A 56,270-nucleotide genomic window follows, 5' to 3' on the forward strand; every position below is an offset into this window, starting at 1 on the left:
GGCCGCCCGCCAGCGCGCCCGCCATGATGCCGACCTGGAACGCCGTGACGTACAGCCCCGACGCCCCGTCGGGATCGTCGGCCCCGCTGCGCATCGCCGCGGACTGCATCATCGGCGAGACGGCGGTGGCCATCGCCCCCCAGAGCACGATCGCGGCCGTCCCGATCAGCGCCGCTGCCGCGGCCGGCCGCCCGCCCAGCGCCAGCGCGGTCAGCACGACGAACGCGGCCGTCAGACCGGCCATGCACCCGATGATCGCGCCTTTGGGCCGGCGGTCGAGCGGCCGCGCCACCAGGCCGACGGCCAGCACCCCCGCGGCGCCGTAGGCGGCCAACACCCACGCCAGGTTCGGTCCGCGCACGCCGACGACCTCGCGGATGATCTCCACGATGTAGGTGTAGGAGACGAAGTGGCCGGTCACGCCGACCATGGTGATGACGCTGACGATGATCAGCCGGCGGTTGCGGTGGTGGCGCGACCGCGGGCCGACGCATTTGAGCTGGTCCTCGGTGAGCACCAGCTCCGGCAACATCACCCGGGCGGCCACCGTGACGACGGCGGCCGCGACGGTCACGCACACCACCGCCAGGCGCCAGCCCCACATCAGGCTCATGGCCGCCGTCAGCGGGCTCCCGACGACCAGCGCCAGGCTGGTCCCGACGTAGATCGACATCGTCGCGCGGCCGGCGTGACTGGGCGGCACCAGCCGGGTCGCGATCGGCGCGATGACCGACCACAGCAGCCCGTGCGTGACGGCGCAGAGCACCCGGCCCGCGGCCAGCACCGCGAACGTGGGCGCCAGCGCGGAGATCACCTGGGACAGGGTCAGGCAGCTCAGGCTCAGGACCAGCACCTGGCGGCGCGGCAGGTGCGCGGTCCAGCGCACCAGCGGGATCGTCGTCAGGGCGGCCACCAGCGCGTACCACGACAACAGGGTGCCCACCAGGACCAGGCTGACGTGCAGGTTGCGCGCGATGGCCGGCAGCGCGCCCACCGGCAGGATCTCGGCGGTGACGTAGATGAAGGCCGCCGCGGCCAGGACAGCGAGCTGGGCCGCGACGCGTGGGGTCCACGTTCGGGCGGCAGCGTTGGTTTCGGCGGTCATGGCGTCTGTATCGGCCGGACTACCCATTTCCTGGGTTGTCGCGCCTAATGCGATCACACTGCCTTACCGTACGGACCGCAACTACAGCCGGCCCCTTGTCAGGGCCGCAATCGGGGTCTCAACTCGGTCACCAATCAGGAACGAACCAGGCGCGCGATCGCGGCGGAGGCCTCGGCGAGCTTCTGGTCGGCGTCGTCACCGCCCTCGGCCACGGCGCGGGTCACGCAGTGGTTGAGGTGCTCGTCGAGCAAATTCAGCGCGACCGAACGCAGCGCGCTGTTGACGGCGCTGATCTGGGTGAGGACGTCGATACAGTACTTGTCTTCCTCGATCATCCGCGCGATGCCGCGCACCTGGCCCTCGATGCGCCGCAGCCGCTTGGCGTAGTTGTCCTTCTGCTGCGAATATCCGTGCGCGTTCGTCATCCGTCCTTACCCCTGCCCATCCGCGCCCGCCGCGGATGGGCGGGCCGGCGTCACCAATCCACTTTATACCCCGCCCGGGTATGACCCGCGCATTTGCCATGCGGCCAGGTCCCGCATACTTGCACGATGGCTACAACACGCGACACGACTGGATCCGCCGACATCAAACCGCGCAGTCGTGACGTAACCGACGGCCTGGAGAAGGCCGCCGCCCGCGGCATGCTGCGGGCGGTCGGCATGGGCGACGAGGACTTCGCCAAGCCGCAGATCGGGGTCGCGTCGTCCTGGAACGAGATCACGCCCTGCAACCTCTCGCTGGACCGGCTCGCCACAGCGGTCAAGGAGGGGGTCTTCGCGGCGGGCGGCTACCCGCTCGAGTTCGGCACGATCTCGGTCTCCGACGGCATCTCGATGGGCCACGAGGGGATGCATTTCTCGCTGCCGTCCCGCGAACTGATCGCGGACAGCGTCGAGACGGTGATGCAGGCCGAGCGCCTCGACGGCTCGGTGCTGCTGGCCGGCTGCGACAAGTCGCTGCCCGGGATGTTGATGGCCGCCGCGCGGCTCGACCTGGCGGCCGTCTTCCTCTATGCCGGTTCGATCCTGCCGGGGGTGGCCAAGCTGTCCGACGGCAGCGAGCGCGAGGTCACCATCATCGACGCGTTCGAGGCGGTGGGCGCGTGCGCGCGGGGCTTGATGCCCCGGGAGGACGTCGACGCCATCGAGCGGGCGATCTGTCCCGGCGAGGGCGCGTGCGGCGGCATGTACACCGCCAACACCATGGCCTGTTCCGCCGAGGCGCTGGGCATGTCGCTGCCGGGCAGCGCGGCGCCGCCGGCGACCGACCGCCGCCGCGACGGGTTCGCCCGGCGCAGCGGTCAGGCCGTCGTCGAGTTGCTGCGCCGCGGCATCACCGCCCGCGACATCCTCACCAAGGAGGCCTTCGAGAACGCGATCGCGGTGGTGATGGCGTTCGGCGGGTCGACCAACGCCGTGCTGCACCTGCTGGCGATCGCACACGAGGCCGGCGTCGCGCTGTCGCTCGACGATTTCAGCCGGGTCGGGTCGAAGGTTCCGCACCTGGCCGACGTCAAGCCGTTCGGCCGCCACGTCATGTCCCACGTCGACCACATCGGCGGCGTGCCGGTGGTGATGAAGGCGCTGCTGGACGCGGGCCTGCTGCGCGGCGACTGCCTCACGGTGACGGGCCAGACGGTGGCGGAGAACCTCGCCGCCATCGCACCGCCCGACCCGGACGGCAAGGTGCTGCGGGCGCTGAACAACCCCATTCACCCCACCGGTGGGATCACGATCCTGCGCGGCTCGCTGGCGCCCGAGGGCGCGGTGGTCAAGACGGCCGGTTTCGATTCCGACGTGTTCGAGGGCACCGCAAGGGTTTTCGACGGCGAGCGCGCCGCCCTGGACGCCCTCGAGGACGGCACGATCACCAAGGGTGACGCGGTGGTGATCCGTTACGAGGGCCCCAAGGGTGGGCCGGGGATGCGCGAAATGCTGGCCATCACCGGCGCGATCAAGGGCGCGGGCCTGGGCAAGGACGTGCTGCTGCTCACCGACGGCCGCTTCTCCGGCGGCACGACCGGCCTGTGCGTGGGTCACATCGCGCCCGAGGCGGTCGACGCCGGACCGATCGCCTTCCTGCGCGACGGTGATACGATCCGGCTCGACGTCGCGAATCGCGTCCTCGACGTGCTGGTCGATCCGGCCGAATTCGATTCCCGGCGAGAGGGTTTCACCCCTCCCCCGCCGCGCTATCAGACCGGCGTACTGGCCAAGTACGTCAAGCTGGTCAGCTCGGCGGCGATCGGGGCGGTCTGCGGTTAGGCTTGATCGCCGCCCGGCTCAACGGATTTGAACCTTATGCGTGGGTGGCCGCCGCGCGTGTGCGCCTGCCGAAATAGGTGGCGTTGAGGCCCAGCACCGTCAGCAGCGCGCCCGCGACGAGGTTGGACCACATCGTGCCGGCGGTCAGGTGGACGCCGGGCAGGATCCACAGCGAGACGATGGCCCACACGCCGAGCACCGGCATCGTCCAGGTCAGGCCGTGGGCGCGGTCGAGCGCGGTCGCGAACCCGTACGCCAGGAACGCGGCCCCGATCCCGACGATCAGGTCGGAGGTGGCGAGCGAACCCGTCGCACTGAATCCCACCATCCACGGTGACGCGGCCACATAGAGGCCGGTCAGCAGCGCCAGCCCGAAGGTGACGTGCGCACTCATCGACTCGGCGGCGCGGTCGTAGCTCGCGCGCAGGGCCAACAAATCCGGGTGGTGATCGATTGATGAATGGACTGTACTCATTTTGTGACCTTTCTGTTATGCAGCAAGCCCGTTGTGGGACAACCACTATGAGCCGACTGCACCCATCCATCTGCGGTCAAGATTACGCCCGCACGGGGCACGCCAGCAACGAAATCGTCGGCGGCCGGCACCGACCGGCGAACCCCGTTGACCGGCCGCGCAGCGTCGTAAGACGTGGACACCGCGGGCCGGCTGCGCCTCGACGTTCCGGTGGCGCAGGCCGGCATCGGCGGCGAGCTGGCGGCCGCGGTAAACCTGTTGCTGCCCTTCGTGCGTCGCGCCCACGTCGCGGTGCGTGGAGGCCGGGTCGACCGGGCCGCGCTATACGCCGGGCGAACCCGCGCCGCGAATCAGCGAGCTCGCCTCCGCCGCGCGCGGTCGGCGACCACAGCCCCGTCGGACGTTAACGCACCAGCGCCAGCGCGAAGCCATCCCAGCGCTTGGCCCCGACCGTCTGGATGACGGCCGTCTCCAGGCGCGGGTGCTCGCCCATCAGCTGCAACGTGCGGCGCACCGCCTGCGCCTGGGCATCGTCGCGCGGATCGAGCACCTGCCCTTCACGAATCACGTTGTCCGCCACGATGAGCGCTCCGGGTCGGGCCAGCCGGACCGCCCAGTCCAGGTAGGCGACGTAGTTCTCTTTGTCGGCGTCGATGAACACCATGTCGAAGGGGGCGCCGCCCAGCGTCGGCAACGTGTCCAGTGCGGCGCCGACGATCACCTCCACCCGGTCGGCCAGGCCCGCCCGTTCCAGGTTGGCCCGCGCGACCTCGGCGTGCTTGGGCTCGTATTCCAGCGTCACCACCCGGCCCTGCGGGCCGGCGCCGCGGGCCAGCCAGATGGTGCTGAAGCCGCCGAGCGTGCCGATCTCGAGGACCCGGTGCGCCTGGATGGCGCCGGCGAGCAGGCTCAAAAACTTGCCCTGCTGGGCCGACACGGCGATCTGCGGCAATCCGGCCGCGTCGCTCGCCCGCACCGCCGCGCTCAGGGCCGGATCGTCGCCGATCACCGTGGTGTCCAGGAAATTGTCGACGTCGTGCGGCGTTGGTGTCCGGGTCATGACACCAACGCTAGCCGCGCGCACCCGCGCCGGCGGCGGCGGTCCAATCGGTATCGGACGGGTCACGGTTGTTTACCGTATACCCATGGGGGGTATATAGTGGGCGACGTGGTCGACCACACAGGTAAGCGTCCACAAGAGAGAGATGGGTGAGGGAAATGGCAAATTACGAAGCAGGCACGGAGCTGACCTGTGGCCACGAGGGCTGCGGCTGCCGCGTTCGCATCGAGGTGCCCTGCCACTGCTCGGGTGCGGGTGAGCCGTACCGCTGCACCTGCGGCGACGAGCTGACCCCGGTCAAGTAGTCCGCGCGCTGAGGCCCGCGTCGGGTGTGCGCATCCAGGGCGGCGACACGCCGGGGAACTCCGCCCCGCGCGCCCGCTCGAAGCCGCGGAAGCACACTCGACGCGGGCGGCGCGGGCCGGATCAGCGCCCGAACGTGCGGCCGGCGAGCTCTGCCGCCGCCGTCAGCCGTGGCGTGACCGCCGACGTGCTGACCGCCAGCAGATAGCCGCCCGCGGCCATCCGCCAGGCCCCCACGCCCGCGTCGTAGCGCGCCAGCAGGCGTGGATCCGCTTCGATGGTCACGCGGCGGGTGGCGCCGGGCTCCAGCTCGACCCGTTCGAATCCGAGCAGCCGCAGGCATCGGCCCTCGGGGGCTCCCGCCAGATAGAGCTGGGGAACGTCGGCGCCGGCGCGGTCACCGACGTTGACGACGTCGAAACTGGCTCTCACCGTGTCCCCGCCGCTGACCGTCAGGTCGCGGTAGTCAAACCCGGTGTAGGACAAGCCATGACCGAAGGCGAACATCGGGTCCTGCCCGGTGGCGGCGAACCAGCGGTAGCCGACGTCCGATCCCTCGACGTAGTCGATCGACGTCGGCTCGCCCCACGGGGCGCCGAAGCCGGGCAACTCGGGCCGCGGCGTCTGGCGCAAGTCGACCGGGAAGCTGATCGGCAGCCGCCCCGACGGATTGAACTGGCCGGCAAGGAGTTCCGCGATAGCGCGACCGCCCGCCTGGCCCGGGTACCAGGCCTGCACGATGGCCCGCACCGAATCCCGCCAGGGCATGGCCACCGGATTGCCGGTTTCGAGCACCACCACGGTATTGGCGTTGGCGGCGGACACCGCGGCGATCAGCGCGTCCTGTCCCCAGGGCAGCGACAGGTCGGCGAGGTCGAACCCCTCCCCTTCGGCGCGGATCGCGAACACGATCGCGACGTCTGCGCGTCGCGCCGCCAGGACCGCCTCCGCGGGGCTGATGCCGGGGTCGAATTCGATGTGGGCGTGCGGGAATTGCTTCCGCACCTCGTCCAGCGGGCTTGACGGCAACAGGTGCAGCTTGCGTAGCCCCGCCTCCAGCCCCGAGCCGCCGATCGGTATCACGGCCGCGTAACCGCCCGGCGGGACGACCGCACTCGAGCCATAGCCGGCCGGCACCCCGACGTGCGCGTGCCCGCCGATGACCGCGATCCGGGCACTCGACTCCGGCGCCAGCGGAAGCAGGCCGCGGTTCTGCAACAACACGATCCCCTGCCGGGCGATCCGCAACGCAATCTCGTTGTGCGCGGCCATGTCCGGCGCGGGCGCCGCGTCGGACCGGTCGATGCCGACCGCGAACATCGACCGCAGGATCCGCCGGACCATGTCCGAGAGGCGCTCGCCGCTGAGGCTGCCGGCTGCACGCGCGGCCCGCAGGTGCTCACCGAACGGCTCCGAGCGCCACAGCAGCGCGTCGAGTTGAGCCCCGCACTCCTGGTCCAGCCCGCCCAGCGCGCACTCCCAGGACGGCGTGGCCCCCCAGTCGGACATGACCCACCCCCGGTATCCCCACGCGCCCTTGAGCACCCGATTGATCAGGACGTCGTTGGCGGCCGCGTAGGTGCCGTTGACCTTGTTGTAGGCGGTCATCACCGCACCCGGCCGGGAACGCTCGATGGCCATCTCGAAGGCCAGCAGGTCGGATTCGCGGTGCGCGCCGGGGTCGATGACCGCGTCCAGGAAATGCCGATTGGTCTCGTTGCAGTTGAGCGAGAAGTGCTTGACCGTCGAGATCACGCGTTGCCGCTGGATGCCGTCGACGGACTCCGCGGCGAGGGTCGCGGTCAAAAGCGGGTCCTCGGAGAGGTATTCGAAGTTGCGGCCGTTGCGCGGGTCGCGCACGAGGTTCATCGCACCGGCGAGCTGCACGTTGAACCCGCGGCTGCGGGCCTCGCGGCCGATCACCTCACCGGCGGCGCGGGCGAGGGACGGGTCGAAGGTGGCGGCCAGCGCGAGCCCGGCGGGCAACGCCGTGGCCGTGTCCCCCGGGCGGTAGCCGGGGTTGGTCACGCCCAGGCCGGCGTCGCTCATCAGCAGCGCCGGGATGCCCAGCCGCGGAATGCCCGGCACATAGCCGGCGCTCATCGGGACGTCCGGCGGGATGCGCTCGTCGCGCACCGACCACATCTCACCGGCACCCATCACCCCGACCAGCAGCGAGAAGCGCTCGTCGTCGGTCAGCCGGGCTTCGACCTCGCGCGCCCGGGCGCCGGCGTCCTCTTCGAACGAGCTCACCGCACACCCTCTTTGGCGTACACGACGCGCAGCACATGCCCGAGCTCGGGTCCCATCACCAGCTCCGCCAACTCGCCAAACGTCGCGACGAACTCCGGTCCGTGGGGCGGCTCGGCCCGGCACAGGTGGTGCGCGATTTCGTGCAGCACCACCAGCTCGCGCAGCGCCCAGTCGGCGGTGTCGCGATCGGGCACCGCGATAACGCCCGCGCCGCCGCGGAATTCGTAGTGGGCCGCGGTGGCGGCCCGTCGCGGCCGCACGCGCAGCGGCGCGACGGCGGGCCAACGCCGGCGCACCGCCGGCAACGCGAGCACCTCGTCAACATAGCGCTGCACGGACGGAACCGAGCCGAATCTGCCCTCCGGCGGCAGCGTGAGCTGCGCGCCGAAGAAGTCGACGGCGCGCGACCCGTGCTCGGCGGCGCGGTCGAACAGCGTGCGGACGAACTCCTCGGCCGCGTAGACCTTGGCCCGCTGGGCGTCCCTGGTCGCGGATCGCCCCGGACTCACCGGCCCAGCGGGGTGCGCGCGCCGGGCAGTTCGGGGCTGCTTCCCAGCCGCGCCCGACGGCCGGCCCGGTCGCCCGCGCGCCGCGCCGCCGACGAGTAGCCGGCGGTCGCGCGGCTGACCTGATACGTGCCGCGCGCCCTGGACGCGCTCCGGTAATAGTCGTGCAGCTCGACGTCCTTGTCGCGCAGGGCGATAGCGGTTCCCGGCGGGCGCCGCCGATCCTTGGTGGCCTCGCGCCGCGCCTCGTCCCGGGCCTCGGCCAGGCGTTGGCCCACCCGCGCCCCGAAGGCCAGCTGAAAGTTCAACCGCGCGGTGATGGTCGGCGTCGGCCGGTGCGCACCCGACGCGAGGTAGGCGTCCGACGCCCGCACCATCTGAACGACCAGGCTGGCGTACAGGGCGTGGGTGGCGTCGATGTCCTCGGCGAACCCGTAGGCGTACACGAACGTCGAATTCGACGCCACGTCGCAGCGCACGTCGTTGGCCAGGGCGATCACCACGAACAGCTGCACATAGGTCCGCAGCCCCTTGGTGCCCGCGGCTCCGATGGTGATGGTCCGCTGCGTCGGGGCCTGGGCCGGCGAGCGGCTGGCCGCGTGGGAACGCGCCACCGCCAAGTCGATGGAGGCCGCCGTCGCCAACCGCTGCGCGGCACTCATGAAGGCGTCGGCCTCGTGCGCGTTGTCGGTGCCCTCGGCCTGACGCAACAGCGCGGCGATGCGCGCGAGCATTTTGTCGTCAGTCATACGCGCCAAATTACGGGAGCGATCCGACACCTTCGCCTCAGAGCCGTGTGGTGATCCACGAGACGACGTCGCCCAGCACCTGCTCGCGCTCCGGCTCGTTGAAGACCTCGTGGTAGAGGCCCGGATAGACCTTCAACTCGACGTCGGTGGAGCCCACGCACTCGACCAGCCGCCTGCTGCCGGCCACGGGAATCAGGCGGTCCTCCGAGCCGTGCACGACCAGCAGCGGCGCGGTCAGCGCCGGGGCGCGCTGCGGCATGGTCTCGCCGACCTGGATCAGGGCGCGGCCGATGCCTGCGGGTACTTTGCCGTGATACACCAGCGGATCGCTCTTGTAGGCCGCCACCACCGCGGGGTCCCGCGAGATGGCGTCCACGTCGAGCTCCTGCACCGGCAGGCCGGGCACGAGGGCGCCCAGCACGCGGGCGGCCATCACCATCAGCGGCGACACCTGGTCCTGGGCCGCCACCGCGGGCCCGGACAGCACCATCAGGTCGTAATTGTCGGGGCGTTCGACGCCGTAGGCGAACACGATGCCGCCGCCCATGCTGTGCCCGAGCACGACGCATTTGAGCCCGGGATGCTCGCGGGTGGCGATCCGGACCAGGCTGTCGAAGTCCGCGGTGTACTCGGAGATGTCCCGCACCAGCACCCGCTTGCCGCCCGAGCGGCCGTGGCCGCGGTGATCCAGCGCGTAGGTGACCAGGCCCGCCGCGCCGAATCGCTGCGCGACGTGGTCGTAGCGGCGGGCGTACTCGCCCAGGCCGTGCGACAGGACCACCACCGCCCGGGGGGCGGTGTCCGGTGTCCAGACGTCGTAAACGATGCGCACGCCGCCGAATCCGTCGAAGTTTCGTTCGTCGCGGTTCACTGCACGGTCCTAGTCATTACGGGCAGCGTAATGGCTGACGGTGCAGGTCGCCCGGCCAGACACTGTCGTAGGCTGTCCCATCGTGGGGCTGCTCGCGCAAAACGCCGCAACCGCCGACCTCGGCCCGGCGGTCGGCGCCGGCAAGGATTTCTCGGTGCACGCCGAGCCGTACCGCCGCGAACTGCTGGCGCACTGTTACCGGATGACCGGGTCCCTGCACGACGCGGAAGATCTGGTTCAGGAAACACTGCTGCGGGCGTGGCGGGCCTACGACCGCTTCGAAGGCAAGTCGTCGATGCGGACGTGGCTGCATCGGATCGCCACCAACACCTGCCTGAGCGCGCTGGAGGGCCGGCAACGCCGCCCGCTGCCCACCGGGCTGGGCGCACCCAGCTCCGACCCGGCCGACGAGCTGGTCGAGCGCCGCGAGGTGCCCTGGCTGGAGCCGCTCCCGGACCTGGCGAACGACCCCGCCGACCCGTCGGTCATCGTCGGGTCGCGCGAGTCGGTGCGATTGGCGTTCGTCGCTGCGCTGCAACACCTCTCGCCGCGGCAGCGGGCGGTGCTGCTGCTGCGCGACGTGTTGCAGTGGAAGTCCGCGGAGGTGGCCGCCGCGATCGGCACCACCACGACCGCCGTCAACAGCCTGCTGCAGCGGGCCCGTTCCCAACTCGACGCGGCCGGGCCCAGCACCGGCGACCGGTTGGCCGCGCCGGAGTCCCCGGAGGCACAGGACCTGTTGGCCCGCTACATCGCCGCCTTCGAGACCTACGACGTCGACCGCCTGGTAGAGCTGTTCACCGCCGAGGCGATCTGGGAGATGCCGCCGTACGCGGGCTGGTATCGGGGGGCGCGGGACATCGTCAGCCTGATCCATCAGCGATGCCCCGCCGAGCATCCCGGGGACATGCGCCTCTTGCCGCTGGTCGCCAACGGTCAGCCCGGCGCGGCCATGTACATGCGCGCCGGCGCCCGGCATGTGCCCTTCCAATTGCACGTGCTCGACGTGCGCGACGACGGCGTTTCCCACGTCGTGGCCTTCCTCGACGACGCGCTGTTCGCGAAATTCGGACTGCCCGGTTCGCTGTGACCGACTCGCCCGACGTCGCACCCGTGCCCGGGCGGCCCCGGCTGCTGCTGGGCGCTTTCGACATCGCCGGTCTCGGATACCGCGTCGACGAATTCTTCGTATCCGGTACTGCCTCGCGCTACGCGCCGCTGGGCGCATTGGGACCGGACGGGCGCTGGGACGTAAAGCCCAGCGGCACAGCGGGTTACCGCACCCGGATCGTCGCATTGACGCCGGCCGACCGGGCGCGGTTCAACGGCACCGTGCTGGTGGAGTGGCTCAACGTGAGCGGTGGCATCGACGCGCCGGCCGTGTGGATGATGGCGCATCGGGAAATACTGCGCGCGGGTTACGCCTACGTCGCGGTGTCGGCCCAGCAGGTCGGGGTGGACGGCGGCCCGAGCATCCTGGGTGTCGACATGTCGTTGAAAAGCCAGGACCCGGCGCGCTACGCGCCGCTGAGCCACCCCGGCGACGCCTTCGCCTACGACATCTTCTCCCAGGCCGGCGGCCTCATCAGAAACGCCGGCGTTTTGGGCGACCTGCGCACCCGCCACGTCGTCGCGCTCGGCGAGTCGCAATCGGCCATGTTCCTCACCACCTACGTCAACGCCGTCGACCCACTGGCCGAGGCGTACGACGGCTTCTTCGTCCATTCCCGATTCGGCCCGGCCGCGCCGCTCGACGGGAGCTCCATCTTCGACGAATCCGGCGCCCCGCACGCCGTCGCCTTCCGCCCCGACCTGCGGGTGCCGCTGCTGACGCTCATCACCGAGACCGACCTGTTCGGCGGCGCGCGGGAAGGCTATTACTACGCGAGGCAACCGGACAACCCGCTCCTGCGGGTCTGGGAGCTGCCGGGCGCCGCGCACGCCGACAACTACACCATCCACGTGGCGCCGATCGACAGCGGTTCGGCGCCGCTGGCTGACATCGTCGCCGCCTACGCGCCGACCAACCTGCTGATGGGCCAACAGCTTTCGCATCACATCAACTTCGCCCCCCAGCACCACTACGTCGTGCAGGGCGCAATCGCCGCGCTGAACGCGTGGGTGCGCACCGGCGAGCCGGCCCCCAGCGCCGCGCCGATTCGGGTGCTCGATACCGAAGGCCCCCAACCCATTACCGATCCCAACGGCCTGGCGCGGGGCGGCGTCAGAACCCCGTGGGTGGATGTGCCGGTGGCGCGGACCTCGGGGCTCGGCGACCAAGAGAGCATCATGTCCTCGCTCTTCGGCTTCGGCGAGCTCTTCGATGACGACACCTTGCGGCGGCTCTACCCGGGCGGGATGGGCCAGTACCTGGAGCGCTTCACCGCCGCGCTCGATGCGTCGATTCGGGGCGGGTTCATCCTGGCGGCGGACCGCGCCGAGATCCTCGAGCTGGCCGCCGCGACCTATCCCGGCGACCGGACCTAGAACAGCCGGCTGTCCGGTGCCGGTCCCGGCACCGGGCGGACCAGGCCGGCCCCGGTGATCAGCGGCAGGTCCAGCGCCGAGAGCAGCCCGGGCGGGGCCGCGCAGACCGCCGGAATGGCGTTGACCATCCGCGAGGCGCCCGCGATGCGCGCACCCAGGTCGTGGTCGTGGTCCTCGGCCATCTCGAACTCGCATCGCATGCTCGGCGATCCCTCGATCTCCACCCGGTAGAGGCCCCGCCCGGACGCCGGCCCGTACCCGAGGTCTTTCGGCGGGATCGAGATGTGCGGCTGCGGCCAGTCCGGCGCGGCGTCGTCACGCATCCGGGTCACGTGGTCGAGGACGAATGTCGGCTTGCCGCCGACGTATCCGGTCAGTGTGGAGCGCATCGCGGCGATCGTCCCGGCGGCGATGTGGCCGGTGGGCGTGTCGAAGGACTCGGTGGCGGCGACGCGGTCGTTGGTCTCCTCGATGTTGTCGATCTCGACGCCCAAACCGGCGGCGAGCTGGTGCAGGACGGGGCCCCAGCCGAAGGTGAACATTCCCGGCTGGGCCGCGAACGCCCGGTATTCCGGCGGCTGGCCGAACCCGAGGATCTCGTATACGGCGGCCCGGTCCGGGTAGGTGGCGTAGTTGAACATCTCCGTCACCCGCACCGAATCGATGACCCGCGAAACCCCGGTAAGCACCAGCGGCAGAACGTCGTTGGCGAAGCCGGAGTCGATCCCCGTGGTGAAGAACGAGGCACCGCAGTCGAGCGCGGCCCGCCGCAGCGGGTCGGTGAACGCTGCGTCGACCCCGTCGGGGAACACCAGCGGGACCACAGAGCACGACACCACGTTTTTCCCGGCCCGCAGGATGGAGACCATGTCCTGCACCGCCTCCAGCGGCCGCAGGTTGGCGCCGGCGGCGTACACCACCGCGTCGGCGTCGCCGGCGAGCAACGCCGACGGATCACGGGTGGCCACCACCCCGACCGGTGCGATGCCGCACAGCTCGCCGGCGTCGCGCCCCGCCTTGGCGTCGCTGTGCACCACGAGATCGATCAGCTGCAACTCCGGGTGGTCGATCACACCGCGCAGGGCGATCACGCCCATGGAACCCGGCCCCCACACCCCGACCTTGATCACGACGAATAGTCTCCTAATATTAGGACTTATAAACTGACAATTTGGACGGATCGTAGGGAGGTGGGCATCAGTACGTCAACCGGCAAATCACCGCCAACCGGACGCGTGATGGATGTGCTTGCGGCGCTTGCGGATACCCCGGCGGGGCTGACATCCGCGGAGCTGGCGAAGCGCTGCGCGATCAGCACCTCAACCTGCGCCCTGGTGCTGGCCGAACTGGAAGGCCGCGCCTGGGTGGCGCGCCGCGCCGATCGCCGCTACGTGCTGGGAAGTGGCCTTTTCGGGCTGGTGCATGGCCTGCGGGCGCAGTTCCCGCTGCTGGACCGGGGCCGCGACGCGCTGCGCTTCCTGCACAAGACGCTCGGCGCCGGCTGCTCCATGTCGAGGATCGGCGCCCGCCACCTGACCACCGTGGACGCGGTCGGCCACGGCGCCGACGGCGGGCAGGCCGTCGGTCAGCACTTTCCCATCGACCCGCCGTTCGGCCTGGTGGCGATGGCCTGGCGCGACGACGACGTGGTGCGTGCCTGGCTGCACCGGGTGACGCCCCGGTTGACCCGGGCGGAGATCGCCGAACACCAGCGGGTCCTGGCCGACATCCGCGCCCGCGGGTACGGCGCGTGGCGGTTCGACGACACCCATCAGTCGCTGCACACCCGGTTGGCGGACGTGTTGGCGTCGCTGGAGCCGACGGCACGGGTCACCCGCCAGCTCACCACCCTGATGACGATGGTGACGCTGCAGTCGGTCACCGACGACCTCGAAACCCACTTGGCGGCAGCGGAATTCGTGGTGCTGCCGATCTTCGGGCCGGACGGCCAGCCGGAGTACCAGATCGAGATCCATCTGGGCCGCCCCGCGCGGCTGACCCTGCCCGAACTCGACGCGGCGCTCCGGCACGCCCAGGGACTGCTCGCCGCGACGGTGGCTTGACCGCACCGGTCGATTAGGCCGATTAGGCTAAGCGCATGGCGGCCCAGGCGGAACTTCGGCGGGCGGCCGCGCGGGCCGTCACCACGACACCCTGGCTGACGTCTCGGCACTCGTTCTCGTTCGGCGATCACTATGATCCGGGCAATACCCACCATGGGCTTTTGCTGGTGAACAACGACGACATCGTCGCGCCCGCAGCGGGATTCGACACGCACCCGCACCGCGACATGGAGATCGTGACCTGGGTCCTGCGGGGCCGACTCGCACATCAGGACTCGATCGGGAATCGCGGCGTGATCTATCCGGGTCTGGCCCAGCGCATGTCGGCCGGCAGCGGAATCCTGCATTCGGAGAAGAACGACTCGACAACGGAGCCAGTGCATTTCGTGCAGATGTGGATAGCGCCCGACGAGGCGGGCATCGCCCCTGGCTATCAACAGCAGGAGATCGGCGCGGAGGTGTTGGACGGCGCACTTGCGACGATCGCCTCCGGCATTCCGGGCCGCGACGCCGCCGTCGCGCTGCACAACCGCGGCGCCGCGCTGCACGCCGCGCGGTTGCGGTCCGGCGACGTCATCAGCCTTCCGCAGGCTCCCTACCTGCACCTCTTCGTCGCGCGCGGCGCGGTCGGCTGTGAGGGCGTCGGCGACCTGGCGGAAGGTGACGCCGTGCGGTTCGCCGACGCCGGCGGCCGGCGGGTGACGGCGCACGCGCCGTCGGAACTGCTCGTCTGGGAAATGCACGCGAAGCTGGGCGGGGCGAGCCCATAGAGTGGGCGTGACAGACAGGAGCCGGCATGTCCCAATCGCGGCCGCAGCACGCGGCGCCGAACCCGAACCGGAACATCAGGGCGGTCCGGACCGTCCGTTTTTGGGCGGCCCCGCTGGTCATCACGCTCGCCCTGATGTCGGCGTTGTGCGCGCTGTACCTCGGCGGCATCTTGAACCCGATGACCAACCTGCGCCACTTCCCCATCGCCGTGGTGAACGAGGATGCCGGTCCGGGCGGCGCGGAGCTGGCCGGCCGGCTGGTCAACGGCCTGGACAAGAACAAGTTCGACGTCCGGGTGCTGACCCGCGCGGCGGCCAGGCATCAACTGGACACCGGCCACGTCTACGGCTCGGTGCTGATACCGCCGAGCTTCTCGTCGAAACTGCGCGACCTGGGCACCAGCGCGGTGCAGCCCGGTCCCGCGGAACGGCCGGTGATCAAGATTTCGACGAACCCGCGCGCCGGCACGCTGGGCGCCAGCATCGCCGCCCAGACGCTGAACATGGCGATGGGCGTGGCCAATGGCGAAGTGGGCGAACGGCTCCTCGCGCAGGTCAAGGCGCAGACCGGCGGCGCGCCGCTGGCCGGCGCCACCGAAGAGGGCCTGTCCAGTCCGATCGAGATCGAGTCGACCGTCTACAACCCGCTGCCCGATGGCACCGGCAACGGGCTGTCGGCCTTCTATTACGCGCTCTTGCTGCTACTCGCGGGGTTCACCGGAAGCATCGTGGTCAGCACCCTGGTGGACGCGTTACTCGGTTACGTGCCGGCCGAATTCGGCCCGGTGTACCGCTTCGCCGAGCAGGTCAAGATCTCGCGCTTCCAGACGCTGCTGCTCAAGTGGGCCATCATGGTGCTGCTGGGACTGCTCACCTCAGCGGCCTACGTGGCGATCGCGCACGGGCTGGGCATGCCCATCGACCTCGGCTGGCAACTCTGGGCGTACGGGGTGTTCGCGATCGCCGCGGTGGGCATCACCTCCAGTTCGCTGCTCTCCGTCCTGGGCACCGGCGGCCTGCTGGTCAGCCTGCTGATCTTCGTGATCCTCGGACTGCCGTCGGCCGGCGCCACCGTGCCGCTGGAGGCGACGCCGCCCTTCTTCCGCTGGCTGGCCGAATTCGAGCCCATGCACCAGGTTTTCCTCGGCGCCCGCTCGTTGCTGTACTTCAAGGGCCACGCGGACACCGGGATATCGCAGGCGCTGATCATGACGACGGTCGGCCTCGTCATCGGGCTGCTGCTGGGCGGCATCGTCACGCACCTGTACGACCGCAAGGGATTCCACCGGATCCCGGGCGCCGTCGAGATGGCGATCGCCATGGAACATCAGGCCCAGCACACGGCGCGCCAGGGCAGGCACGAGCGCACCGGCGCCACCGCCGATCCCGAGAGCTCAACCGAAAGCCCAAGCGAGGAAACGTAATTCGAAAGCCGCCCGAGCGTCATCCGCCCGTGACCTAACTTGACGGTGTGACGGATGTGACTGATGATGTTTTTGTTGCATCTAGATCCGGGCCGAAAGGGCGATCGTGCTGACCCGACGCGCCAGCTTGCGCCGACTGGTGGCCGGCTGCACCGCCATGATCGCGTGCGTCGCCCTCGCGTCGGCCACCGGGCAGCCGGTCGCACATGCCGCCGACGGCCGCGACCTGCTGGCCAACGCCATCAACACCACCAAGGGCTCGTACCTGGTCTATAACTTCGGCCCCGGCCACCCCGCGCCGATGCTCAACGCCGGCGGCAGCTGGTACGAGATGAACAACGGCGGCCACCTGATGATCATCAAGAACGCGGCGGGGCGGCTCGCGCCGCACCTGCTGGTCGACACCCACCAGGGCGATCAGGCACGCTGCGAGCACAATCCGGGCGCCCGCACCGGCGAGGGCCTCTGGCAGGCGTCGGAACTCTACGCGCCGCTGCAGGCGTGGCAGCGGATGGGTCAACCGACGATCGCGATCAACGCCAACTTCTTCGACGTACGCGGGCAGAAGGGCGGCTCGTGGCGCCAGACCGGCTGCAGCTCACCGCTGGGCGCGTTCGTGGACAACACCCACGGGCAGGGCCGCGCGAACCAGGTCGTCACCGGCACCGTCGCCTACCCCGGCAAGCAGGGCCTGTCGGGCGGCGGGGAAAGCTGGAGCGCCCTGACGACGATGATCCTGCCGTCCGGCGGCGCCCCGTACGTGGTGTGGCCCAGGACCAAGAGCGACTACGACTCCGCGACTCCCGTCGTCGCCGACCTGCTGAACAAGAACGAGCGGTTCGTCGCGGTGTCCGGGATCGGGCTGCTGGCACCCGGCAACACCGGGCAGCTGCGCGACGGTGGACCCAGTGCGGCGCGAACGGCTTTGGCGTATTCGAGGCAGAAGGACGAGATGTACGTCTTCGAGGGCGGCAGCTACACCCCGGACAACATGCAAGACCTGTTCCGCGGCCTGGGCAGCGACAACGCCATCCTGCTCGACGGCGGCGGATCGTCGGCCATCGTGTTGCGCCGCGACACCGGCGGCATGTGGGCCGGCGCCGGTTCGCCGCGGGGATCGTGCGACACCCGGCAGGTGCTCTGCGATTCCCACGAACGGGCGCTGCCCAGCTGGCTGGCCTTCAACTAGCTCGGCCCGAAGCGGAAGATCAACAGGCTGGCCGCTACCACCGCGGCGGCGACGGCGAACACCGGCGCGACGACGAATCGCGACATCGTCGCGCCCAGGAAAGCGCCGGCGCACATCGTCGACACCACGCCCAGACGCAACGCCTGACGGCCACCCGCGCCGCCGGCGAGGCGGCTGTCCAGGCCGAGGCTGACGATCGTCGACGTCAGCACCGTGGTGGAGAGTTCCTGGATGCCGAACTGGCGTGCACTCGAGTGCTGCAGACCGAAGGTGACCGCGAGCACCCCGATGATGATCAGCTTGGTGTTGTTGTGGTACTGCAGGATTCCCGCACCTGCCGTGATCGCCAACACCACCAGCAGGGCGATCTCGGCGCCCAAGACGGTGGTGATCCACGGCCGGGTCCGGTCGGCGAAATGCCGCGACATCCGGCCGCTCAGGATCGTGGTGCAGACGAAGGTGGGCAGGGCCACCACGACCGCGGTCAGGTCGACGCTCGTCCTGGGCGCCAGCCAAAACCCCAGGAAGATCACGTTTCCCGTCATGTTGGCGACGAACACGTGGCCGAGCACCAGGATGCTGATCGAGTCGGCCAGGCCGGTGGCGAAGGTCAACAACAGCAATGCCGCCACGGTCGATCGCTGCGACACCGGCGAGGTAACGACCATGGGGCGTAGCAGACCGCGTCAGACGTGCGGCGTCAAGTCCAGCGACGTGATGGTCGTCATCCTGGTCACCAGCCAGCGGTTTCCCGCGCGCTTCAGAAACAGCCGGTAGGACAGGTATTTCAGCGAGGGCACGTTCTTGGTCAGCGGGCTGGTGGACGTGGTGTTGGTGTACACGATGACGACGGCGTTGTTGTCGTCGATCGATTCGACCGCCGCGCCGGTCACGTCGGTGCGGTTGGTGATCTTGGCCTGCTTGTTGGGAGCCACGATGGCGTCGACGAACTTGCGGTATTGCGCCTCGAAATCCCCACTGAGGTAGGTGGATGCACGGTCGGCGAGGGTGTCCATGTTCTCCGGCGTGTAGGTCCACAGTGTGGTGATCGCGTTGGCCGCGGTCCGTGCGACCTTGAGTTTCGTTGCCGCCGCGGCACGATCGGACAGGTAGGGCTGCACGGTCGCGCCGGCGAACGCCGCGGAACCGACGAAGAGCGCGGCGGCCACGGCGACGGTGATCGCCATCCGCTTACCCGCCAGCCATTTGCGCCGCTTGCGGCCCGCCGGCTTGTCACCGGTCGCCTCGTCCGCCTCGTCCGCCTCGTCCGCCTCGTCGGGGGATTCCTCCGTCGCAGAAGCGCTTTCGTCGGCGGCACCGGCCTCGGCGCGCTCCTCGGTGGCCGCCTCGTCCGGTGGTGCGCCTTCGTCGGCGGTCAGATCACCTGCTGCAGGCTGCTGATCTTCCACTGCTTTCCTTCCTGCGTGGCGGTCGCCGTCCACCGATTGGCGTTTTCCCAGACTTGTTTACCGTCCGGCGATTTCGAGCTGACCGCGGTGGCCACGATGACGGTGGCGCTGCCATCGTCGTTCCATCGCTCCACCCCGGCGTCCAGGACGGTGCCGGTGGCCGGCTCGGCGCGGGCCACCTGCAGCAGGATCTCGTTCGCCTTCTCGCGGTACTCCTTGGCGAAGTCGCCCGTCGCCTGGGCCAGCACCCGCATCACGTAGTCGTTGGCGTGGAACGGATCGATGGAGGTGAACTGCGCCATGAAGCCGGTCACGTAGCTGAGGACCTCGCGATTCTTCGACTCGGCGCGCTCACGCGACTCATGGTCGCTCAGCATCAGGCCGCATGCCGTGATCGCGGCCGTCATGAAGATCGCCCCGATGGCGCTCGCCAGCGGCAGGCCCCACGGCCGCCCCGGCGGCACCGGGTGCGGGACCAGCAGTGGTTCCTCGCCCGGCGCGATCTTGCGGCGCGGGCTCATTTGCCGTTCCCGGGCGGTTTGGGCTTGGTCAGCACCGCCAGATCGTCGACGAGCCAGTTGTCGCCGTCCTTGGCGAACGTCACCCGGACGGTGGCGGAGATGTAGCGCTCGTCGGGCGCCGCGCCGCGCCGCCCCTGCATGAACATCAGCATGGTCGCCCGGTCGGGCGCCGCCGACTCGATCGCGTGGTCGGTCACCCAGTACTCGTTGATGACCGGGTTGCCCTTCGCCACCACGTCCTGCTGGGCGGCCAGCTGGGTCCGGTATTTGGGGGTCGCCAGCGACAAGGCGCGGGCGAAGTCGTCGTGCAACGACTTGGGGTCGTAGGTCAGCATCTGCGCGACGATCTTCGGCCCCTGGATGTCCAGCTGCGCCCGCGTTCGGTCGGTGGCCCTATTCGGGCCGAACACCACCGCATAGCTCAGCGCCGCACCGGCCACGCACAAGGCCGTCGCCGCGACCACCACGACCGTGGCCCACCGGCGCGCGCCGAACTCCGGCTCGGCCGGTTCGCGCCGGCGCACCTCGGTGCGCAGCAGCAGATCGGCGAAGGTGCGGCGGCCCGAGTCCCACAGCGGCCACAGCCATCCCACCACCGAGACCGTGTCGAGGAGGTGGGCCAGGTCCCGCAGCAGCAGTCCCCACGGCCCGATGGGGTCACCGGTGCGCCGCATCACCGCGACGCCGAAGAGGGCCCGCCCCACGCTCCATCCGGTGACCGTCGGCAACAGCAGGCGGTTGACCAGCATCAGCAGGACGGTTGCCCCGATGACCGCGACGCACAGCCACCACCACACGCCGCTGGGCGGAACGGTGAAACCCGCCAACGCCATCGTGGTCACCACCGCGGCGCCCGGCAGCACGTCGACGGTGAGCGCGGCGGCCCGAAGATGCCAGGGCGCCAAGGCATCCCGCGGGGATTCCGAGGCGGCCGTAGCCGGTGGCTGCTCGACCACCACCGTCACTTCGTCACCTGGTCGAGCTTGGCAATCTTGTATTGCCCTTCGGCCATAGCCATTTTCACCCGCAGACGGTAGCCGGTTTCGTTCTGCGTCTGATCGTTGGCGACCTTGACGCGAACCGCGACGAGCACGTCGATCGAGCCGTCGGGGTTGTTGCGCTCGACCGCCGCCCGCATGTCGGACACCTGGACGTGCACGTTGGCCGCCTGGTACGCCTGAACGAGCATGCTGGTGTAGAGCAGGGCTTGCGAGCGGAAAGCGTCTGTGCCGCAGTCGATGATCTTCTGCTCACTCGCGGCCATCGCATTGGTGTCGGGCGCCTGCGTCGCCGATACGCAGTCGACGGCCGCCTTGAGCGCCGCCGCGTTGTTGCGGGCTATCGCCTGGCTCTCGTGGTGGTAGCGCAACGCGAGGTATCCGCCGGCGCCGATGGCCGCGGCGCAGAGCACGAGCGCCGCCGCGATGCCGGCCAGCCAGCCGCGGCCCAACCGGGACGCGCGGCGCTGCTCGGCCGCACCCGGTCCGGCCCCGGATTCCGGCGCTTCCTCCGCGGCCGCCTCGGGGCCGGGCTCCTCAGTCGCGCCCGCGGGCTCCTCGGTCGCGCCCGCGGGCTCCTCGGCCGACGGCTCCTCGGCCGGCACCGCCGGATCGGTGGACCCGGTTTCGTCCTCGGGCTCCGCCGACTCCTCGTCCGTCACGTCGGGAGTTGTCGGGTCGGCGGCGAACGCCGGGTCCTGGTTCTTCGGACGCCGTCTGCGCAGACGACGAAACTTCGGCATCGGTGGGGGGTTCAGCCGGCTGGCGCCAGCATCTCCTTCCATCCGTCGTCTCCTGTCCTGGCCGAGTTCTCGACGGAGTATTTAACACCGTCTGGCCCTACCAGTTCACCGCTTTGGGGGCTGTAGGTCGCCACTGGAGGCCCGCTGGGCGTGTAGACACACGGGTTGGGCTGCTGGCCGTTGCACTGCACCGTACCCGACCCCGGCCGCGACAACGGGTCGCTGGTCGGCGGGGGCGTCCCCGCCACCCGGTCCGAGGGGGCCGGGTTGAGGCCGTTGTCGATCGACGGCGCCGGGATCACCTGACCCGGTTTCACCGGCTGGTCACAGCGCGCCGAGGGGGCGGGGCAGGTCAGGATCTGGTTGGGGTCGCCGTACCAGGGGTTGGTCCCCGCCGGCACGTACGGCTTGGGGTCGCGGCATTCCGTCGGGGTGGCCGCCCGCTTGCCCGGGACGTCCGTGCAGGGGATGTTGCGCGATCCGCGCACGCTGTTGGCCGGGGTGTCCATCGGGATCTTGCAGTACGTGCCCGACGGCAGCGGCTGCATGCTGGTGTCGGCCGGCGACCGCCATTCCGACGCCGGGATGAAGCCGGTCAGGCACGGCGGCGGCTGGTTGATCGACAACGCCAGGTCCAGGGCCGCCATGTTCGGGAACGGCGCGGCGACCGTCTGGGCGATCGACGCGCCTTGGGGCAGGAACACCAGGACCTGCTCGACACCGGTGTGGTAGCGCTTGAGCAGGTTGAACACCACCTCGAGATTCGCCAGCGTCTGCGGCAGCGAGTCCCGCACGTCGCTGAACACCTCGTTGACCTGGTCGGCCGTCGGCGCCGCCTGGCGCAGCACGCTTTTGACGTGCTGGTCCTCCCGCGCGGACTGCGCGCCCAGCCTGTTCAGGTTGCGCGCCCAGCGCTCGATGGCGTCACCCGACTTCACCTGGCTGTTCAGCACCCCACCCGAGTTCTGGATGATGTCGTTGACGTCGGTGATGTTCGTCTTGAAGTCGCCGACGATCGCCTGGGTGGAATCCACCAGCCGCTGCAGGGCGGGGCCCAGCCCGCCCACGGATTGCGCCGTCTCGTCGAGCAATTGGGCGATCTTGTCCTTGGGCAACACGGCGAGCCCGCGGTTCGCCGTGTCCAACGCCGGCCCGATCTCGGCGGGCACCGTGCCCTTGGTGATCGTCTGGCCGTCCGACAGGAACTTGCCGGGGTTCCCGGTCGACTCCAGGTCCAGGTACTGCTCACCGACGGCCGACACCGAGTGCACGTTGGCCGTGGCGTCGGTCGGGATCTTGTAGCGGCTGTCGATGCTCATCGTCGCTTCGGCGCCCCGCTCCGTCGGCTCGACGTCGGTGACCTTGCCGATCGTGATGCCGCGATACGTCACGTTCGCCGTCGGGTAGAGGCCACCCGACGCGGGCAGCTCGGCCTTGAGCGTGTACCGGCCGATGCCCACCAGGCTCGGGATCTGCAAGTAGTACACCCCGAGCACGAGCAGCGAGATGACCGTCAGGATCCCGAACGCGATCAGCTGCCGTCTGATGAAAGGAGTCAGCAATTCCTGTCCCCCCTTTCCACCAGTGGCCCACCGGGCGCGTCGTTCGGGTTCGGCGTGTAACGCACGTCGGGGATCATCGTCTCGGGATCACGCCCGAACGACTGCTCGAGCGCGCGCAGGGCCCCCGACAACCCGGTACCGGTGAGGAACGCGTTGTCGACGGAACTGTAGGTGACGTCCAGCGTCAGCGAGATGTTGATGTAGTCGCCGCGGAAGATCTTCGGCACGGTGTCGATGTCGAACGGCTGGGTGAGGATCAGCTTCAGCGCGCCGATCAGGTACGGCGAGGCGCGGCCCAGCTCCTTCAACGGGCATTGCAGCGCCTGCAGGTCGGTGTGCAGCGGCCCGCGTGCCTCCGACAGGTACTGGTCGGCGGCCTGGCTGAGCCGGCCCACCGCGTCGACGGCGTTGATCAGCAGGTTCTTGGTGTCGGCGAAGTGCTTGACCAGCGGCGGGATGTCGGTGAGCACCCGGTCGAGCACGTCGGCCCGGGCACCCACATAGGTCAGCAGCCGGTTGGTCGAGTCGATCGCGTGGGTGATGTCGTCGCGCTGCTGGTTGAGCTGATCGGTGAAGGTGTCCAGCTTGCCGAGGAAGGACCGGATCGCCTCGCCCCGCCCGTTGAAGATGTTGTAGACCTCGTTCTGCAGCACTTCCAGGTTGGGGATGCCGCCGCCCCGCAGGATCAGCGACAGGCTGGCCAGGGTCTGCTCGGTGGTGGGGTACGCCGAGGAATTCTTCAGCGGAATCATGTCGCCGTTCTTGAGCAATTGCGGCGACGGGTTCCGCGGCGCGGCGAGCTCGACGTGCTGGGAACCCAGCAGCGAGGTCTGGCCGATCTTCGCGGTGGCGTTCTTGGGCAGCTTGACGTTCTTGTCGACACCCAGCGTCAGGGTGGCGATCCAGTTCTTCAGCTCGATCTTCCTGATCGACCCGACGAAGACGTCGGCGACCATCACCTTGCTGTTGCCGTTGATCGCCAGGGTGTCCGGCACCTGCACGTAGATCGTCATCGCGCCGGAGCCGCTGCCCGGGCCACCCGGGATCGCGACGTTGGAGATCCCGCGCCAGCCGCACGAACTCAGCACCAGCGCGGCCGCCAGGAGGACCAACGCCTGCCACGACCGGCGGCGAACCAGCCTCGTCACGCGCCTCACCGCCAGAATGTTCGGCTTGTTCCTCGCGCGTCCCGCGCTCGTCTCGCGCCTCACCGCCAGAATGTTCGGCTTGTTCCTCGCGCGTCCCGCGCTCGTCTCGCGCCTCACCGCCAGAATGTTCGGCTTGTTCCTCGCGCGTCCCGCGCTCGTCTCGCGCCTCACTGCCCACCCCCGAAGTCAGTCGGGACGGCCGGCCCGCCCGCGTTCGGCGCGGGCGCCGCCACCGGCGCCGGCGTCGGGGCGACCGGACCCGGGGCCACGTTCGGCCCGGGCGGCGGCGGCTGGATGGGCACCGGCGCGTTCAGGCCGATCGGCGGCACGATCGGGTTCTCGTCGTAGGCGTTCGGCGGTCCCGGCGGCGTCTGCAGGTTGGACTGGACCGGCGCGATGTTGGGGCCTCCCATGAGCTCGGCGAGCGAGTCCGGGGTCATCAAACCAGCGGTGATCGGGCCGACCTGCTGGCCCTGCATCCCGGGCGCGACGATCCAGCCGGGCTGGGTGTTGCGGTGCGACGTCGGGGTGTCCGGGACCCAGATGCCGGGCACGGTGGTGTCCTTGTATCCGTTCGGCGGGTGTAGCCGGTCTTCCGAGTACGCCACTTCCTTGGGCAGGGTTTCCGCCGTGCTGAACAGGTTCGCGCCGAACGGCAGGTAGTTGAACTTGATGGCATCCAGGATCGGAGCCAGGTACTGCGCACACAGCTCCGCCGATTCCTGATACCCGAGCCGGCTGCCCGCCTGGATCGAGCTGCAGATGAACTGCATCGGGTTGGCGAAGTTCGTGATCGCCGGGATGGCGACCACCGACCCGTGCGACGGGTGGTAGATCTGGTTGATGTTCGCCGCGGCCGTCGGCAGCACGTGCAGCGCGGTCTCCAGCCCGTTGAGCGGGTCCGGCTGCAGGATCGTGTTCGTGACGGTGGCCAGGTTGTTGATGTCGTAGGTCAACACCTCGCGGTTCTTGTCCAAGAACGGGCGCACGGTGGACAGCAGGCTGTCGAACTGCACGATCGCGTTCGACAGGTCGCTGTCGTTGTGCGCGAGCCGCGTGGTGAAGTCGGCCAGGTTCTGGTTCAGCGCGACGAACTGCTGGTCGTCGGAGTGCAACGCGTTGACGAACAGCGCCAGGCTCTTCACGACCGCGAAGAAGTCGCCGCGGCCCTCGTTCAGCGCGGTCAACGCCTGCGACAGGTTGGTCAGCGTCGTGTTGAATTCCTTGCCCTTGCCGGCCAGGCCGTTGGCGTAGGACTCGATCACCTCACCGAACGGACCCGTCGGCTGTTCCTTGGTGGGGCCCAGCTTGGAGATGATGTTGGTGATGCTGTTGCGCAGCTGGTCCCACTCCACCGGGACCTGGGTGCGCTCCTCGGGGATCACCGCGTTGTCGGCCAGCACCGGCCCGCCCTTGTAGGGCGGCTCCAACTGGATGGCCCGCGACGCGACCAGCGTCGGGTTGAGGATCACCGCGTCGGCGTTGGCGGGGACCCGGTACTTGTTCTGGTAGTGGAAGGTGACCTTCATCTTGTCGCCGGCCGGCTCGATCTTGTCGATCGCGCCCACCCGCAACCCCATGATCTGGACCTTGTCCCCCGGGTACAGCGCGTTCGCCGCCGGGAAGTAGGCCACCACCGTGTTGTTGGTCAGCTTCTGATAGAGCCGCCAGCCGACGAAACCGACGACGAGCGCCAGCACGATCACCAGCGAGCCGAGGATCACGGTCGCCCGGGTCAGCTTCGGCAGCCGGATGCTGCGGATGTCAAAGGCGGTGCTCAATTCTGGCTACCTCCCCCCGCAGCGCCGCTGCCTCCGGATCCACCCGGGTTGATGAAGGGCGCCGGCAGTTGCTCGCCGGGTCCCGGTGGTGCCGCCGGTCCCGGCGGGAAACCGGGCGCGAACGTCGACGGTGGCGGCGTCGGTCCGGCCGGCGCCAGGTTCTCGGTGCGCGCGCCGGGCGGTGCCTGCGCCGGCAGGGGCACGGGTGTGCCCGGCACGTCCGGCGGCGGGTCGCCCGGACGCCCGGCGATCGGGATGCCCGGCGTCGGGGGCAGGCCGTTGGGGTTGGGCGGCGAGGTCATCACGTCGACGGGCGCGGGGAAGCCCGGGCCGCCGAACGGTCCGGCGCCCCCGCCGGCGCACGGCAGCGGGTTCCCCGGGCGCGGCAGCCCCTCGTCGCCGACGGTGACGTTGCCGCCCGGGTTGGCGGGCGTGTAGGAGCAGGGCGATCCCGGCGGGACGGCCGGCCCCGGGTGCTCGGGCGTGCCCTCCAGCACCGGGGGCGCCGGCGGCGGCGCACCGTTGGGGAAGCGGGTGCCGTTGGGGTCGGGCCAGCGGAATTCGGGCAGCCCGGCGCTGCGCCAGAAGTTCTCCGGGTCGATGCCGCGCTTCTTGAAGGCGGCGTCCACCCACGGCTGAATGATCTGGTAGAGCGCGAGGTTGTGCAGCACGACCTTGAAGAACGGCCCCGACGCGATGGCCTCGTTCAAGGACGGCAGGAACTTACCGACCTCGGTCAGCCCCGCGGCGACGTCGTCTTTGCGCTCCTTCAGGATGTCGCTGACCTGGCGCAGCTGCTCGAGCACGTGGTTCAGGTTCGGGTTGTCGTTGATGAAGCCCTTGACCTGTTCGGAGAAGGCGGCGACGTTGGCCAGCAACGCGTTGATGGCCTGGCCGCGTTCGTTGAAGGCGGCCAGCAGTGTCTTCGTGTTGACCAGCAGGCGGTCGATCTGTTCGCTGCGGTCACCGAGGACGCTGGCCACCTGGTTGGCCTGGGCGAGCAGATGCTTGACCTGCTCGTCGCGCTTTCCGATCGTGTCGGAGAATTTCGCCACGCCGTCGAGCGCCGCGCTCAGGTGCGGGTAGGTCTGGTCGATGGTCTGCGACAACACGTGCAGCGATTCCTTGACCGTGTCGATGTTCCAGCCCTGCGCGGCCTTCGTGACGTCGAAGAAGGCGTCGTAGATCTGGTAGGGGGTCGTGCTCTGCCCGATCGGCAGCGTCGCCCCGGGCCGCAGCGGCTGGGCCCCCTTCGCCTCGACGTCCAGGATTTTCTTCCCCAGGATGGTGTCGGTCTTGATCGCCAGCCGGCTCTCGGTGCCGATGCTGGCGGTGCCGATCGAGAACTTCAGCCGAATGTGGTCGCCGTCGATCTCGAGGCCCTCGACCTTGCCGACGTCGACGCCGGCGATGCGCACCTTGTCGCCCGAGTTGATGCCCCCGGTGTCGGTGAACTGCCCGTAATAACTGGGCTTGGCGAAGATCATCGGGACGCTGGTGAAGCTCTGGCCGACCCCGATGACGAGCACCGTCACCAGGATGCCCATGAGGCCGATGCGAACCCGGTTGGGCGGTTCCAGTGTTCTCATTGCGGCGTGCACCTACCCGTCGGCTGCTGGAAGAGCCGGACCGTGCGGACCGGGCCGCCGGCCTGCAACCCGTTGATCTTCAGCGTGATGTCGCAGGCGTAGAAGTTCACGAAGTCGCCGTAGGAGCCGATGGCGCGCCCGATCATGTTCAACGCGGTGGGCACCTTCTTGAGGTAGTCGTTGAGGCCATCGCGCTGGTCGATGAGCGGCTGCTGGATGGCGTCCAGGTAGTTGAGGGTCTTGTGCAGCAGGCCGCGGTCCTCGGCGAGCAGGTCGGCCACCGTCCCGGCGGCGTTGCTGATGTGCGCGGTCCCGCCCGCCAGCTGGTCGCCGTGGTCCTTCAACCCGGTGATGAGCACCTCGAGGTTGTTGACCGTCTGGTCGAACTGCTGCCGGTGGCGGACCGTGGTGTCCAGCACGATGTTCAGGTTCTTGATGACCTCGCCGATCGCCTGGTCGCGCTCACCGAGCTGCGTGGTCAGCTGCGCGGTCTGGTCGAGGATGTCGTTGATGGTGCCGCCCTGACCCTGGAACACGGTGATCAGGGAGGTCGCGATGGTGTTGACCTTCTGGGGGTCCAGCGCCCGGAACAGCGGTTTGAAGCCACCGATCAGGGCGTCGAGGTCGAGCGCCGGCGAGGTGCGCGACGCCGGGATGAAGCCGCCCGGCGGCAGGACGCGCTCGGCGCCCTCGCCCTCGCCGCGCTTGAGCTCGAGGTAGCGGTTGCCGATCAGGTCCAGGTAGCGGATCTGGGCGGTCGTCGACTGGTAGAGCGGCACCGAACGGTCGATGTTGAAATCCACCCGCGCCCGCTTGCCGCCGTCGATCAGTTTCACCGCACTGACCTTGCCGATCTCCACGCCCGAGGCGCGGACGAACTGGCCGGCCCGCAGCCCGCTCACGTTGGTGAACTCGGCCGAGTATCCGTTCGTGCGGTCGAAGCGCATCTGACCGAACACGACGATGATCATCACGGTGAAGATCAACAGCACCAACGAGAAGATGCTGAGCCTGACGATGGTTCCGGTGATTTTCATGGGTTGATCGTGTTATCCCCTACTTGGCGGCCCCAGACGTACTCGATCGCGTACGGGGACCCGGTGTCCAGGTGGTTGTACGGTGCGAGGCTGTTGCCGCTGTCGATCACCAATTCGGGTGCGGGCCAGAGGTCGTGGGTGATCTGCTGCCAGCACCCGGGGGCACCTCCCGGCCCGCCGCGTGCGTTCACCCGCGGCAGGTTCTCCGGGTAGGTGTACGGGTTCGGCGCCCCGCCGACGACCCCGGCCAGGCCCCCGACCAGGCTGGCGATGGTGACCACCGCCGATACCGGGTTGGCCAGCAGGCCCAGCCCCGACAGCGCCTCGGTGTGGGCGTTCAGCGAGTAGCCGTTGCCACCCAGGAACGAAGAGGCCTTGGGCTCGATGTCGTGGTAGTTGCGCAGCGTGCAGAAGATCTCCGGGCTGTAGGTGTCCAGCAGCTGGGCCGAGGGCACCAGGTCCTGGGCGCCGCGCGCCAGGTACGGGCCGCCCTTGTTGAAGACGTCGGCGCCGGTGTTGCCGAACCCGGCCGCCGCCAACAACGCCTGGTCCAAATCCTTCTGCTGGGCGTTGATGGTGCGCGACGTGATCACCGCGTTGTTCAGGAAGTCCAGCAGGTCGGGCGCCGCGTTGGCGTAGGTGTCGCCCAGCCCGGCCAGCAGCTGGATGTCGCGCCGCGCCTGCGGCATCTGCGGGTTGACGTCGTCGAGGATCGCGTTGGCGTTGACCACCGACTGGCCGAACTTGTCACCCAACCCGGTCAGCGCCTGGGCGGCCGCGCTCAGCGTCAGGTTCAGCTTGACCGGATCCACCTTCTGCGCGATCGAGGTGACGGTCTGGAACAGAGTGTTGATCTCGGTGGTCACCGACCGCGCGTCGATCACGGTGTGCGGGTTCAGCTTCTGCGGCGACGGGTTCTTCGGCGTCGTCAGCGACACGTACTTGCCGCCGAACACCGTGGTCGCCTTGATGTCGGCGTTGACGTTGGACGGGATCAGCGACAGGTACCGCGGATAGACGTCCAGGGTGAACTTCGCCGCGGGCTTGCCGTCGCGCACGGTCTCCGAGATGTTGCCCACCCGGCCGATCTCCACGCCGTTGTAGGTGACCTTCGAACCCGGATCCATCACCAGCCCGGCCCGCGACGCCAGCATCGTCAACTTGGTCTTGGGGGTGAAGTCGCCGCGGAACTGCCCGTAGACCAACACCAGGGCCACCAGGGCGATGATCAGCGCCGCGACGCCGGCCAGCTTGTACGGCGGCTTCCGGGGGGCGTTGACCTTCACTGGCGACGACATGGCGGCTACACCGTGAGCGCGAAGTTGGGGTTGACGCCATAGAGCGCCAACGCGGCGGCCAGAACGACGACCTGCACCGACACCAGCGAGAACCGCATGGATCGGCCGACGGCCTCACCGACGCCGACGGGTCCGCCGCCGGCGTTGTATCCGTAGAAGCAGTGGGTGATCATGACGACCGCCGTGATGATGATGGCCTCGAGGAATGACCAGAACACGTCGTCGGGCCGCAGGAATGTGCGGAAGTAGTGCTCGTAGGTGCCGTTGGACTGCCCGTAGAGCACCGTGGTGGTGATCTGCGGGGACAGGAACGACATGATCATGGCCAGCGCGTAGAGCGGGATGATGACGACCAGGCCGGCCATGATCCGGGTGGTCGCCAGGAACGAAATCGACTTGATGCCCATGACTTCCAGGGCGTCGATCTCCTCGCTGATGCGCATGGCGCCCAGCTCGGCCGTGGCGCCGGCGCCGACGGTGGCGGCCATCGCGATGCCGGTGACCACCGGGGCGGCGATGCGCACGTTGATCAGTGCGGCGAAGAAGCCGGTGAACGCCTCGACGCCGATGTTGCCCAGCGAGGCGAAACCCTGGATGGCGACCAGCGAGCTACCCGAGAGGGTCACGAAGCCGACGATCGCGACGGTGCCGCCGATGACGGCCATGGCGCCGGTGCCCATGCCGATCTGGGCGATCAGCCGCAGGGTTTCCTTGCGGTAGTTGCGCAGCGCGTGCGGGATGTGGCCGAGGGCCACGGCTCCGAACCAGGCCATCTGGCCGATGTCGTCCAGGCCCCGGCCGGCGGCACCGCCGTAGCGGTTGAGGTTCTCGACTGCCCGGGGGAACCGGGCGCGCAATACGGCGGCTGTCGACATGTCAGTGGCCCGTTCCGAATCGCACGCCGATGGTGGTCAGGACGACGTTGACCGCGTATAGCGCGACGACGCAGAGCACGACCGTCTCGTTGACGGCGGTGCCCAGCCCCTTGGAGCCGCCGCGCACGGTCAGCCCGCGGTAGCAGCCGACCAATCCGGCGATGAGGCCGAACGTCGCGGCCTTGACGGTGGCGATGACCACTTCGGGCAGGCCGGTGATCGTGGTCAGGGTCGCCAGGTAGGCGCCGCCGGAGACGTTTTGCAGGTAGACGCCGAACAGGTAGCCGCCGACCAGGCCGACGGTGATCACCAGGCCGTTGAGCAGGGTGGCGACCAGGGTCGCGGCGATCACTCGCGGCACGACCAGCCGGTGGATCGGGTCGATGCCGAGCACCTCCATCGCGTCGATCTCCTCGCGGATGGTGCGCGCGCCCAGGTCGGCGCAGATGGCCGTCGACCCGGCGCCGGCCACCACCAGCACCGTGGTCAGCGGCCCCAGCTGCGTGACCGCGCCGATGGCCGCGCCCGCGCCGGACAGGTCGGCGGCTCCGAACTGGGCCAACAGCACGTTGAGGGTGAAGATCAACAGGACGGTCAGCGGGATCGACACCATGATGGTCGGCAGGAAGGCCACCCGCATGATGAACCAGCACTGCAGGACGAACTCGCGCCATTGGAACGGCCAGCGGAACAGCGCCCTTCCGGTCAGCACGCACATCCGGAAGAAGCCCCCGATGACCGTCAGGGGTGTCTGCAGCTGATCGCGCAGATAACCGACCAGGTAGGGGCCCTGTCGACTCGTCGACGTTGACGTCACCGCTGCCCCCTCCAGCTGATAGCGCGTGCCTGCCGGCGCCGCGACGGATCGTGTAGCACGCCTCGCCCCCTGCCAGCTAGGCGGCCGGGAGCGCCCCCGCCTCGCCCCGACCCAACGTGTGTGACCATCGGCTCCCTACTGGCAAGTAGTAACGGAGACCACAGGAATGTACCCGATGGCCATGCACGTGTGAACTGCATCTGCACAATTAACCCTTCGTCAACAGCGGGCAAACGTTACAGCTTCCGTCAGCCTTCCTCTCTGATTGTGAATTCCGTTGCCGTGGAATGACTTTCGTCGATACTCGCGGTCCCGTAACGGATCCGCAGCTCAGTCTTGAGCACCTTTCCGGCGGGGTTGCGCGGCAGCGCGTCCACGATCTCGAGCGCCTTGGGATGCTTGTACCGCGCCAGCCGCTCGGTCAGGAATTCGTCCAACTCCTCGAGCAGCAGCTGCTCCCCGGCGACGGCCGCGACCGCGATCGGCACCTCGCCCCATTTGTGGTGGGGGCGCCCGATCACCGCGACCTCGACGATGCTGGGATGGCTGGCCAGCACGTTTTCCACCTCGGCGCAGTAGATGTTCTCGCCGCCCGAGATGATCATGTCCTTCTTGCGGTCCACCACCCAGACGTAACCGTCGGCGTCCATTCGGACGAGATCACCGGAGTGGAACCAGCCGCCCGCGAACGCTTCCGCGGTGGCCTCCGGGTTGTTCCAGTAGCCGCTCATCAAAGTCGGTGCGCGATAGACGATTTCGCCGACCTCGCCGACCGGCACGTCGTTCATGTTTTCGTCGACCACGCGGGCGGCGACGGTCGGGATCACCTTGCCGACCGAGCCGCGTTTGCGGATCGCGTCCTCGCCCAGCAGCATGCAGGTGACCGGCGACATCTCGGTCTGCCCGAATGCGGCCAGGATCTGGGCGCCGGGGAAGTTCGCCGACATCTCCCGCAGCAGCGCGTCCGGCGCCGGTGCGGCTCCCCAGGAGATGACCCGCAACCTGAGGTCGCGGGGCCGTGCCCGCTGCTCGGCGCAGACCGCCTGCCACTGCGCGGGCACGAGGAAGATCCCGGTCACCTTCTCTTCGGCCAGCACGTCGAGCAGTTGCCCCGGCTCGAACGCGCCGAGCGGGTAGATCACCGTGGGGGTGCCCAGCAGCATCCCGGTCAGCATGTTGCCGATGCCGGCGATGTGGAAGAAGGGGACGCCGATGAAGCCGACGTCGCTGTTGATGTCGGCGCCGTTGGTGTACAGCCCCGTCATGGTCTGGCCGGTCAGGTTGGTGTGGGTCAGCACCGCGCCCTTCGGGCGGCCGGTGGTGCCCGAGGTGTACATGATCAACGCCGGCGAGTCGTTCGGGATGTCGACGGGCTCATGCGACGCCCCGCGTTCTTCGATCAGATCCTCGTAGCCGAGCGCGCTGTCGTCGCCCGCGCCGCCGGCCACGATGACGGTGGCAAGCAGCGGCTCGACGTCACGGACCCCATTTGCCACCGGGGCCAGCACCGATTCGGTGATCAGCACGCGGGCTTCGCAATCCTGGACCAGAAAGGCGATTTCAGCGGCGGTGAGCCGGAAGTTCAGCGGTACGGCGATGCCGCCGAGCATGTTGACCGCCAGCACCGACTCGACGAATTCGGTGCGGTTGAGCATCAAGACCATGACCCGGTCGCCGAAGCCGACTCCGCGACGGCTCAACGCGTCGGCCAACGCCGCCACCCGGCGCCGCAGCTCGCCCCACGTCACGGTCTTGCCGAGAAACCGCAGCGCCGTCGCGCCCGGCTGCATCAGGGCGTGCCGTTCGAGCTGGTTCACCCAGTTCTGCCGCCGGGCCAGGTACGGCTGGTCGGTCTGCTGTGTCAGATGGCTCGCCAATTGCGCGGTCAACCCCACCCTTTCCCTTCACTCCCGCACCGCTTGCGCCAGGTTGATATTTGATAAAACATGGTGTTGTCTGGGTCACATTATGGCTTTAGAGCCCTGCTGACAAGCCCCGACAAAAGTTTCAAACCAACCTCCCTAACGCCAACGAAAGCCCTGGCAGCCCCCGTGAACGCACCGATATCCGCGCGACTGAGGAGCCGACGGCCACTGCGCCGGGCGCAGTTGTCCGACGAGGTCGCGGGCCATCTGCGGGCGGCGATCATGTCCGGGGCCTTGCGGCCGGGGACGTTCATCCGCCTCGACGAGACCGCGGCCGAGCTGGGCGTCAGCGTCACTCCGGTGCGGGAAGCCCTGCTGAAGCTGCGCGGTGAGGGCATGGTGCAGCTCGAACCGCACCGCGGCCACGTGGTGCTGCCGTTGACGCGGCAAGACGTCGAGGACATCTTCTGGTTGCAGGCCACCATCGCCAGGGAGTTGGCCGCCGCCGCCACCGACCACATCACCGACGCCCAGATCGACGAGCTCGAGCGCATCAACGAGACGCTCGCCGCGGCCGTCGGATCCGGCGACGCCGAGACCATCGCGGGCATCGAGTTCGCGTTCCACCGGGTCTTCAACCAAGCCAGCGGTCGGATCAAACTGGCCTGGTTCCTGCTCAACGCCGCGCGGTACATGCCGGTGCTGGTGTACGCCGCCGATCCGCGGTGGGGCACGGCCGCCGTCGAGAATCACCGCCAGTTGATCGGGGCGCTGCGAAGGCGCGACGCCGCCGCAGTGATCGAACACACCGTGTGGCAGTTCACCGACGCGGCGGCCCGGCTGACCGAGATGCGGGACCGCACGGGCATCTTCGACTAACCGGTCAGCTGTTCGGCGCGCTGCTTGAGTTTTTCGGCGAGGTGGTCCAGGACGTTGTTGAGGAGCTGTTTGACCATCGGCGCCGGGACCGGCATCGAGGTCTCGACGTCGAGATCCACGGTCAGCAGGCTCGACGGGCCCATCTCCACCACGCTGAACAACTGCTCCTGCTTGGTGAACAGGTCGCCCTGCTGCAGGACGGTCTGAATCTGGTTCTCGCCCGGGTAGTAGACGGCCTGGATGAATACGCCCTGCATGCCCTGGTAGTCGGTGTCGAGCCGCAGCTGGCTGGGCCGGCCGTCGTCGTAGCGGGCGAGCACCCAGAGGCCCTTGACCTCCTCGTTCCACTGCGGATAGGCCTCGAAGTCGGCGACGATCGACATGATCGTGGCCGCGTCGGCGCTGACCTCGACGGTCTTGCTCATGACGGGCATTGGCGAAGCATAGCCGGGCCGGCGGCGCGCTCCGGCGGCGCAGCCCGGCTCACTCGTCGTCGCGAAAGTCCCGGTGCGCCGGGCGTTCTGGATCTACCGGTCCACCCTCGCCGTGGACAGCAGCGCGCGGATGGCGGCGGGAATCTCGACCGGCTTGCGGCTGCTTCGATCGACGTAGACGTGCACCCAGTGACCCAGCGCGGTGACTGGCTGGGCCCGCTCCCCCGGCGCCGCCCGGAACACGCCGAGCCGGTAGGTGACGCTGCTGCGGCCCAGCCGGGTCACCGCCACGCCCACGACGAGGCCCTCGGGGAAGTGCAGTTCCGAGAAGTACCGGCACCCCGACTCGGCGACGATGCCCAGGGCGGGGGTGGTGAGCGGGTCCAGCCCGGTGGTGGTGTTGATCCAGGCGTTGATGGCGGTGTCGAACAGTTGGTAGTACACCGCATTGTTCAGGTGGCCGAACATGTCGTTGTCGGCCCACCGGGTCCCCACCGGCCACAGCACCGGAAAGTCGTCGCTGGTGAGCCCGTCCGGTGCTCCCGGAACCACGGGAGCCGGCGAAACCGGGGGTTCGGAAGCCATGGTTGTATTCCAACATGGTTCAGATTCGGGGCGCCGTGCTGGACCGGATCGGTCTGACCCGCCCCTACGGCGAGTCTCGCCCGATCCGCGTCGTCGATCTCGACCTGGACCCGCCCGGCCACGGCGAGGTGATGATCCGCATCGAGGCGGCCGGGGTGTGCCACTCCGATTTGTCGGTGGTCGACGGCAATCGGGTGCGGCCGGTCCCGATGCTGCTCGGCCACGAGGCGGCCGGGCTCGTCGAGCAGATCGGTGACGGCGTTTCCGACCTGACCGTCGGCCAGCGGGTGGTGCTGGTGTTCTTGCCGCGGTGCGGGCATTGCGCGGCCTGCGCGACTCAGGGGCTGACACCGTGCGAACGGGGCAGCGCGGCCAACGCCGCCGGCACGTTGTTGGGCGGTGACATCCGGCTCCGCCAGGCCGGCCACCGCGTGTATCACCACCTCGGGGTTTCGGGCTTCGCGACCCACGCGGTGGTCAACCGGGCCAGCGTGGTTCCGGTGCCGCCCGACGTGCCGCCCGAGGTCGCCGCGCTGCTGGGGTGCGCGGTGCTGACGGGCGGGGGTGCCGTGCTCAATGTCGGCAAACCGCAGCCGGGCCAGTCGGTCGCCGTCGTCGGCCTGGGCGGTGTCGGCATGGCGGCGGTGCTCACCGCGCTTACCTACGACGGCGTGCGCGTGATCGCCGTCGATCAGCTGCCCGACAAACTGGCCGCCGCCCGCGCCCAGGGCGCGCACGAGGCCTACACCCCGCAGCAGGCCGTCGACGCCGGGGTGAAGGCCGCCGTGGTCATCGAGGCCGTCGGCCATCCCGCGGCGCTCGAGACGGCCATCGCCCTGACCGCGGCGGGCGGCCGCACCATCACCGTCGGCCTGCCCCCACCGGACGCGCGTATCACCGTGTCGCCGTTGGGGTTCGTGGCCCAAGGGCGTTCGCTGATCGGCAGCTACCTGGGCTCGGCGGTGCCCAGCCGCGACATTCCCCGGTTCGTCGCGCTGTGGCAGGCGGGCCGGCTGCCGGTGGAATCGCTGGTGTCGTCGTCGATCCGGTTGGATCAGATCAACGAGGCGATGGACAACCTGGCCGACGGCACCGCCGTGCGCCAGCTCATCCGGTTCGACTAGTTTCCCCTCGCTCCCGCCACCGGCGCCTCACCACCGGCTCCCTTCCACCGGCGAGCGCGCGTGTCTGTACGGCGACACGCCGTCACGAGCGGCATTCTGCGCACCCTCACGCGCGACGCCCGGGGCCTCTATCGGGGGTGCAGGGGCGCGACGGGCTCCACCGCAACGTCGGGTAGGCGGTGCTCTTCGATGTAGTCCCAACGGATTTCGTAGCCCAGCCCGGAACCCGACGGGATCTCGACGTATCCGTCCGGCGAGAGCGGGTCGCACGGCGAGCGCAGATAGGGGGGCGCGGTGTCGTAGCGAGCCCCCGGGCCGAGCAGGCCGCGCTCGTAGTATTCGCAGACGTCTTCGCTGGTGGCGCCGAGCACCTGCAGGTTGCCGAAGCCGCTCATGTGCAGCTCGCACCGCATGCCGACCGCCTCGCACATTCCGGCGAGTTTCATCACCCCGGTGATGCCCCCGCGCAGCACGTCGATGCGGCTGATGTCGGAGGCCTGGCGCAGGATCCAGTCGGCCCGGGTGTAGATGCCGCCCTCGGCGATCTCGGGCGAGCAGATCGGGATGTCGAGTTCGCGGGCGAGTTTGGCGTAGGACTCCACCCGATATTCCGGCATCGGGTGCTCGTACCAGTAGAAGCCCAGCCGCTCGAGTTCGCGGCCGACCCGCAGCGCGTCCTCGTAGGTGAGGTAGGTGCCCCAGGGGTCGAACATCAGCACCATCTCGTCGCCCACCGCGGCGCGCACCTCGCGGCACACCCGGATGTCCCAGTCGACGTAGGACGGCCGCGGCAGGGCGAACTGGCCTGTCGCGGGATTCCAGTAGTGGTAGGGGTGAATCTTGTAGGCGCCGTAGCCCTGGCGCTGACACTCGACGGCATGGGCGGCGTAGTCGTCGGGTGAACCGAGGTTGTTGAAGCTGCTGGCGTAGGCCTTCACCCGGTCGCGGGCGCCACCCAGCAACTTGCGCACCGGCAGCCCGGCGGCCCGGCCGGCCAGGTCCCACAGAGCCAGATCGATGACGCTGCAGACGTTTTCGGGTAGCTTCGCCGCCCACAGTTGGCGCCAGATCTCCGCCCGGTCGAACGGGTCCTGACCGGCCAGCAGCGGGCTGAGGAATTGGGTGATGATGGCCCGGTCCCCCGGCAGCAACCCATCCTGGTCGCCGTGGAAGTGGCCGCCGAAGTAGTAGCCCTCGATACCCTCGTCGGTGAGCACCTTGGTCACGGTCTGCACCACGCGGTGGTCGGTCATCAGCTGGCCGAACGAGATTCGGTCGACCGATGTCTCGAACGGCACCACCTCGAGGCCGGTGATCTTCATGGCAGCAGATTCTGCCGACGGGCCGTGCGGTCAGAGTAGAGGCGAAGGTCCCGCACCCGTCATGCCCACGCCGCCCGCAGGGCGTCCGCCTGCAACGCGAACAGGCGCTCGGACCCGGTCCACTCCGGCAGCAGCGAATCGAAACCGTGGCAGGCGCCCGCGAACACGTGCAACTCGGCCGAGACTCCGGCTTGGAGCAGGCGCAGCGCATAGTCGACCGCTTCGTCGCGGAAGGGGTCGATCTCCGCGCAGGTGATCAACGCCGGGGGCAGACCGTCGAGCCGGGTCCGCCGCGCCGGGACCGCGGAATCCGATCCGGCCCGTTCGCCGAGATAGTGGCCCCACATCAGGTCCGCGGCCTCGCTGTCGAAGGCCGGGCTAGCCCGAAACTCCCTCTTGGACGGGGTGATTCGGTCGTCCAGCACGGGCTGGTGCAGCAACTGATAGGCGACCGGCGGCAGCGCCCCGTCGGCCGCCCGCTGCGCCAGGCAGGCGGCCAGGGTGGCCCCGGCGCTGCTGCCGGCGAGTGCGACCCTGTCCGGGTCGACGCCGAGTCGCCGCGCGTCGGCCGCCACCCACCGCAGGACGGCGGCGGCGTCGTCGAGCGCGGCCGGGAAGGGGTGCTCCGGCGCCAGCCGGTAGTCCACCGACACCACCGTGCACCGGCCGCGGCGCGCCAGCTCCACGCATTGGCGGTGGTCGGTGTCCAGGTTTCCCAGCGCGAACCCGCCGGCATGGCAGTAGACGACCGCGGGCGCCGGCGCGGGACCGCCGCGGTAGACCCGCACCGGCACCACCGGTTCCGCCGGCGTGCTGCCCTCGGTGATCTGCACGCCCCGCGCGTCGGTGCGCTCGGCCGCGTCACGGCGCCGCTCGTTGAACGGGCCGCGGGTGAGTCGGATCGAGTCGAAGGAGAAGTCGGTCCGAGTGGTCGCGGCGGCCCGCAGTTCGGGGTGCAGCCGTTCGGCGCCGTCCAATTCCGTCATCGGGCTCCCCGGTCCGACGACGTCAGGGCGTCGCGCACCGGCGCGGCGGAGGGTTCGAACTCGAAGTCGCCCGGCTTGAACCTGCGCGTCATTGCCCAGAAGCTGCGCGCGCTTCGCGGCCACTGCGTCACCACCCGCCCATTGGCGGCGCGGAAGTAATTGCTGCACTGGGTGGTCCAGACGGTGCCGACCATCCAGCGGTCGACCTTGGCGACGAAGTCCGCCAACGCGGCGGGGCGGACCGCGATGTAGGTCCCGCCCTTGCGCCGCATGCGTTTCAGCGCCCGCACGATGTAGTGCGCCTGCGCCTCGAGCATGAAGATGACGCTGTTGGAGCCGACGTTGGTGTTCGGGCCGTACAGCATGAAGAAGTTCGGGAAGCCCGGCACGGCCATGCCGAGGTAGGCGTGCGCCCCGCCGCGCCACGCCTCGCGCAGGGTGGTGCCGCCTTCCCCGGAAACGTCCACCTCGCCCAGATAGTCGGCGGCCGCGTAGCCGGTCGCGCACACCACCACGTCCACATCGCGTTCGGTGCCGTCCTCGGTGACCAGGGAGCGCGCGCGCAGGTAGCGGGCCGGGCTGGTCAGCACCTCCACGTTGGGCAGGGTCAGCGCGGGCAGGTAGTCCGACGAGAACACCAGCCGCTTGCACCCCATGGGGTGCGACGGGGTGAGCTTGCGGCGCAATTCCGGATCGGGAACCGTCTTTTCGAGCAGGTCGAGCGCGACCGTGGTGAATTGGTGGGTCTTTTCGCTGCCGTGCTCGATCACCGAGATGTTGGCTTCGCTGCGCAACCACAGCCGGGTGCGGTACAGCTTCTTGGCCCACGGCAGGTGCGCGAAAGCCCAGCGCTCGCGTCGCGTGTAGCGCCGGTCCGGCTTGGGCAGAATCCAGGTCGGCGATCTTTGCACCGAATAGACCCGGTCGGCCACCTTGGCCAATTCGGGCAGGAGCTGCGACGCCGTCGAGCCCGTGCCCAGCACCGCGATCCGCTTGCCGCCCAGTGGGATCGAGTGGTCCCAGCGGGCCGAGTGCATCACCGTCCCGGTGAACGGCTCCTGCTCCACGAGGTCCGGCAGCAGCGGGCGGGTGAACAGGCCCACGGCGGATACCACCACGTCGAATCGGTGCTGTCGCCCCTCGGCCGTGGTCAGACACCACCTTTGCGCGTCTTGCTCCCACCGCGCGGAACGGATATCGGTGCGCAGCCTCAGGTGTGGTGCCAAGCCGTATCTGTCGGCGCAGCGCTGGAAGTACGCCAGAATTTCGGGCTGCGCCGACCACAGCCGCGACCAGTTCGGGTTGAGGTCGAACGAGTAGGAGTACAGGTGCGATTTGACGTCGCACGCCAGCCCCGGATACGTGTTGACCCGCCAGGTGCCGCCTACGCCGTCCTCCCGGTCGAAGATGGTGAAGTCGCGAAAACCCGCGCGCGAGAGCAGGATCCCGAGGGCCAGCCCGCCGGGCCCGGCGCCGATGATGCCGATCGTCGGGCCGGTCATCGGATCTGCACGCATTGGCCGCCGTCGACCACGAGTTCGGCGCCCGTGATGAACGACGCCTCCTCGGAGACCAGGAACGCGACCGCGTCGGCGACCTCGCGCGGTTGGCCGATCCGGCCGAAGGCCGACGACGCGGCCAGCCTCAATTGGGTGGCGTCGTCGAGCATCGGGGTCGCGATCGGTCCGGGAAACACGGCGTTGACGCGGATTCCGAAGGGGGCCAGTTCGGCGGCCGCGTTCTGGGTCAGCCCGCGCAGCGCCCACTTCGCCGAACCGTACGCGGCGTGGTGCGGGAAGGGTCGGATGGCGCCCGTGCTGCAAATGTTGACGATGGCGGCCTGCCCCGCCGCGCGCAGGTGCTCCAGCGTCACGTGGATGCCCAGGAAGGCGCCGAAGCAGTTGACCCGCCAGGAGTTTTCGAAGTCACCGGCGGTCTCGTCGGCCAGGGACGCCCGGTGCAGCACGCCGGCGTTGTTGACCAGGGTGGTCAGCGCCCCCAATCGGTCGATCACCGCGCGGACGGCCGACTCCCATTGCGGTTGCGAGGTGACGTCGAGTTCGATCGCGATCACCCGGTCGTCGCCCAATTCGCCGACCGCCGCGGTCAGTTCGTGGGCACGCCGGTCGCATGCGGCCACTGAATAGCCTTGGGCGCGCAACCGTTTGGCGATGGCCCAGCCCTGGCCGCCGGCCGCGCCGGTTACCAATGCAACGCGTGGATTCATGATGACGTGACCTCGGGGGTGAACAGGCCCGGGCACTGGTCGGCGTCGCCCGCATCGAGGGCGAGGGCGTAACCGGCGATCAACTCGCGAATCGCGCACCGATCGCCCGTCATGGTTCGGTCGCCTCGCGCAGATGCTCCGCGGCTCCCCGGCGCAGGGCGTGCGCTTCCGCGGTCAGGGTGATCATCGAGAAGCCCAGCTTGGCCATGGCGCGCCCCGTCGTGCCGTCCCCGGCGTGAATGCCGGTCACGAGTCCGACCGCGCTGGCCGCGCGGCGGATGCGCACGATGGCGTCCAGGACGGCCGGATCCTTCGACGCGCCCGCCACGTCCACACCCAACGAGAGCGCCAGGTCGGCGGGGCCGACGTAGAGGCCGGTCAGCCCGTCCACGGCGCAGATCTTGTCGAGGTCGGACAGCGCGGCGGCCGTCTCGATCATCGCGAAGACGCTGACCCGGGATTCCAGCGCGGCGGTGTCGCGGCCCAGGCTGGCGCGCAGCGGGCCGAAGCTGCGAATCCCGCCGGGCTGGTAGCGGGAGGCGGCGACGGCGGCGGCGGCCTGGTCCGCCGACTCGATCATGGCGATGACGACGGCGTCGGCACCGGCGTCGAGCACGCGCCCGATCGGTGCCGCGTCGGCGTTGGGCAACCGCACCACGGTGCCGACGGGCAGGTGCTCGGTCCGTCGCAGCATGCCGGCGATGTCGGCGTCGTCGAGGTAGCCGTGTTGTGCGTCGAAACCCACGTAGTCGTAACCGGCGCCGGCGAATTCGTCCGGCCCGAGCACGCTCGGCCCGGTGATCCAGCCGCCCCAGATCGGGGTCGCCCGGTTCAGTGCCCGCTGCAGAGCGCTCCGCGAGTTGTCGGTCATTCCGCGATCGCGATCTTGACGCGCTCGGGGACCGGGCGGCAGGCCAGCTCGAACGCCCCCTGCACGTCGCCGACGGCGAAGGTGTGCGTCAGGTAGGTGGCGAGCAGCCGCGGATGTTCGGCGGCGAACGTGCCGGCAAGCTCGAGCACCCGCCGCCGGTCCAGTGTCACACCGGATTTCAGCGTCAGGTTGTTGCGCAGCATGGCGCGCATGTTGATCGGGTAGGCGTCGTCGTCGGCGACGCCGAAGTAGAAGACGGTGCCGCCGGGCGCGGCGGCGTCGATGGCGTGGCCGAGCGTGGCGACCTGGTGACCGACCGCCTCGATGACGACGTCGGCGCGGTCGGGGGCGGCGAGCCGGCTCACCCACCGGTCGCTGGTGGCGCGCACCGCGTCGTCGACGCCGAATGCGGTTGCGACGCTTGACCGGTCGACCGGGTCGACGCCGGTGACGCGCCGCGCGCCGGCGGCCTTGGCGACGTAGGAGAACAGCAGCCCGATGGAGCCCTGGCCGATGATCGCCACGTGTTTGCCGGTGAGATCCGGGAGTTGGTCGCAGGCATACAGCACGCAGGCCAGCGGTTGCAGTCCGACCGCCTGCGCCGGGGTCAGCGCCGGGTCGTACGGGGCCAGGCCGTCGCCGTTGCTGATCACGCGCTCCATCATGCCGTCGAATCCGGAGGCCCAGCCGACGACCCGGTCGCCGGTGCGGTGCTCGGGATGCCGGCTGGCGATCACCTCGCCGACGACCTCATGGATCGGGAAACCGTCCTTTTCGGCCGCGCTGGTCCCGTCGTCGCCCGGAAGGCGGCCACGGGCCCCGCGGAAGGCCGGCAGGTCGCTGCCGCAGACTCCGGCCGCCAGGAAGCGCAACAGCACCTGGCCGTCGGCGAGGCATTCCGGCGTCTTCTCTGCAAGCGTTGTGCGCTCGAACAGGTACGGGGCGACGACCCGGTAGGACCACACGTCAGACCTCCACCGGGATGTTGTTCCATCCCCATTGGAAGCTGGAGGGCAGCCGCCGGGCGCCTTCGGCCCGGATCGCGTAGTCGGGCACCCGGCGCAGCCATTCGGTCAGCAGCACAGCGACTTCCAGCCGGGCGAGGTGGTAGCCGATGCAGAAGTGCTGCCCGCGGCCGAAGGCCAGCGAGCGACGGATGGGCCTGTCCCAGATGAATTCGTCGGGTTCGGGGTATTCCCGTTCGTCGCGGTTGGCCGAGGCGAGCAGGGTGATGACACGCTGGCCGGGCCGGATGGTCTGGCCGTGAATGGTGAAGGGCTTCCGCGCCGTTCGGGCGAACCATTGCGCCGGCGCGCAGTACCGGATCATCTCCTCACGCGCGACGGGCACGGCGCTTTCCGGGTCGGCGCGCACCGCGGCCAGCTGGTCGGGCCGCTGGCCCAATTCCCACAGCCCATGGGCGACGATCTTCGGCACCGTCTCGGTGCCGCCGATGAAGATGCAGAGCATCTGGGTGGCCACTTCGACGTCGTCGAGCGGGCTGCCGTCGGGCAGGCGGTAGCCGAGCAGGCCGTCGACGACGGCGAGCGAACCCCCGGACTGGTCGGCCCGGCGGTGCCGGACCGCCGGCAACAGGTACTCGAAATAGTTGGGCCGCGCCTCGGCGGTGTCCACCCCCACGCCGGGCTCGGCGAGGCTGCCGGCGTTGACCGCGGCCAACACCTGCGGTGCGAGATCGGTGGAGATTCCGAGCAATTCGCACACGACGGTCGCCACGACGACGCCGCCGTACTCCTGGGTCAGGTCGAACGAGCCCCGTGGCAGCAGCTCGTCGAGCCGTTCGTTGGCCAGCCGGCGAATTCTGGCCTCCCACCCGGTGACCGACCGGGGGCGCAGCGGCTGGGAGTGCGCGCGCCGGATGTCCGCGTAGAGGTCCGTGTCGAACACCGCGTGGAACGGCAGCGGGTGCAGCGGCGGATCGCCCACCGGTCCGGTGTTGTGCTTGGCCAGCACCGACGCCGCCGGCAGTGTCCCTTCCGACGCGACGAATGTCCCGTCGTTGACTTCCAGCACCTCCCAGATGTCCTCGAAGCGGGACAGCGCGAAGGTGTCCCATTGCGGCATGTAGTAGAGGGGATGGTGGTCGCGCAGGATCCGGTAGTACGGCAGCGGATTCGCCATCACCTGTGCGTCGAACGGATCGTAGGCGAAGCCCGGCTGATTCATCACTGCAGCGGGGACGGCGGTAGGGCTTGCAGGATCGAGTCCTCCCAGCCGTCGCGTAGCGCGGGCGCCACGCTCATCCAGGTGACGATCTCGGCGGGTGGGCTGTCTTTCCAGGAGGGGTAGTGGTTGGCGAAGCACTCCCAGCCGCCGTCCAGCGCCCAGTAGTGGATGACCTCGTTGTAGCGGAAGGTCGTGGTGAACGAGCCCAGCCAACGTTTGCCGGTACGTTCCGACCACGGGACGTAGAGGCGCTCCAGTTCGCGGATGTAGTCGTCCTGACGGCCCGGCTTGGTCTGCATGATCTCCTGGATCACCAGCGGCGCAGTGATATTGGCGTCGCGCAGCTGGGCGAGCGTCTTGTTGCTGGGTCCGGGGTACATGATCCGGCCCTCGCCCGCGGCGCCGACATCGGCCAGAAAGGCCGACCACTTGCCTGCCGCGGCCTCGTGGCTGCCACCCCGGGCCTGGGCTGCGCCGATCCGCGCGTAGTCGGCGAATCCGTCGATCTCCCAGATGATCGTCACCTGCGGCCAGTGACCGTTGTAGGGCGTGGTCTCCCAGATGGCGAAGAGCCGCGCGCCGAGCTCGTCCATCATCGGCCGGTAGGTGGCGGAGAACACCTCGGTGAAGTCGTCGCTGCGCCCGGACCCCAGCGCGATGGTCTCGTGCAGGTAGAGCAGGGTGTGGCGGTAGTACTTCTTCATCGGTCGAGCCGGACCAGCCCAGAGTCGCCCCGGCCGCAGGTCGCCAAATCCCACAGCAACGTCTCGGTGGAATAGACTGCGGGGCAATCGCTCCCGGCAGCAGCCAGCGCATGTCCCTTGAACCTGCGCGCGGCCGCGCTGAGCGCGTACTGCGCCAGGGCCGTCCCGCGATCCACCCGTAACGGCCAGCCGGACGGCGCCCGGCCCCACAACGCGACTTCGGTCAGCCGGTCGTCCAGCGAAGCGAGCACCCGGTCGCGCACGCGCGCGTCCGCGGTGAACGCCTCGGCGCTGACCGCCAGGCTCTCGCACGCCGGGCCGGGGCCCGCCGCGGCGAAACGCTCCTCCAGGTCCAGCGCCTGCACCCCGAGGATCCGCAGCGGTCGGGTGTCGCCGCCGCGCGGGAGCAACACCGTCACCTGCCAGCCGGCCATCGCCCGGTCATAGAGCCACCCGCCGGCCGATTGGACGACGTCGAGGGCGCTCGCGGCGACGACGTCGAGCCGATACCGCAGGCATTCCCGGTCCGTACCGCGTGCCCGGGTGGCGTCGACCCGGCCGCCGTTCCTGATGTCGAACGTTGACGTGACCATTCAATCCGTTCCTCCGCCGCACCGAATTCGTGCATCGGCGTTTGCCGCAACGCTTGTCCTGGGCTGGAGCCGCCTGAGGCGACCCACCGGACAGCGTGACACTTGAGAGAAAATTTGTAAAGGTCCGGCCGGTGGTCACGAGCCGCGGCGCGCCTTCACTTCGGCGAGGATTTCGTCGGTGTGCTGCCCGAGTTGCGGTGCCGGCGAACGCGGCGACCAGGGCGTGCCGTGGAAATCCGCCGGCGTGGCGACCATCGCGATGCCGGCCTCCCCGTCCGGCACGTCGACGATGCCGCCCGCGGCGTGGAACTGCTCATCGGCGACGACGTCCTCGAGGCTGTTCACCGGCGACCAGAAGAAGTCCGGCTCGGTGGCGAAAATCTCGGCCCACTCGTCCAGGGTCCGGGTGGCGAAGACCGCGTCCAACTCCCGGATCAACTCCGCCGCGTTGACGAAGCGCGCGTAGGCGTCGGCGAACCGCGGGTCGTCCAGCCACTCCGGATGCCCCACGGCGCGACACAGCGGGGGCCAGTGCCGGTCGCCCTCGAGCCCGACGATCCAAAACCGCCGCCCGTCGGCGGTGGCGTAGTTGTTCATGCACGGGTTGCCCATGGATTCGCGCTGCCCGATCGCGATCGGCTGGCCGGTCAGCAGGTAGGTGTTCAGGTCGAAGCTCACGGTGTAGGCGCCCTGCCGGTACAGCGAGGTGGTGACCAGCTGGCCGGTCCCGGTGCGGTGACGGGCCACCAGCGCCGCGCAGACGGCCGCGGCCAGCGTCATGCCGGCCGAATGGTCGCCCATGCCGCCGCGCTGAAACGGCGGGGTGGCGCCGGGCCGGGTGAGCAGGTGCGCCACCCCGGCGCGCGACCAGAAGGCGGCGACGTCGTAGGCCGCCCGGTCGGCGTCGGGCCCGGTTTCGCCGTAGCCGGTGATCAGGCCGTAGACCAGCCGGGGGTTGCGCGCCGATACCGATTCGAAGTCGAACCCCAGGCGGCGCAGCGCGCCGGGCCGCACGTTGGTGATGAAAACGTCCGCGTCGGCGAGCAATTCGAACGCGGTGTCGCGACCGGACGCGTCCGCGAGGTCCAGCACGATGCTGCGCTTGGAGCGGTTGTCCATTTCGAACGGCGGGTTGACGCCGAGGTCGCAACCCAGCATCCGGCCGAACAGGCGCCCGGGGTCACCGCCCGGCGGTTCGATCTTGACGACGTCGGCGCCCCAGTCGGCCAGGATGCCACCGGCGGCCGGTCCGGCCACCCAGACTCCGAGCTCGACGACCTTGACGCCCTCCATTGGTCCCGCCATGGCTGCGTTCCCACTCTCTGCCGTTCGAGCTGGGTCACCACCCGCTTGCGGGGGACACGCCAGCGTGACGTTGCACCGTGAGTGCCACGCTAGCGTGACATTCGGTGGGGTATGCGCCGAAGGAGAGGACACCATGAGCCTGGTTGCCGGACGCGGTCCGCTCAGCAGTCATCCGGCCGGGCGGTTCTCGCCGGCGATCCCCGGCGACGTCGTCTTCATCGAGCCGCACCCGCGCCGCGTGCAGGCGCTCCGGGACGGCCGCCTGGTGATCGACACCGAGCGGGCGCTGCTGGTGCACCGCCGGGGCCGCCCGCTCAGCTACGCCTTCCGCGCCGACGAGGTCGGCGACCTGCCCACCGAACCCGAGCCGGAGGCGCCGGGCTTCGTGCACGTGCCCTGGGACGCCGTGGACACGTGGCTGGAGGAGGGGCGCGAACTCGTCCACTACCCGCCCAACCCCTACCACCGCGTCGACTGCCGCCCGACGCGTCGCCGCCTGCACGCCTCCGTCGCCGGCACCATGCTGGTGGACACCGACGACACCGTGATCCTGTTCGAAACCTCGCTCGAACCAAGACTTTACGTCGATCCCGCCCACGTGCGCACCGACCTGCTGCACCGCTCGGACACGTTGACCTACTGCAACTACAAGGGCTTCGCCACCTACTGGTCGGCCGACGTGGGCGGCCGCGTGGTCGACGACGTCGCGTGGAGCTATGCGGATCCCCCACCGGAAAGCCTGCCCATCAAGGGATTTCTGAGCTTCGACCTTGCCCGCGCCGACGTGGTGGCCGAACTGCCGCACACCGGCGCCTAATTCGCCAGCCCGACGATCGCCAGCATGAACAGGACCCCGCCGATGGTGCATGCCAGGGTCACCGGGGTCCGGTGGCCGGCGTGTGCCCTCGGCAGGATGTCGGCGCCCGCCAGATACATCAGAAAACCGGCGAAGAACCCCAGATACAGCTCGAGGACGCGATGGGGAATCGTCACGGCCAGCGTGAGAGCCGCACCGGCCACGGGCGCGACGGCGTCGGCGCCCAGCAGCGTCAACGCCCTCCGCCGGTCGTTTCCGTACAGCGAGGTGATGGTGTAGGTGTTGAAGCCGTCCGCGAAGTCGTGGCCGATCACCGCGACGGCCACCACCGCACCCGCTGCGGCTCCCGCCTGGAAGGCGGCCCCGATGGCGAACCCGTCCATGACGCTGTGTCCGATCAGCCCGAATGCGGCGAGGATTCCGACGCCGGGAGCGCCGGAATCAACGGCATCGTCCGCTCCGTGGCCGCGGTGGATGCCCACGGTGTGTTCGATGACGTGCAGGACCAGAAAGCCGAGAAGGAACGCCACCAGCGGAGCCGGGACGCCGAAGATGCTCCACGGCCGCTGGCTCAGCGACTCCGGGAGGAGGTCGAAGGCCACGGCGCCGAGCATCAGTCCGGCGGCCAACCCGAGCACCAGGTAGCGGTAAGACCCGATGCGCAGCGCCGCGTACCCGCCCAGCAGCGTGGTGACGAACGAACCCAGGGCCACGAGAACAACCACGGCGGGCCCACCTCTCTGCGACCGGTAGTGAGTGAGAACCTATCGCGGAAGCCGTTGGTGTGCAGCCGGAGTCATCCGCCGTAACCGGGGCGGCCCAGATTGAGCTCGTGCTGGGCGATCATGTTGCGGAACACTTCCAGGGTGCCGCCGTAGATCCCCAGCGGCAGCGCCAGCCGGTAAAGGTGTTCCGCCGCACCGTCGGTGGCCGAATCCGCAGTGTCGGTGGGCAGCGCCGACGCGGCCCCCAGGATGTCCATCAGATCGGGGGTGATGTCGCGCATCGTCTGCGCGATCGCGACCCGTCCGAACATCCCGGGCGCGGACAGCGCCGCCTCCATCCGCGCGACGTCGCGCCCGAGCCGGTATTTCACCGAGTCGTCGTCCATTGGCCGCCGGCCGTCGGGGCCGGGTTGGCCGGCGGCCGCCGCGACGGTGTCGACGACCTCGGCCATCAGGTCACCGTGCGCCGACATCGCGGCAATGTATTGCAGGCCATGGTCTTCCGGGTCGACGATGCCGTGCTCGGAGTCCAGCGCCGCGCGCATCACCGTCCAGCCGCCGTTCACCTCGCCGATGCGGTAGCGGTCGTCGACGCGGACGTCGCTGTAGTAGACGATGTTGGTGCGGTCGCCGTCCACGGTGCGGATGCCCTGGATCTCGATCCCGGGTGAGTCCAGCGGCACCAAAAACATGGTCAGGTTCTTGTGTTTGCGGCCCTGCGGGTCGGTGTTGGTGAGCAGGAAGACGTACCTTGCGTTCTGCGCGTTCGACGTGAACATCTTGGAGCCGTTGATGATCCAGCCGTCGCCGTCGCGCACCGCGCGGGTCTTGCAGGTGGCGACATCGGAGCCACCTTCGGGTTCGGTGTAGCCCAGGCACAGCCGGATCTCGCCGGACAACACGCCTGGAATGACCTCCCCGGCGAGCTCCGGCGCCCCGAATTGCCGCACCAGCCGGGCGACGACGGACGTGGTGCCCCAGTGATACCACGGTGTATGGGCCCGGGCGACCTCGAGTTGAAAGATGCGCCGGCGAACCGGGCTGAAGCCGCCCTCGGACTCCAGCTTCCAATCCGATGCCAGGTAGCCGGTCTCCCCCAGCGCCAGATGCACTCGCTCGTCGAAGTTTTCGCCCAACTCCAACTGCCGGTGCAGCACTTCGTCGGTGACGATCTTGGCGATGAACGCCCGGATCTCGTCACGAAAGGCCCGGTCCTCGGGGGAGAGTTCGACGCGGGAGAAGTCCATCAGGCGGCGTCGATCACGAGCGTGCGGAAACGGTCGAGGGTCTCGAGCGCGTGCGCCATGCTGTCACCCGGGAGGTGGACGCTCACCCACGTCACGCCCAGTTTGGCCAGCCTCTCCAGGCCGTCGAGGTACGCGTCGGCGGCGAAGTCGTCGCCGGCCGGGCTGCCGCCCTCGAAGTTGGTGAAGGTGATGTCGATCGCCGACCAGTCCCGGCCGACGGCGTCGCACCGCCGCCGCAGGTCGTCGATGCCGTCGGTGAGACGCGCCACCGAGTCGATCACCGCCGTGCCCGCCGTCTGGGCCAGTTGGGGCGGCGCCGGGAAGGGGCACCACCCGTCGCCGTACTGCGCCACCCGCTGCCGCGCCGAGGAGGTGTTGCCGCCGATCCAGATGGGCGGGTGCGGATCGCTCACCGGGCGGGGGTGCGCGGTGATCCCGCGGGCGCTGAAATGCCTTCCCTCGAAGGTGATGTCGTCGCCGGTCCAGACGGCCCGGATCACCTGCAGGGCCTCCTCGAACAGCTCGGCGCGCTCGTCGTAGTCGACCCCGAGCGCGGCGAACTCCCGCTTGAGGTAGCCGACACCCACCGCGAGCGTGAACCGGCCGCCGGAGAGCAGGTCCAGCGTGGCACCGGACTTGGCCACCACGAACGGGTTTCGATACGGCAACACCACGATGTTGGGGATCAGCCGCAGCGCAGTCGTCGTCGCCGCCGCGAAACCCAGTGCGACGAAGGGATCCAGCGCGTCGTGACCGCCGGCTTCCAGCCACCGCTGCGAGGGCGCCGGGTGGTCGGTGAAGCCGAACCCGTGAATGCCGGCCGCCTCGGCGGCCGCCGCCATCCTTCCGATGCCGTCCCCGCTCACCAGCTCCCGGTTGTACGGGTGGCTGTGCATCGGGTGGGTGATGGTGAAGCGCATCGAACCGCCCTCAGAAGCGCGCGCGGGCGTCGATCGACGTGTCAGTGGTGCGCAGCGGCCGGATCAGCGCCTCCTGGGCAAACGAGCAGAGCAACTCGCCCTCCTCGGAATGCACGGTGCCGCGCACATACGACATGCCCGCCCCGACCTGCGTGCTCTCGTGGGTGTAGAGCAGCCAGCCGTCCCAGCGCACCGGTTCGTGAAACGCCACGGAGATGCTCATCGGTGCGGTGGACACCGTCAGGTGCGCCTGGGCGGTGCCGATGCCCGGGTGCGCCCGCATCGTGGTGGAGATGCCCAGGTGGCCGGTGAAATACGCGACGAGCGCCTTGGCCAGATCGTCCCGCTCCGGGATCGGGTCGTAGTGCAGCCACGCGTACAGCTCCGGCGGCCCCACCTCGTCGGGGCTGTTGACGTCGACGACGTCGACCAGGCGCAGTTCGCGGCCGACCATCGGCATCGGCGAGTGGTTGGCGGCGGCGGGCCCGGCCACGTCGGGACGCGGCAGGTGGTGGCGGATGACGTCGCCCGTCGGGACGTCGGCCAGCACCGTGATGCTCAGGCAGCGCCGGCCGTTCTGGTGCACGGCGACCACGGCGGTGGCGGTGGACCGGCCCTCGGCGACGACGTCGAGCACGAGCTCGATCGGCGGGCCGACGGTCACGGCGCGGGAGAACACCGCGTGCGCCGAGCGCACCGACTTGTCCGGAAATCGCTTGGCCACCGCGACAATCGCCTGGGCAAGCACCTGCGTGCCCTCCACCACCTGCCGTTCGTCGCCGCCGGCGATACCGGTGTCACCGGTGAACCGGTCCTGCCCGTCGCCCCGCACGTCGAACAGATCCAGCAGGCCCTGCACCGTCCACTCAGTCTGCTCAGATTCCGTGGTCAAGTCCCACTCCGCCTCTCGCGCTAGCAGCTTTCGGCTCAGCGTGACACTTTGAGTAGGATTTGTAAAGCTTGGCTAACAAGGCCGCGGGCCGGCACATCGGTCGAACGACGGAAAATACATGGAGGCAACATAATTGGGCATCGTGACCAGCACTTCGGAGACCGCATTCACCCAGTCCGCCGAGACCGTCTACGACTTCGTCACCAACCCGCAGAACTGGACGAAGACCTACCCCGGCAGCGCGCACATCGGCAAGCTGCCGGAACTGCCGCTGCGGGTCGGCGACACCTGGGAGGAGGCGGGGCCCGACGGGGACCGGGTCTTCACGTGGCAATTGGCGGCCGCCGTGCGCCCGACGCTCTTCGTGTTCACCTCGATCGGGCGGCTGGGCCACGCCCGGGACGGGGAAGGTGGAATGGCGGGCCGGATCACGGTGGCGTACCGGTTCACCAGGCCGGGACAGGACATCACGCTGTTTTCCCGGACCATGACGATCGAAGCGTTCAAGGACGCTCCGCTGCCGGATCAACTTTTTCTGCAGGTCAATCCCGCGAGAATCGATGCCTACCACGAGGCCGTCGCGCGCGAACTCGCCAAGTCGCGAGATTGACACCGGCACCCGCGGTGCATGACACTTTGGCCGTGTTTTGTAATGCGGTACAGGGTGCGCGCGGATGATTCCCGAACCGCTGGCCAACGGCTTCTGCTTCGGCGAGGGGCCACGCTGGTTCGAGGGACTGCTGTGGTTCTCCGACATGCTGGGCGAGGCGGTGCACACCTCGACCGTCGGTGGCTCGCTGACCACGTTGCCGCTGCCCGGGCGCACCCCGTCGGGCCTGGGTTTCCGCCCCGACGGGTCGCTGCTGATCGTCTCGGCCGAAGACCGGACGGTGTTGCGCTACGACGGTGAAACCGTCGACCCCATCGCCGATCTCGCCGACCTGGCCCCGGCCAACCTCGGCGACATGGTCATCGACGACACCGGGCGCGCCTACATCGGCTCTCAGGCATTCAGCGGCGGCGTGATCATCCGGCTCGACCCGGACGGCAGCGCGACCGTGGTCGCCGGGGACCTCGACTTCCCCAACGGCATGGTGATCACCCCGGACCGCCGGACCCTGATCGTCGCCGAGTCGGTCGGCCGGCGGCTGACCGCGTTCAGTATCGATCCCGACGGCGGGCTGTCCGACCGCCGCGCGTTCGCCGAGGGACTCGACGGGCCGCCGGACGGCATCGCGCTCGACGCGGACGGCGCGGTGTGGGCCTCGATGACGCTGGCCCACCAATTCGAGCGGATCGTCGAGGGCGGCGCGGTGACCGACCGCATCGACATGGGCGAGCGCGTCGCCGTCGCCTGCGCGCTCGGCGGCCCGGAGCGCCGGACACTGTTTCTGTTGTCGAGTACGGAGGCCTACCCCCAGCGCCTGATCGGCACGCGCCTGTCCCGGCTGGACGCCGTCACGGTGACCACGCCCGGCGCCGGCCTGCCCTGACGAGAGGTGACGATGACCGACTCCTACTACGAGCTCGTCGACGGCGCGGACGCGTTGGGCGAGAAGTTCCGGGCCACCGACCTGGCGCGCGGCACCTGGTCGGCCGCGATCCAGCACGGCGGACCGGTGTCGGCGCTGCTGGTCCGCGCCCTGGAACGGTGCGAACAGCGCGACGAGACCCGCCTGTCCCGCGTCGTCATCGACCTGCTGGGCGGGGTCCCCGCCGAGGGCGACCTGTGGGTCGCCTCGCGGGTGCAGCGCGGCGGGAAGCAGATCGAACTGGTCGGCGCCGAGATGCTGGCGCCCGGTCCCGACGGCGAACCCCGGCCGGTGGCGCGCGCCAGCGGATGGCGGCTGCAAACCCTGGACACCCGGGCCGTGGCCCACGCCGCCGCGCCGATGCCCGGACCGCGCAGCGAGGCCCGCAACCGCAACCTCAAAGCCCGGGAATGGGATCGCAACTACGTGCACAGCCTCGACTGGCTGTGGCTGACGGAGCCGCTGAGCGAGGGCCCGGGCGAATCGTGGATCCACCCCACGGTGGACCTGGTCACCGGCGAGACCATGACGCCGCTGGAGCGCCTGTTCGCGGTGGCCGACTGCGCCAACGGCATCGGCAGCAAGCTGGACATCACCCGGTGGACGTTCCTCAACACCGACCTGGCCGTGCACGTGTTCCGGGTTCCCGACGGTGAGTGGATCGGCATTCGCGCCGAGACCAGCTACGGCCCAGACGGCATCGGGACCACGATCGGCACGCTGTTCGACGAAGAGGGCGCGGTCGCCGCCATCCAGCAGTCGGTGCTGGTGCGCCCGCGCCCGCCCAAGTCCGGCCGGGAGGCGAAATGACCGCGGACGACTTCGTAGAGTTGCAGACATGAGCAGTCCGGCCCAGACCACAGAGCCTGACACCTCGACGCGTCAGCGCATCCTGGACGCCACCGCCGAGGTGCTCGGGCGCAACGGCAAGACCAAGCTCAGCCTGTCCGACGTCGCCGCCCAGGCCGGGGTGTCCCGCCCGACGCTGTACCGCTGGTTCGCGTCGAAAGAGGAACTGCTGTCCGCCTTTTCGAACTACGAGCGGCAGATCTTCGAGAGCGGCCTGGTCAGGGCGACGGCCGGCCTGAAGGGGGTCGACAAGCTCGACGCCGTGCTGCGGTTCATCGTCGAGTACCAGCACTCGTATTCCGGCGTGCGAATGGTCGACGTCGAGCCCGAGCACACCATCGCCCAGTTCTCCGGGGTCATCCCGCAGATGCGTGAGGGCCTGCAGCGCCACCTGCCCGGGCCCAACGCCGCGGTGAAGGCGGCGACCGTCATCCGTATCGCGATCTCGCACTACATCGTCCCCAGCGACGACGCCGACCAGTTCCTGGCGCAGCTGCGGCACGCGGTGGGCATCAAGGGCAGTTCCTGATCAGTCGAGCTGCACCGCAACCCTGACGCGGCCCTTCTCGTCGCGGCTGGCGATCGCGTGTCCGGTGCGGTCCGCGCCATCGAAGTTGAGCAGCGTAATCGGACCGCCCTCGCCGAGAAAGTTTCGCCACCAGGTCTTGCTGTCGGGCGACATGACGTTGATGACGACGCCGTCGGCGGAGCGGCGGTACCCCACCGGGGTCTGGATCGTCTTGCCCGAACGCCTGCCGACGTAGCGAATCTTGATCAGCCCGTGTCGTACCAGTCGCCCGACGACGGGCGCGTCGATCATGCCACCGAACAAGTTGTTGACGATTCCGACGAGGGGCGTGTCGAAGATCCCGGATGCCATGGAGCCCAGCGTATGCCAGACGGCACAAGAACGATCAGTCGAACAGCACCGCCGCGTTGAGATAGCCGGTCGGGTCCAGCGCGGCTTTGATGGTCCGCATCGCCGCGATGTCCGCCGGCTCCCGCGACATGCCCAGGTAACGCCGCTTGCGGGTCCCGACGCCGTGTTCGGAGCTGACGTTGCCGCCGGATCGCGCGATGAGTTCCATCATCGGCTCGTACAGCGCCCGCTCGCGCTCGACGGGGCAGCGCAGCACGTTGAGGTGCAGGTTGCCCTCGCCGATGTGGCCGAACAGCACGGGCAGCGCCTCGGGTGCGTGTGCCCCGACCAAATCGACTGCGGCCCGGGCGAATTCGCCGACCGACGACAGCGGCAGGGAGACGTCGAACTTCAGCGGCGGCCCGTACACGCCGAGCACGTCGGCGAGCGCCTCGCGAACCTGCCACAACCGTTGTTGCGCAACAACATCCACCCCGACCGCGGGTTCCGAGCGGGTGCGCGCGCCGTCGAGCAGGTCGGCGAGCCGGTCGGTCTGGTCGTGATCGGCGGCCAGCTCCACCAGCAGCAGCCAGTCGCCCTCGACCGGTGAACCAATCCCCAGGTGCTCGCGGGTCAGCGCGGCGGCCCGGCCGTCGATCAGCTCGAGCGCCGCGATGCCGTCGGTATCCCGGAACGTCCGGCCGGCGTCCACCAGCGCGTCCAGCTCATCGAAACCGCAGATCGCCGTGACCCGCCGCGCCGGAATCGGGTGCAGCCGCAGCTCCAGCGCGGTGATGACGCCCAGGGTGCCCTCGGCGCCGACGAACAGCGACGGCAGGTCGTAGCCGGTGTTGTCCCGGCGCACGCTGCTGTGCCGGGACAGCAGCGACCCGTCGGGCAGCGCGACCTGCAAGCCGAGCACCTGTTCGCCCATGTTGCCGTAGCGGACGGTGCGCAGGCCGCCGGCGTTCGTCGACGCCATCCCCCCGACGGTCGCGGTGTCCCGTGCGGCCAGGTCCACCCCGAACAGCAGCCGCGCCCCGGCCGCCGCGCGTTGCACCGCCGCGAGGGCGGTGCCGGCGCCGGCCCGCACGCGGCGCTCCACGGTGTCGACCTCGTCGAGGGCGTGCAGCCGCTCGGTGGACAGCAGCACGTCGTCGTGTTCGGGTACGGTGCCGGCCACCAGCGAGGTGCGGCCGCCCTGCACCGTCACGTGCGCCCCGGCGTCCCGGCACACCCGCAGCACCCCGGCCACTTCCTCGGGGGACCCGGGCCGCACCAGCACGCTGGCCCGACCCCGATAGCGGCCGGTGTGGTCGACGCTACGGCCGTCCAGCACGTCGGGGTCGGTCACCACGTGCTTCGATCCCACGACCTCGGCCAGGCTACGCAGCATCGACACCATCCCCTACGCCGAACGTGCACTGACGGCGAAAAATAAGCCCAATTCTCGCAGTGAGTGCACGTTCGGCGACGAACCGAACGCTAGAACTGCTTGTGCGGCACGTCGGTCACCAGTCCGCCGTCCATCACGAACTCGCTGCCGGTGGCGTAGGACGACTCGTCGCTGGCCAGGAACAGGACGAAGGTCGAGACCTCGCGGGACTCGGCCGGGCGGCCGAGCGGAATGGTGACCATGTCGTCGGGCAGGTGCTGGGTCATCGGGGTGCGGATGAAGCCGGGGTGGACGGAGTTGACCCGAATGTTGTGCGGCGCAAGCTCCAAGGCCGCGGACTTCGCCAGACCGCGCACCGCCCACTTGGACGCGACGTAGGGGTGCACCATGGGGGCGCCCCGGAGGCCCTCGATCGAGGAGATGTTGATGATCGACCCGCCCCCCGCGGCGATCATCGGGTCGACGGCCACCCGCATGCCCAGGAACGTACCGGTCAGGTTGACGTCGATCACCTTCTGCCACTTGGCCAGATCGAAACTCCGCAGCGGGCCGAGCGCGACGGTGCCGGCGTTGTTGACCAACACGTTGAGCTTGCCGAATTCGCCGATCGCGGTCTCGACCGCGGCGTCCCACTGGTCGGGCTGGGTGACG

Annotated in this window: 57 protein-coding genes and 1 pseudogene (1 of these 58 running past the window's edge); 15 read left to right on the forward strand and 43 right to left on the reverse strand. The window is 69.4% G+C overall.

Features of this window, described 5'->3' with window-relative positions:
* Together BST44_RS05695 and ricR are read right to left on the reverse strand one after the other, a co-directional pair.
* The coding region (locus BST44_RS05695; protein WP_083175841.1) for an MFS transporter at positions 1-1,105 on the reverse strand (1,105 nt) is incomplete at its 3' end.
* Positions 1,106-1,239: 134 nt separating this feature from the next.
* Positions 1,240-1,530 carry a copper-sensing transcriptional repressor RicR gene (ricR, locus tag BST44_RS05700; RefSeq protein WP_007167284.1) on the reverse strand — a complete coding sequence of 97 codons (291 nt, stop codon included), beginning with the start codon at positions 1,528-1,530 and terminating at the stop codon, positions 1,240-1,242.
* Between the two features lie 126 nt (positions 1,531-1,656).
* Here ricR and ilvD point away from each other — a divergent pair, with 126 nt between their 5' ends.
* Positions 1,657-3,372, forward strand: coding sequence for a dihydroxy-acid dehydratase (gene ilvD / locus BST44_RS05705; protein ID WP_083175610.1), 1,716 nt, complete (start codon positions 1,657-1,659; stop codon positions 3,370-3,372).
* 34 nt (positions 3,373-3,406) lie between these two features.
* Here the strand turns inward: ilvD and BST44_RS05710 are convergent, their stop codons facing one another.
* Positions 3,407-3,847, reverse strand: a complete 441-nt coding sequence (locus BST44_RS05710; protein WP_083175612.1) for an SPW repeat protein — start codon at positions 3,845-3,847, stop codon at positions 3,407-3,409.
* A gap of 403 nt (positions 3,848-4,250) precedes the next feature.
* Positions 4,251-4,907 (reverse strand): O-methyltransferase, encoded by a 657-nt coding sequence (locus BST44_RS05715; RefSeq protein ID WP_083175613.1) that lies wholly within the window; start codon positions 4,905-4,907, stop codon positions 4,251-4,253.
* A gap of 158 nt (positions 4,908-5,065) precedes the next feature.
* Between BST44_RS05715 and mymT the strand changes: the two genes are divergently transcribed.
* The gene (mymT, locus tag BST44_RS05720; protein ID WP_007167279.1) at positions 5,066-5,212 is read left to right on the forward strand and encodes a copper-binding metallothionein MymT; all 147 of its coding nucleotides are present in this window, start codon (positions 5,066-5,068) and stop codon (positions 5,210-5,212) included.
* Between the two features lie 121 nt (positions 5,213-5,333).
* On the opposite strand, the gene BST44_RS05725 is transcribed toward mymT, so the two are convergent.
* From BST44_RS05725 to BST44_RS05740, 4 genes are read right to left on the reverse strand one after another with little or no spacing between them, the layout of a single operon-like run.
* Entirely contained in the window at positions 5,334-7,463 is a 2,130-nt protein-coding gene (locus BST44_RS05725; protein ID WP_208619733.1) for a beta-glucosidase, read from the reverse strand.
* Complete coding sequence (locus tag BST44_RS05730; protein WP_083175615.1) at positions 7,460-7,972, reverse strand: TIGR04338 family metallohydrolase; 513 nt, start codon at positions 7,970-7,972, stop codon at positions 7,460-7,462. Before BST44_RS05730 ends, BST44_RS05725 begins: the two co-directional genes overlap by 4 nt.
* On the reverse strand, positions 7,969-8,718 hold the full coding sequence (locus BST44_RS05735; protein ID WP_083175616.1) for a DUF2786 domain-containing protein: 750 nt from the start codon (positions 8,716-8,718) through the stop codon (positions 7,969-7,971). Before BST44_RS05735 ends, BST44_RS05730 begins: the two co-directional genes overlap by 4 nt.
* 37 nt (positions 8,719-8,755) lie before the next feature.
* Entirely contained in the window at positions 8,756-9,550 is a 795-nt protein-coding gene (locus tag BST44_RS05740) for an alpha/beta hydrolase (RefSeq protein WP_439330698.1), read from the reverse strand.
* Between BST44_RS05740 and BST44_RS05745 the strand changes: the two are divergent.
* Together BST44_RS05745 and BST44_RS05750 are read left to right on the forward strand one after the other, a co-directional pair.
* A pseudogene (locus BST44_RS05745) lies at positions 9,543-10,679 on the forward strand (sigma-70 family RNA polymerase sigma factor). The gene BST44_RS05740 and the pseudogene BST44_RS05745 sit on opposite strands and share 8 nt — an antisense overlap.
* Complete coding sequence (locus tag BST44_RS05750; RefSeq protein ID WP_083175621.1) at positions 10,676-12,076, forward strand: alpha/beta hydrolase domain-containing protein; 1,401 nt, start codon at positions 10,676-10,678, stop codon at positions 12,074-12,076. Before BST44_RS05745 ends, BST44_RS05750 begins: the two are co-directional and overlap by 4 nt.
* Here BST44_RS05750 and BST44_RS05755 read toward each other — a convergent pair.
* A complete protein-coding gene (locus tag BST44_RS05755; RefSeq protein ID WP_142274368.1) occupies positions 12,073-13,206 on the reverse strand; it encodes an NAD(P)H-dependent amine dehydrogenase family protein in 1,134 nt (377 codons plus the stop codon). The genes BST44_RS05750 and BST44_RS05755 overlap by 4 nt on opposite strands.
* Before the next feature lie 108 nt (positions 13,207-13,314).
* Between BST44_RS05755 and BST44_RS05760 the strand changes: the two genes are divergently transcribed.
* The 4 genes from BST44_RS05760 (at position 13,315) to BST44_RS05775 (ending at position 17,522) form a co-directional block, all read left to right on the forward strand.
* Entirely contained in the window at positions 13,315-14,139 is an 825-nt protein-coding gene (locus BST44_RS05760) for an IclR family transcriptional regulator (RefSeq protein ID WP_142274369.1), read from the forward strand.
* 35 nt (positions 14,140-14,174) lie between these two features.
* On the forward strand, positions 14,175-14,909 hold the full coding sequence (locus BST44_RS05765; protein WP_083175622.1) for a pirin family protein: 735 nt from the start codon (positions 14,175-14,177) through the stop codon (positions 14,907-14,909).
* A gap of 26 nt (positions 14,910-14,935) precedes the next feature.
* Entirely contained in the window at positions 14,936-16,333 is a 1,398-nt protein-coding gene (locus BST44_RS05770) for a YhgE/Pip domain-containing protein (RefSeq protein ID WP_083175624.1), read from the forward strand.
* Between the two features lie 106 nt (positions 16,334-16,439).
* Positions 16,440-17,522 carry a phosphodiester glycosidase family protein gene (locus tag BST44_RS05775; RefSeq protein ID WP_083175625.1) on the forward strand — a complete coding sequence of 361 codons (1,083 nt, stop codon included), beginning with the start codon at positions 16,440-16,442 and terminating at the stop codon, positions 17,520-17,522.
* On the opposite strand, the gene BST44_RS05780 is transcribed toward BST44_RS05775, so the two are convergent.
* The 14 genes from BST44_RS05780 to fadD5 all read right to left on the reverse strand — a co-directional run bounded on the left by BST44_RS05780 (position 17,519) and on the right by fadD5 (position 33,189).
* Positions 17,519-18,154 carry a YoaK family protein gene (locus BST44_RS05780; protein ID WP_083175849.1) on the reverse strand — a complete coding sequence of 212 codons (636 nt, stop codon included), beginning with the start codon at positions 18,152-18,154 and terminating at the stop codon, positions 17,519-17,521. The two genes, BST44_RS05775 and BST44_RS05780, sit on opposite strands and share 4 nt — an antisense overlap.
* 54 nt (positions 18,155-18,208) lie before the next feature.
* Positions 18,209-18,931: an Mce protein gene (locus BST44_RS05785; protein ID WP_083175627.1), complete on the reverse strand. Its 723-nt coding sequence runs from the start codon at positions 18,929-18,931 to the stop codon at positions 18,209-18,211.
* Positions 18,898-19,452 (reverse strand): Rv1363c family protein, encoded by a 555-nt coding sequence (locus tag BST44_RS05790; RefSeq protein ID WP_083175628.1) that lies wholly within the window; start codon positions 19,450-19,452, stop codon positions 18,898-18,900. Before BST44_RS05790 ends, BST44_RS05785 begins: the two co-directional genes overlap by 34 nt.
* Complete coding sequence (locus tag BST44_RS05795; RefSeq protein WP_083175630.1) at positions 19,449-20,417, reverse strand: RDD family protein; 969 nt, start codon at positions 20,415-20,417, stop codon at positions 19,449-19,451. Before BST44_RS05795 ends, BST44_RS05790 begins: the two co-directional genes overlap by 4 nt.
* Entirely contained in the window at positions 20,414-21,235 is an 822-nt protein-coding gene (locus tag BST44_RS30325) for an Rv1363c family protein (RefSeq protein ID WP_167380159.1), read from the reverse strand. Before BST44_RS30325 ends, BST44_RS05795 begins: the two co-directional genes overlap by 4 nt.
* Positions 21,205-22,755, reverse strand: a complete 1,551-nt coding sequence (locus BST44_RS05805) for a virulence factor Mce family protein (RefSeq protein ID WP_083175633.1) — start codon at positions 22,753-22,755, stop codon at positions 21,205-21,207. Before BST44_RS05805 ends, BST44_RS30325 begins: the two co-directional genes overlap by 31 nt.
* The gene (locus tag BST44_RS05810) at positions 22,749-23,921 is read right to left on the reverse strand and encodes a virulence factor Mce family protein (RefSeq protein ID WP_142274375.1); all 1,173 of its coding nucleotides are present in this window, start codon (positions 23,919-23,921) and stop codon (positions 22,749-22,751) included. The genes BST44_RS05805 and BST44_RS05810 overlap by 7 nt, the downstream gene beginning before the upstream one ends.
* A 149-nt stretch (positions 23,922-24,070) precedes the next feature.
* Positions 24,071-25,684, reverse strand: coding sequence for a virulence factor Mce family protein (locus BST44_RS05815; protein ID WP_083175635.1), 1,614 nt, complete (start codon positions 25,682-25,684; stop codon positions 24,071-24,073).
* The gene (locus BST44_RS05820) at positions 25,681-27,273 is read right to left on the reverse strand and encodes a virulence factor Mce family protein (protein WP_083175637.1); all 1,593 of its coding nucleotides are present in this window, start codon (positions 27,271-27,273) and stop codon (positions 25,681-25,683) included. The genes BST44_RS05815 and BST44_RS05820 overlap by 4 nt, the downstream gene beginning before the upstream one ends.
* Entirely contained in the window at positions 27,270-28,310 is a 1,041-nt protein-coding gene (locus tag BST44_RS05825) for a virulence factor Mce family protein (protein WP_083175638.1), read from the reverse strand. Before BST44_RS05825 ends, BST44_RS05820 begins: the two co-directional genes overlap by 4 nt.
* Complete coding sequence (locus tag BST44_RS05830) at positions 28,307-29,608, reverse strand: MCE family protein (RefSeq protein WP_083175640.1); 1,302 nt, start codon at positions 29,606-29,608, stop codon at positions 28,307-28,309. The genes BST44_RS05825 and BST44_RS05830 overlap by 4 nt, the downstream gene beginning before the upstream one ends.
* Before the next feature lie 5 nt (positions 29,609-29,613).
* Complete coding sequence (locus BST44_RS05835; protein ID WP_083175641.1) at positions 29,614-30,483, reverse strand: MlaE family ABC transporter permease; 870 nt, start codon at positions 30,481-30,483, stop codon at positions 29,614-29,616.
* Position 30,484: 1 nt separating this feature from the next.
* A complete protein-coding gene (locus BST44_RS05840) occupies positions 30,485-31,300 on the reverse strand; it encodes an MlaE family ABC transporter permease (protein ID WP_065446615.1) in 816 nt (271 codons plus the stop codon).
* A gap of 248 nt (positions 31,301-31,548) precedes the next feature.
* Positions 31,549-33,189 (reverse strand): fatty-acid--CoA ligase FadD5, encoded by a 1,641-nt coding sequence (gene fadD5 / locus BST44_RS05845; protein ID WP_083175853.1) that lies wholly within the window; start codon positions 33,187-33,189, stop codon positions 31,549-31,551.
* A gap of 162 nt (positions 33,190-33,351) precedes the next feature.
* Here fadD5 and BST44_RS05850 point away from each other — a divergent pair, with 162 nt between their 5' ends.
* The gene (locus BST44_RS05850) at positions 33,352-34,044 is read left to right on the forward strand and encodes a GntR family transcriptional regulator (protein ID WP_083175643.1); all 693 of its coding nucleotides are present in this window, start codon (positions 33,352-33,354) and stop codon (positions 34,042-34,044) included.
* Here BST44_RS05850 and BST44_RS05855 read toward each other — a convergent pair.
* Positions 34,041-34,478, reverse strand: coding sequence for an SRPBCC family protein (locus BST44_RS05855; RefSeq protein ID WP_083175645.1), 438 nt, complete (start codon positions 34,476-34,478; stop codon positions 34,041-34,043). The genes BST44_RS05850 and BST44_RS05855 overlap by 4 nt on opposite strands.
* Positions 34,479-34,571: 93 nt before the next feature.
* Entirely contained in the window at positions 34,572-35,063 is a 492-nt protein-coding gene (locus tag BST44_RS05860) for an acyl-CoA thioesterase (protein ID WP_083175646.1), read from the reverse strand.
* Positions 35,064-35,077: 14 nt separating this feature from the next.
* Here BST44_RS05860 and BST44_RS05865 point away from each other — a divergent pair, with 14 nt between their 5' ends.
* Complete coding sequence (locus BST44_RS05865; protein ID WP_083175855.1) at positions 35,078-36,187, forward strand: alcohol dehydrogenase catalytic domain-containing protein; 1,110 nt, start codon at positions 35,078-35,080, stop codon at positions 36,185-36,187.
* Between the two features lie 128 nt (positions 36,188-36,315).
* On the opposite strand, the gene BST44_RS05870 is transcribed toward BST44_RS05865, so the two are convergent.
* The 11 genes from BST44_RS05870 to BST44_RS05915 form a co-directional block, all read right to left on the reverse strand.
* Positions 36,316-37,509 (reverse strand): enolase C-terminal domain-like protein, encoded by a 1,194-nt coding sequence (locus tag BST44_RS05870; RefSeq protein WP_083175648.1) that lies wholly within the window; start codon positions 37,507-37,509, stop codon positions 36,316-36,318.
* A gap of 59 nt (positions 37,510-37,568) precedes the next feature.
* Complete coding sequence (locus tag BST44_RS05875) at positions 37,569-38,495, reverse strand: alpha/beta hydrolase (RefSeq protein WP_083175649.1); 927 nt, start codon at positions 38,493-38,495, stop codon at positions 37,569-37,571.
* Positions 38,492-40,012, reverse strand: coding sequence for a flavin-containing monooxygenase (locus BST44_RS05880; RefSeq protein ID WP_244184735.1), 1,521 nt, complete (start codon positions 40,010-40,012; stop codon positions 38,492-38,494). Before BST44_RS05880 ends, BST44_RS05875 begins: the two co-directional genes overlap by 4 nt.
* Positions 39,994-40,722 (reverse strand): SDR family NAD(P)-dependent oxidoreductase, encoded by a 729-nt coding sequence (locus BST44_RS05885; protein ID WP_083175652.1) that lies wholly within the window; start codon positions 40,720-40,722, stop codon positions 39,994-39,996. Before BST44_RS05885 ends, BST44_RS05880 begins: the two co-directional genes overlap by 19 nt.
* Complete coding sequence (locus BST44_RS29420) at positions 40,719-40,835, reverse strand: nuclear transport factor 2 family protein (RefSeq protein WP_244184736.1); 117 nt, start codon at positions 40,833-40,835, stop codon at positions 40,719-40,721. The genes BST44_RS05885 and BST44_RS29420 overlap by 4 nt, the downstream gene beginning before the upstream one ends.
* A complete protein-coding gene (locus BST44_RS05890) occupies positions 40,832-41,593 on the reverse strand; it encodes an HpcH/HpaI aldolase family protein (protein ID WP_083175654.1) in 762 nt (253 codons plus the stop codon). The genes BST44_RS29420 and BST44_RS05890 overlap by 4 nt, the downstream gene beginning before the upstream one ends.
* Complete coding sequence (locus tag BST44_RS05895) at positions 41,590-42,558, reverse strand: zinc-binding dehydrogenase (RefSeq protein WP_083175655.1); 969 nt, start codon at positions 42,556-42,558, stop codon at positions 41,590-41,592. The genes BST44_RS05890 and BST44_RS05895 overlap by 4 nt, the downstream gene beginning before the upstream one ends.
* 1 nt (position 42,559) lies before the next feature.
* On the reverse strand, positions 42,560-43,780 hold the full coding sequence (locus tag BST44_RS05900; protein WP_083175657.1) for a cytochrome P450: 1,221 nt from the start codon (positions 43,778-43,780) through the stop codon (positions 42,560-42,562).
* A complete protein-coding gene (locus tag BST44_RS05905) occupies positions 43,780-44,484 on the reverse strand; it encodes an NIPSNAP family protein (protein ID WP_083175658.1) in 705 nt (234 codons plus the stop codon). Before BST44_RS05905 ends, BST44_RS05900 begins: the two co-directional genes overlap by 1 nt.
* Positions 44,481-45,077 (reverse strand): hypothetical protein, encoded by a 597-nt coding sequence (locus BST44_RS05910; RefSeq protein WP_083175660.1) that lies wholly within the window; start codon positions 45,075-45,077, stop codon positions 44,481-44,483. The genes BST44_RS05905 and BST44_RS05910 overlap by 4 nt, the downstream gene beginning before the upstream one ends.
* A 135-nt stretch (positions 45,078-45,212) precedes the next feature.
* On the reverse strand, positions 45,213-46,382 hold the full coding sequence (locus tag BST44_RS05915; protein ID WP_083175662.1) for a CaiB/BaiF CoA transferase family protein: 1,170 nt from the start codon (positions 46,380-46,382) through the stop codon (positions 45,213-45,215).
* A gap of 133 nt (positions 46,383-46,515) precedes the next feature.
* Between BST44_RS05915 and BST44_RS05920 the strand changes: the two genes are divergently transcribed.
* Positions 46,516-47,199: a DUF427 domain-containing protein gene (locus BST44_RS05920; protein ID WP_083175664.1), complete on the forward strand. Its 684-nt coding sequence runs from the start codon at positions 46,516-46,518 to the stop codon at positions 47,197-47,199.
* On the opposite strand, the gene BST44_RS05925 is transcribed toward BST44_RS05920, so the two are convergent.
* From BST44_RS05925 to BST44_RS05940, 4 genes are all read right to left on the reverse strand, one after another.
* Positions 47,196-47,924 carry a ZIP family metal transporter gene (locus BST44_RS05925; RefSeq protein WP_083175666.1) on the reverse strand — a complete coding sequence of 243 codons (729 nt, stop codon included), beginning with the start codon at positions 47,922-47,924 and terminating at the stop codon, positions 47,196-47,198. The two genes, BST44_RS05920 and BST44_RS05925, sit on opposite strands and share 4 nt — an antisense overlap.
* A 71-nt stretch (positions 47,925-47,995) precedes the next feature.
* A complete protein-coding gene (locus tag BST44_RS05930) occupies positions 47,996-49,171 on the reverse strand; it encodes an acyl-CoA dehydrogenase family protein (RefSeq protein WP_083175668.1) in 1,176 nt (391 codons plus the stop codon).
* Positions 49,171-50,091 carry an LLM class F420-dependent oxidoreductase gene (locus BST44_RS05935; protein WP_083175670.1) on the reverse strand — a complete coding sequence of 307 codons (921 nt, stop codon included), beginning with the start codon at positions 50,089-50,091 and terminating at the stop codon, positions 49,171-49,173. Before BST44_RS05935 ends, BST44_RS05930 begins: the two co-directional genes overlap by 1 nt.
* Positions 50,092-50,101: 10 nt before the next feature.
* On the reverse strand, positions 50,102-50,983 hold the full coding sequence (locus BST44_RS05940; RefSeq protein ID WP_083175672.1) for an acyl-CoA thioesterase: 882 nt from the start codon (positions 50,981-50,983) through the stop codon (positions 50,102-50,104).
* A gap of 133 nt (positions 50,984-51,116) precedes the next feature.
* Here BST44_RS05940 and BST44_RS05945 point away from each other — a divergent pair, with 133 nt between their 5' ends.
* The 4 genes from BST44_RS05945 (at position 51,117) to BST44_RS05960 (ending at position 53,893) form a co-directional block, all read left to right on the forward strand.
* Positions 51,117-51,593: an SRPBCC family protein gene (locus tag BST44_RS05945; RefSeq protein WP_083175674.1), complete on the forward strand. Its 477-nt coding sequence runs from the start codon at positions 51,117-51,119 to the stop codon at positions 51,591-51,593.
* A gap of 64 nt (positions 51,594-51,657) precedes the next feature.
* The gene (locus tag BST44_RS05950; RefSeq protein ID WP_083175676.1) at positions 51,658-52,476 is read left to right on the forward strand and encodes an SMP-30/gluconolactonase/LRE family protein; all 819 of its coding nucleotides are present in this window, start codon (positions 51,658-51,660) and stop codon (positions 52,474-52,476) included.
* Between the two features lie 12 nt (positions 52,477-52,488).
* Positions 52,489-53,325 (forward strand): thioesterase family protein, encoded by an 837-nt coding sequence (locus BST44_RS05955; protein ID WP_083175857.1) that lies wholly within the window; start codon positions 52,489-52,491, stop codon positions 53,323-53,325.
* 28 nt (positions 53,326-53,353) lie between these two features.
* Entirely contained in the window at positions 53,354-53,893 is a 540-nt protein-coding gene (locus BST44_RS05960) for a TetR/AcrR family transcriptional regulator (RefSeq protein WP_083175678.1), read from the forward strand.
* Here BST44_RS05960 and BST44_RS05965 read toward each other — a convergent pair whose 3' ends face one another.
* The 3 genes from BST44_RS05965 to BST44_RS05975 all read right to left on the reverse strand — a co-directional run.
* The gene (locus BST44_RS05965; RefSeq protein ID WP_083175680.1) at positions 53,894-54,244 is read right to left on the reverse strand and encodes a hypothetical protein; all 351 of its coding nucleotides are present in this window, start codon (positions 54,242-54,244) and stop codon (positions 53,894-53,896) included.
* A 34-nt stretch (positions 54,245-54,278) separates the two neighbouring features.
* Positions 54,279-55,619 carry an FAD-binding oxidoreductase gene (locus BST44_RS05970; protein ID WP_083175859.1) on the reverse strand — a complete coding sequence of 447 codons (1,341 nt, stop codon included), beginning with the start codon at positions 55,617-55,619 and terminating at the stop codon, positions 54,279-54,281.
* A gap of 89 nt (positions 55,620-55,708) precedes the next feature.
* Positions 55,709-56,270, reverse strand: the 3' portion of a protein-coding gene (locus BST44_RS05975; RefSeq protein ID WP_083175682.1) for a glucose 1-dehydrogenase. Its footprint extends 179 nt past the window's final position; only the last 562 of its 741 coding nucleotides appear in the window; its start codon lies beyond the right edge, outside the window; the stop codon is at positions 55,709-55,711.

This window comes from Mycobacterium scrofulaceum, from assembly GCF_002086735.1.
GTDB lineage: Bacteria > Actinomycetota > Actinomycetes > Mycobacteriales > Mycobacteriaceae > Mycobacterium > Mycobacterium scrofulaceum.

What these genes read in the sequence shown, in the direction of transcription:
- ricR (WP_007167284.1), bottom strand. Translation starts at nt 1,530, where the DNA reads ATGACGAACGCGCACGGATATTCGCAGCAGAAGGACAACTACGCCAAG.
- ilvD (WP_083175610.1), top strand. Translation starts at nt 1,657, where the DNA reads ATGGCTACAACACGCGACACGACTGGATCCGCCGACATCAAACCGCGC.
- BST44_RS05710 (WP_083175612.1), bottom strand. Translation starts at nt 3,847, where the DNA reads ATGAGTACAGTCCATTCATCAATCGATCACCACCCGGATTTGTTGGCC.
- BST44_RS05715 (WP_083175613.1), bottom strand. Translation starts at nt 4,907, where the DNA reads ATGACCCGGACACCAACGCCGCACGACGTCGACAATTTCCTGGACACC.
- mymT (WP_007167279.1), top strand. Translation starts at nt 5,066, where the DNA reads ATGGCAAATTACGAAGCAGGCACGGAGCTGACCTGTGGCCACGAGGGC.
- BST44_RS05735 (WP_083175616.1), bottom strand. Translation starts at nt 8,718, where the DNA reads ATGACTGACGACAAAATGCTCGCGCGCATCGCCGCGCTGTTGCGTCAG.
- BST44_RS05760 (WP_142274369.1), top strand. Translation starts at nt 13,315, where the DNA reads ATGGATGTGCTTGCGGCGCTTGCGGATACCCCGGCGGGGCTGACATCC.
- BST44_RS05765 (WP_083175622.1), top strand. Translation starts at nt 14,175, where the DNA reads ATGGCGGCCCAGGCGGAACTTCGGCGGGCGGCCGCGCGGGCCGTCACC.
- BST44_RS05770 (WP_083175624.1), top strand. Translation starts at nt 14,936, where the DNA reads ATGTCCCAATCGCGGCCGCAGCACGCGGCGCCGAACCCGAACCGGAAC.
- BST44_RS05790 (WP_083175628.1), bottom strand. Translation starts at nt 19,452, where the DNA reads ATGAGCCCGCGCCGCAAGATCGCGCCGGGCGAGGAACCACTGCTGGTC.
- BST44_RS30325 (WP_167380159.1), bottom strand. Translation starts at nt 21,235, where the DNA reads ATGGAAGGAGATGCTGGCGCCAGCCGGCTGAACCCCCCACCGATGCCG.
- BST44_RS05820 (WP_083175637.1), bottom strand. Translation starts at nt 27,273, where the DNA reads ATGAGAACACTGGAACCGCCCAACCGGGTTCGCATCGGCCTCATGGGC.
- BST44_RS05825 (WP_083175638.1), bottom strand. Translation starts at nt 28,310, where the DNA reads ATGAAAATCACCGGAACCATCGTCAGGCTCAGCATCTTCTCGTTGGTG.
- BST44_RS05830 (WP_083175640.1), bottom strand. Translation starts at nt 29,608, where the DNA reads ATGTCGTCGCCAGTGAAGGTCAACGCCCCCCGGAAGCCGCCGTACAAG.
- BST44_RS05835 (WP_083175641.1), bottom strand. Translation starts at nt 30,483, where the DNA reads ATGTCGACAGCCGCCGTATTGCGCGCCCGGTTCCCCCGGGCAGTCGAG.
- BST44_RS05855 (WP_083175645.1), bottom strand. Translation starts at nt 34,478, where the DNA reads ATGCCCGTCATGAGCAAGACCGTCGAGGTCAGCGCCGACGCGGCCACG.
- BST44_RS05860 (WP_083175646.1), bottom strand. Translation starts at nt 35,063, where the DNA reads ATGGCTTCCGAACCCCCGGTTTCGCCGGCTCCCGTGGTTCCGGGAGCA.
- BST44_RS05865 (WP_083175855.1), top strand. Translation starts at nt 35,078, where the DNA reads ATGGTTCAGATTCGGGGCGCCGTGCTGGACCGGATCGGTCTGACCCGC.
- BST44_RS05870 (WP_083175648.1), bottom strand. Translation starts at nt 37,509, where the DNA reads ATGAAGATCACCGGCCTCGAGGTGGTGCCGTTCGAGACATCGGTCGAC.
- BST44_RS05875 (WP_083175649.1), bottom strand. Translation starts at nt 38,495, where the DNA reads ATGACGGAATTGGACGGCGCCGAACGGCTGCACCCCGAACTGCGGGCC.
- BST44_RS05880 (WP_244184735.1), bottom strand. Translation starts at nt 40,012, where the DNA reads ATGCGTGCAGATCCGATGACCGGCCCGACGATCGGCATCATCGGCGCC.
- BST44_RS05885 (WP_083175652.1), bottom strand. Translation starts at nt 40,722, where the DNA reads ATGAATCCACGCGTTGCATTGGTAACCGGCGCGGCCGGCGGCCAGGGC.
- BST44_RS29420 (WP_244184736.1), bottom strand. Translation starts at nt 40,835, where the DNA reads ATGACGGGCGATCGGTGCGCGATTCGCGAGTTGATCGCCGGTTACGCC.
- BST44_RS05890 (WP_083175654.1), bottom strand. Translation starts at nt 41,593, where the DNA reads ATGACCGACAACTCGCGGAGCGCTCTGCAGCGGGCACTGAACCGGGCG.
- BST44_RS05900 (WP_083175657.1), bottom strand. Translation starts at nt 43,780, where the DNA reads ATGAATCAGCCGGGCTTCGCCTACGATCCGTTCGACGCACAGGTGATG.
- BST44_RS05905 (WP_083175658.1), bottom strand. Translation starts at nt 44,484, where the DNA reads ATGAAGAAGTACTACCGCCACACCCTGCTCTACCTGCACGAGACCATC.
- BST44_RS05910 (WP_083175660.1), bottom strand. Translation starts at nt 45,077, where the DNA reads ATGGTCACGTCAACGTTCGACATCAGGAACGGCGGCCGGGTCGACGCC.
- BST44_RS05915 (WP_083175662.1), bottom strand. Translation starts at nt 46,382, where the DNA reads ATGGCGGGACCAATGGAGGGCGTCAAGGTCGTCGAGCTCGGAGTCTGG.
- BST44_RS05920 (WP_083175664.1), top strand. Translation starts at nt 46,516, where the DNA reads ATGAGCCTGGTTGCCGGACGCGGTCCGCTCAGCAGTCATCCGGCCGGG.
- BST44_RS05930 (WP_083175668.1), bottom strand. Translation starts at nt 49,171, where the DNA reads ATGGACTTCTCCCGCGTCGAACTCTCCCCCGAGGACCGGGCCTTTCGT.
- BST44_RS05935 (WP_083175670.1), bottom strand. Translation starts at nt 50,091, where the DNA reads ATGCGCTTCACCATCACCCACCCGATGCACAGCCACCCGTACAACCGG.
- BST44_RS05950 (WP_083175676.1), top strand. Translation starts at nt 51,658, where the DNA reads ATGATTCCCGAACCGCTGGCCAACGGCTTCTGCTTCGGCGAGGGGCCA.
- BST44_RS05955 (WP_083175857.1), top strand. Translation starts at nt 52,489, where the DNA reads ATGACCGACTCCTACTACGAGCTCGTCGACGGCGCGGACGCGTTGGGC.
- BST44_RS05960 (WP_083175678.1), top strand. Translation starts at nt 53,354, where the DNA reads ATGAGCAGTCCGGCCCAGACCACAGAGCCTGACACCTCGACGCGTCAG.
- BST44_RS05965 (WP_083175680.1), bottom strand. Translation starts at nt 54,244, where the DNA reads ATGGCATCCGGGATCTTCGACACGCCCCTCGTCGGAATCGTCAACAAC.
- BST44_RS05970 (WP_083175859.1), bottom strand. Translation starts at nt 55,619, where the DNA reads ATGCTGCGTAGCCTGGCCGAGGTCGTGGGATCGAAGCACGTGGTGACC.